At 39.1% G+C, this 57,671-nt stretch carries 44 protein-coding genes and 1 riboswitch (2 of these 45 running past the window's edge); of the genes, 30 read left to right on the forward strand and 14 right to left on the reverse strand.

Annotated features, from left to right (window positions below):
- The 10 genes from eno to OOZ15_RS06250 all read left to right on the forward strand — a co-directional run.
- Positions 1-132, forward strand: the end of a protein-coding gene (eno, locus tag OOZ15_RS06205) for a phosphopyruvate hydratase (protein WP_265955079.1). Its footprint begins 1,158 nt before the window's first position; only the last 132 of its 1,290 coding nucleotides appear in the window; its start codon lies beyond the left edge, outside the window; the stop codon is at positions 130-132.
- 458 nt (positions 133-590) lie between these two features.
- The gene (locus tag OOZ15_RS06210; RefSeq protein ID WP_265955080.1) at positions 591-2,207 is read left to right on the forward strand and encodes a glycogen synthase; all 1,617 of its coding nucleotides are present in this window, start codon (positions 591-593) and stop codon (positions 2,205-2,207) included.
- A gap of 143 nt (positions 2,208-2,350) precedes the next feature.
- Entirely contained in the window at positions 2,351-3,634 is a 1,284-nt protein-coding gene (locus tag OOZ15_RS06215) for a citrate synthase (protein WP_265955081.1), read from the forward strand.
- Positions 3,635-3,811: 177 nt separating this feature from the next.
- Complete coding sequence (locus OOZ15_RS06220) at positions 3,812-4,726, forward strand: dimethylarginine dimethylaminohydrolase family protein (protein ID WP_265955082.1); 915 nt, start codon at positions 3,812-3,814, stop codon at positions 4,724-4,726.
- A gap of 160 nt (positions 4,727-4,886) precedes the next feature.
- Positions 4,887-5,819, forward strand: coding sequence for a citrulline utilization hydrolase CtlX (ctlX, locus tag OOZ15_RS06225; RefSeq protein ID WP_265955083.1), 933 nt, complete (start codon positions 4,887-4,889; stop codon positions 5,817-5,819).
- Positions 5,820-5,863: 44 nt separating this feature from the next.
- Positions 5,864-6,289 (forward strand): RrF2 family transcriptional regulator, encoded by a 426-nt coding sequence (locus OOZ15_RS06230; protein WP_265955084.1) that lies wholly within the window; start codon positions 5,864-5,866, stop codon positions 6,287-6,289.
- A gap of 117 nt (positions 6,290-6,406) precedes the next feature.
- The gene (locus OOZ15_RS06235; RefSeq protein ID WP_265955085.1) at positions 6,407-7,024 is read left to right on the forward strand and encodes a phosphoadenosine phosphosulfate reductase domain-containing protein; all 618 of its coding nucleotides are present in this window, start codon (positions 6,407-6,409) and stop codon (positions 7,022-7,024) included.
- Positions 7,025-7,183: 159 nt separating this feature from the next.
- Positions 7,184-7,873: an N-acetylmuramoyl-L-alanine amidase gene (locus tag OOZ15_RS06240; RefSeq protein ID WP_323053797.1), complete on the forward strand. Its 690-nt coding sequence runs from the start codon at positions 7,184-7,186 to the stop codon at positions 7,871-7,873.
- Positions 7,874-7,946: 73 nt separating this feature from the next.
- Entirely contained in the window at positions 7,947-9,452 is a 1,506-nt protein-coding gene (locus OOZ15_RS06245) for a M14 family metallopeptidase (protein ID WP_323053798.1), read from the forward strand.
- Positions 9,453-10,370: 918 nt separating this feature from the next.
- Entirely contained in the window at positions 10,371-11,072 is a 702-nt protein-coding gene (locus OOZ15_RS06250; RefSeq protein ID WP_265955086.1) for a formylglycine-generating enzyme family protein, read from the forward strand.
- A gap of 69 nt (positions 11,073-11,141) precedes the next feature.
- Here the strand turns inward: OOZ15_RS06250 and OOZ15_RS06255 are convergent, their stop codons facing one another.
- Together OOZ15_RS06255 and OOZ15_RS06260 are read right to left on the reverse strand one after the other, a co-directional pair.
- Positions 11,142-11,357 carry a hypothetical protein gene (locus OOZ15_RS06255; protein ID WP_265955087.1) on the reverse strand — a complete coding sequence of 72 codons (216 nt, stop codon included), beginning with the start codon at positions 11,355-11,357 and terminating at the stop codon, positions 11,142-11,144.
- A 271-nt stretch (positions 11,358-11,628) separates the two neighbouring features.
- On the reverse strand, positions 11,629-11,976 hold the full coding sequence (locus tag OOZ15_RS06260) for a winged helix-turn-helix transcriptional regulator (protein WP_265955088.1): 348 nt from the start codon (positions 11,974-11,976) through the stop codon (positions 11,629-11,631).
- A 97-nt stretch (positions 11,977-12,073) separates the two neighbouring features.
- Between OOZ15_RS06260 and OOZ15_RS06265 the strand changes: the two genes are divergently transcribed.
- Positions 12,074-12,499 (forward strand): DUF6194 family protein, encoded by a 426-nt coding sequence (locus OOZ15_RS06265; protein WP_265955089.1) that lies wholly within the window; start codon positions 12,074-12,076, stop codon positions 12,497-12,499.
- 222 nt (positions 12,500-12,721) lie between these two features.
- On the opposite strand, the gene htpG is transcribed toward OOZ15_RS06265, so the two are convergent.
- The 6 genes from htpG to OOZ15_RS06295 form a co-directional block, all read right to left on the reverse strand.
- A complete protein-coding gene (htpG, locus tag OOZ15_RS06270) occupies positions 12,722-14,602 on the reverse strand; it encodes a molecular chaperone HtpG (protein WP_265955090.1) in 1,881 nt (626 codons plus the stop codon).
- A gap of 326 nt (positions 14,603-14,928) precedes the next feature.
- A complete protein-coding gene (locus tag OOZ15_RS06275) occupies positions 14,929-16,506 on the reverse strand; it encodes a PepSY-associated TM helix domain-containing protein (RefSeq protein ID WP_265955091.1) in 1,578 nt (525 codons plus the stop codon).
- On the reverse strand, positions 16,506-16,808 hold the full coding sequence (locus OOZ15_RS06280) for a hypothetical protein (RefSeq protein WP_265955092.1): 303 nt from the start codon (positions 16,806-16,808) through the stop codon (positions 16,506-16,508). The genes OOZ15_RS06275 and OOZ15_RS06280 overlap by 1 nt, the downstream gene beginning before the upstream one ends.
- Positions 16,808-17,137, reverse strand: a complete 330-nt coding sequence (locus tag OOZ15_RS06285) for a hypothetical protein (RefSeq protein ID WP_265955093.1) — start codon at positions 17,135-17,137, stop codon at positions 16,808-16,810. The genes OOZ15_RS06280 and OOZ15_RS06285 overlap by 1 nt, the downstream gene beginning before the upstream one ends.
- A gap of 87 nt (positions 17,138-17,224) precedes the next feature.
- Positions 17,225-17,941, reverse strand: a complete 717-nt coding sequence (locus OOZ15_RS06290) for a DUF4198 domain-containing protein (RefSeq protein ID WP_265955094.1) — start codon at positions 17,939-17,941, stop codon at positions 17,225-17,227.
- Between the two features lie 127 nt (positions 17,942-18,068).
- Positions 18,069-20,393, reverse strand: a complete 2,325-nt coding sequence (locus OOZ15_RS06295; RefSeq protein WP_265955095.1) for a TonB-dependent receptor — start codon at positions 20,391-20,393, stop codon at positions 18,069-18,071.
- Between the two features lie 80 nt (positions 20,394-20,473).
- Here OOZ15_RS06295 and OOZ15_RS06300 point away from each other — a divergent pair, with 80 nt between their 5' ends.
- Positions 20,474-21,460 (forward strand): helix-turn-helix domain-containing protein, encoded by a 987-nt coding sequence (locus OOZ15_RS06300; protein WP_265955096.1) that lies wholly within the window; start codon positions 20,474-20,476, stop codon positions 21,458-21,460.
- Here OOZ15_RS06300 and kdsA read toward each other — a convergent pair.
- On the reverse strand, positions 21,455-22,273 hold the full coding sequence (gene kdsA, locus OOZ15_RS06305) for a 3-deoxy-8-phosphooctulonate synthase (protein WP_265955097.1): 819 nt from the start codon (positions 22,271-22,273) through the stop codon (positions 21,455-21,457). The two genes, OOZ15_RS06300 and kdsA, sit on opposite strands and share 6 nt — an antisense overlap.
- Positions 22,274-22,500: 227 nt before the next feature.
- Between kdsA and typA the strand changes: the two genes are divergently transcribed.
- On the forward strand, positions 22,501-24,306 hold the full coding sequence (gene typA, locus OOZ15_RS06310) for a translational GTPase TypA (RefSeq protein ID WP_265955098.1): 1,806 nt from the start codon (positions 22,501-22,503) through the stop codon (positions 24,304-24,306).
- Between the two features lie 282 nt (positions 24,307-24,588).
- On the opposite strand, the gene ppgK is transcribed toward typA, so the two are convergent.
- On the reverse strand, positions 24,589-25,338 hold the full coding sequence (gene ppgK / locus OOZ15_RS06315) for a polyphosphate--glucose phosphotransferase (protein WP_265955099.1): 750 nt from the start codon (positions 25,336-25,338) through the stop codon (positions 24,589-24,591).
- A 331-nt stretch (positions 25,339-25,669) separates the two neighbouring features.
- Between ppgK and OOZ15_RS06320 the strand changes: the two genes are divergently transcribed.
- The gene (locus tag OOZ15_RS06320) at positions 25,670-25,897 is read left to right on the forward strand and encodes a YgjV family protein (protein WP_265955100.1); all 228 of its coding nucleotides are present in this window, start codon (positions 25,670-25,672) and stop codon (positions 25,895-25,897) included.
- A 186-nt stretch (positions 25,898-26,083) separates the two neighbouring features.
- Here the strand turns inward: OOZ15_RS06320 and OOZ15_RS06325 are convergent, their stop codons facing one another.
- The gene (locus OOZ15_RS06325) at positions 26,084-26,767 is read right to left on the reverse strand and encodes a cell division ATP-binding protein FtsE (protein ID WP_265955238.1); all 684 of its coding nucleotides are present in this window, start codon (positions 26,765-26,767) and stop codon (positions 26,084-26,086) included.
- A 462-nt stretch (positions 26,768-27,229) separates the two neighbouring features.
- Between OOZ15_RS06325 and OOZ15_RS06330 the strand changes: the two genes are divergently transcribed.
- The 5 genes from OOZ15_RS06330 to OOZ15_RS06350 all read left to right on the forward strand — a co-directional run bounded on the left by OOZ15_RS06330 (position 27,230) and on the right by OOZ15_RS06350 (position 36,446).
- On the forward strand, positions 27,230-30,256 hold the full coding sequence (locus OOZ15_RS06330) for a tetratricopeptide repeat protein (RefSeq protein WP_265955101.1): 3,027 nt from the start codon (positions 27,230-27,232) through the stop codon (positions 30,254-30,256).
- Positions 30,257-30,268: 12 nt separating this feature from the next.
- Positions 30,269-32,062 (forward strand): TonB-dependent receptor, encoded by a 1,794-nt coding sequence (locus tag OOZ15_RS06335; protein WP_265955102.1) that lies wholly within the window; start codon positions 30,269-30,271, stop codon positions 32,060-32,062.
- Between the two features lie 635 nt (positions 32,063-32,697).
- Positions 32,698-33,828 carry a hypothetical protein gene (locus OOZ15_RS06340; protein ID WP_265955103.1) on the forward strand — a complete coding sequence of 377 codons (1,131 nt, stop codon included), beginning with the start codon at positions 32,698-32,700 and terminating at the stop codon, positions 33,826-33,828.
- Positions 33,829-33,951: 123 nt separating this feature from the next.
- Positions 33,952-35,580: a BCCT family transporter gene (locus OOZ15_RS06345; protein WP_265955104.1), complete on the forward strand. Its 1,629-nt coding sequence runs from the start codon at positions 33,952-33,954 to the stop codon at positions 35,578-35,580.
- A 5-nt stretch (positions 35,581-35,585) separates the two neighbouring features.
- On the forward strand, positions 35,586-36,446 hold the full coding sequence (locus tag OOZ15_RS06350; RefSeq protein ID WP_265955105.1) for a universal stress protein: 861 nt from the start codon (positions 35,586-35,588) through the stop codon (positions 36,444-36,446).
- Between the two features lie 23 nt (positions 36,447-36,469).
- On the opposite strand, the gene OOZ15_RS06355 is transcribed toward OOZ15_RS06350, so the two are convergent.
- On the reverse strand, positions 36,470-38,683 hold the full coding sequence (locus OOZ15_RS06355) for an FUSC family protein (protein WP_265955106.1): 2,214 nt from the start codon (positions 38,681-38,683) through the stop codon (positions 36,470-36,472).
- A 270-nt stretch (positions 38,684-38,953) separates the two neighbouring features.
- Here OOZ15_RS06355 and OOZ15_RS06360 point away from each other — a divergent pair, with 270 nt between their 5' ends.
- Positions 38,954-40,573 (forward strand): amidohydrolase, encoded by a 1,620-nt coding sequence (locus tag OOZ15_RS06360; RefSeq protein WP_265955107.1) that lies wholly within the window; start codon positions 38,954-38,956, stop codon positions 40,571-40,573.
- Between the two features lie 182 nt (positions 40,574-40,755).
- Here the strand turns inward: OOZ15_RS06360 and OOZ15_RS06365 are convergent, their stop codons facing one another.
- Entirely contained in the window at positions 40,756-41,298 is a 543-nt protein-coding gene (locus OOZ15_RS06365; RefSeq protein WP_265955108.1) for a DUF2911 domain-containing protein, read from the reverse strand.
- Between the two features lie 404 nt (positions 41,299-41,702).
- Here OOZ15_RS06365 and asnB point away from each other — a divergent pair, with 404 nt between their 5' ends.
- From asnB to secDF, 5 genes are all read left to right on the forward strand, one after another.
- Positions 41,703-43,373 carry an asparagine synthase B gene (asnB, locus tag OOZ15_RS06370; RefSeq protein ID WP_265955109.1) on the forward strand — a complete coding sequence of 557 codons (1,671 nt, stop codon included), beginning with the start codon at positions 41,703-41,705 and terminating at the stop codon, positions 43,371-43,373.
- Between the two features lie 440 nt (positions 43,374-43,813).
- Entirely contained in the window at positions 43,814-45,754 is a 1,941-nt protein-coding gene (gene gyrB / locus OOZ15_RS06375; protein ID WP_265955110.1) for a DNA topoisomerase (ATP-hydrolyzing) subunit B, read from the forward strand.
- 341 nt (positions 45,755-46,095) lie between these two features.
- Positions 46,096-47,106 carry a DUF6588 family protein gene (locus OOZ15_RS06380; protein ID WP_265955111.1) on the forward strand — a complete coding sequence of 337 codons (1,011 nt, stop codon included), beginning with the start codon at positions 46,096-46,098 and terminating at the stop codon, positions 47,104-47,106.
- Positions 47,107-47,212: 106 nt separating this feature from the next.
- On the forward strand, positions 47,213-48,139 hold the full coding sequence (mdh, locus tag OOZ15_RS06385) for a malate dehydrogenase (RefSeq protein ID WP_265955112.1): 927 nt from the start codon (positions 47,213-47,215) through the stop codon (positions 48,137-48,139).
- Between the two features lie 152 nt (positions 48,140-48,291).
- Positions 48,292-51,279 (forward strand): protein translocase subunit SecDF, encoded by a 2,988-nt coding sequence (secDF, locus tag OOZ15_RS06390; protein ID WP_265955114.1) that lies wholly within the window; start codon positions 48,292-48,294, stop codon positions 51,277-51,279.
- 580 nt (positions 51,280-51,859) lie between these two features.
- Here the strand turns inward: secDF and OOZ15_RS06395 are convergent.
- Positions 51,860-52,552, reverse strand: a complete 693-nt coding sequence (locus OOZ15_RS06395; protein ID WP_265955116.1) for an ArsR/SmtB family transcription factor — start codon at positions 52,550-52,552, stop codon at positions 51,860-51,862.
- Between the two features lie 156 nt (positions 52,553-52,708).
- On the opposite strand from OOZ15_RS06395, the gene OOZ15_RS06400 reads away from it, so the two are divergent.
- The 5 genes from OOZ15_RS06400 to metE all read left to right on the forward strand — a co-directional run.
- Positions 52,709-53,179, forward strand: coding sequence for a DinB family protein (locus tag OOZ15_RS06400; RefSeq protein ID WP_265955117.1), 471 nt, complete (start codon positions 52,709-52,711; stop codon positions 53,177-53,179).
- Between the two features lie 151 nt (positions 53,180-53,330).
- A complete protein-coding gene (locus OOZ15_RS06405) occupies positions 53,331-53,726 on the forward strand; it encodes an amino acid-binding ACT domain-containing protein (protein WP_265955118.1) in 396 nt (131 codons plus the stop codon).
- A gap of 31 nt (positions 53,727-53,757) precedes the next feature.
- A complete protein-coding gene (locus tag OOZ15_RS06410) occupies positions 53,758-54,105 on the forward strand; it encodes an antibiotic biosynthesis monooxygenase family protein (protein WP_265955119.1) in 348 nt (115 codons plus the stop codon).
- A gap of 477 nt (positions 54,106-54,582) precedes the next feature.
- Entirely contained in the window at positions 54,583-54,717 is a 135-nt protein-coding gene (locus OOZ15_RS06415; protein WP_265955120.1) for a hypothetical protein, read from the forward strand.
- 595 nt (positions 54,718-55,312) lie between these two features.
- A riboswitch (cobalamin riboswitch) is annotated at positions 55,313-55,560 on the forward strand.
- A gap of 151 nt (positions 55,561-55,711) precedes the next feature.
- Positions 55,712-57,671, forward strand: the 5' portion of a protein-coding gene (gene metE / locus OOZ15_RS06420; RefSeq protein WP_265955121.1) for a 5-methyltetrahydropteroyltriglutamate--homocysteine S-methyltransferase. It continues 356 nt past the right edge of the window; only the first 1,960 of its 2,316 coding nucleotides appear in the window; its start codon is at positions 55,712-55,714; its stop codon lies beyond the right edge, outside the window.

Here is a 57,671-nt window from a genome sequence, read left to right on the forward strand (position 1 = left end):
ACCGGACAGATCAAAACAGGATCGGCTTCACGTTCTGACCGTATGGCTAAATACAATCAGCTTTTACGTATCGAAGAAGAATTAGGAACGGTAGCTTTTTATCCTAAGGAAAAAGCATTTAAGATAAAATAAATGATCCTTATTTTAAATTGTGTAAAGCCTCCCGATCTCGGGAGGCTTTTTTATTTTGGGAAGATTTTAGTTTGAAATACACATAAACTTTTTTAAGCATATCATAACGAAGATGATTAAAATAAGTTTATGTGTATTCCTGAATGTGAAGAAATTTTTAGTTTCTTCATTTTCAAAAACTAAAAATTTTAAACAGACGAAAATCAAGTGTCTATATTCCCGACTAACCTCTCCAAAGGGAAGGGGTAACTGGCTCCCCTCCCTTGGAGGGGCTGGGGGAGGATTCATAAGCAGGTTTCAGAAATAATATCACTCCCTCCGTGAAACTAACATTATAATAAAGATCCCTCATAAGGATTAACATTGATTTAATCGTCAATACTTTTCTAATCTCATTATAATTGACTAATTTAAAGCTTGTTATAGGTAAGTTGTAAATCTCTTTAATACATTAACTTGTGAAATCTAATTTTCTTTTTGTCTGTGCCGAAAATGATGCAATTCTAAACTGTAAAGCAGGAGGGATGGGCGATGTGGTTCGTGATGTTCCCCGACAAATAGCAACCAATGATGACCTTGTTCATGTGGTGACCCCGGCATACGGGAGGCTGCATAAAAACGGGGAAAAAATAGCAGTACTGAAATTCTTATACAGAGGCTTGCCGCAAGAAGCTTTTCTGTATGAAATCCCCGGAAAGAAATCAATAGACAATATCAAACATTATGTTATAGATCATCCTGAGATTGTTTCCGGTGATATAGCCGATATTTATTCCAATGATCCCGATCAGCCTTTCTATACAGATGCTTGTACATTCTCTCTTTTTTGTACGGCTGTTGCAACGGCTATTAGAGAAGGTCTTTTTGGCGAACTCCAAATTGCTCATCTACACGATTGGCATACGAGTCTGTTGTTGTTCTTGAGGGAATATCATCCGAAATTCCAAGAATTGAAAAAAATACGCTTTGTGTATTCCATTCACAATTTGGCCATTCAGGGCATTAGGCCTTTTGAAAATAATTATTCTTCGCTGAAAGCATTTTACCCCGATATTCTTATTGATAAAGAACGACTGGCAGATACCAGATATAAGGATTGTATCAATTTGATGGTACTCGGCATACGTTTGGCAGATGCAGTTCATACGGTATCACCATCATATAAAGAAGATATTAAGAAACCGAGTAATCCACCGGATTTCATTGGAGGGGAGAGTTTGGAGGAAGATTTGAAGAATGCCAATATCGAAAACCGACTTTTCGGAATATTGAATGGATGCAATTATAAAAATTATACCCTTGCAAAAAGGAATACCCTTTATAAAAACAGTTTGAAGGCAATTTTTAAATGGCTGCAAGAACCCGGGAAAAAGTATAAAGCGGATTTTATGGCGCACACCGGAAGTAAAATAATGCACCTGATGGAAGATAAGCCAAACTTTATCTGTACCAGTGTCGCAAGACTCACGGAACAAAAGTTTTTCTTCTACAAGAACGATCCAGGATTGCTTATGAAATTATTGGATAAACTGGAAGAGAAAAACGGGGTTTATATTATTTTAGGTACCGGTGCTCCTGAATATGAAGAATTGCTAAGAAGTGTTAGCTATGAAAGAGAGAACTTGATTTTTATCAATGGTCAGTCTGAAGAAGTGATCGATTCGCTCTATTTGGAATCGAATTTATATTTAATGCCAAGCTTGTTCGAGCCCTGCGGAATTAGTCAGATGTTGGCTATGCGAAACGGACAACCTTGTTTGGTGCACGCTACCGGAGGATTAAAAGATACGGTATCACATCTGAAGTCGGGATTCGCTTTTGATGGGGAAACCCTTCAGGAAAAGACAGACAATTTTATTGCTGTTTTTGGAAATGCTGTCGATCTTTATTTTGAAGAAAAAGAAATATGGGAGCACATCTGTAAAACGGCCAAAAGACAAAGATTCAGTTGGGAGGATCTGGTGAGGAAGTACTACGAACAATTATATTTACTCCCTTATTTTCAAAAAAATACTTTTAAACCCAAGAAAAAATGGCCGGGGATAAAGTCTGATAATGTTATTTTTGACAAATAAAATTACTCTTTTGTTGTAAGTCGGTTTTTTCTTATTTTTCTAGTTCTCATCAGCAGAAAAACAGCAAAGGTTAACTCTGAATTAACAGTTTATTTTGTATTTTCGCATGACTTGTAAAAATGTTAAAAAATTAATATATAATTATGTCAGATACGGCTACTTTTGAGTATAAAGGTAAAAAATTAGAATTTCCGGTAATTGAAGGCTCTGAAAATGAGCTGGCTATAGATATTAAAGCACTTAGAGGATCTACAGGTATGATTACTTTAGATCCGGGATACAAGAACACAGGTTCTTGTGAAAGTGCTATCACATATCTTGATGGAGAAAAAGGAATTCTAAGATACCGAGGATATTCCATAGAAGAACTAGCCGAGAAAGCAGATTTCCTTGAAGTTGCTTATTTGTTGATATTTGGAGAGTTGCCAAACAAGGAGCAGCTTGATAAATTCCATAACGATATTAAAGCAGAATCTGAAGTTGATGAAGATGTAAAGAAGATTGTTGACAGTTTTCCCAGGACAGCTCACCCGATGGGGGTGCTGTCATCTTTGACAAGTGCTTTGACAGCGTTCAACCCGTCATCAGTAGATATAGATTCTGAAGAAGATATGTATCAAGCGATTGTTAAGATCATGGGTAAATTCCCGGTCTTGGCAGCGTGGACATTACGAAGGATGAAGGCAAAGCCTTATGATTATGGTGATTCATCCAAAGGGTATGTAGAGAACATGCTTTATATGATGTTCAAAAAACCAAATGAAAGTTATGTTGCAAATCCGATTGTTGTAAACGCGCTCGATCAATTATTGATCCTTCACGCAGATCACGAGCAAAACTGTTCTACTTCAACCGTTAGGATTGTAGGTTCGTCACATGCCGGATTGTTCGCTTCACTTTCAGCGGGTGTTTCTGCTTTATGGGGGCCACTTCACGGAGGTGCTAACCAAGCCGTAATCGAAATGCTTGAAGGTATTAAGAACGATGATGGGGACACAGCAAAGTATATGGCGAAAGCTAAAGATAAAAGCGATCCTTTCCGTTTGATGGGATTCGGACACCGAGTGTATAAAAACTTTGATCCCCGTGCAAAAATTATCAAAAAAGCTGCTGACGAGGTGTTGGGAGACTTAGGTGTTGAAGATCTGGTATTGGAAATAGCCAAGGGACTTGAAAAACAAGCTTTGGAGGACGATTATTTCGTGAAGAGAAAACTATATCCGAATGTGGATTTCTATTCAGGGATTATATACAGAGCCTTAGGTATCCCTACGGAGATGTTTACCGTAATGTTTGCTTTGGGAAGACTACCCGGTTGGATCGCACAATGGAGAGAAATGCGCTTGCGTAAAGAACCTATCGGAAGACCAAGACAAGTATATACAGGCGAAAACTACAGACCGTTTGTTGATGTAGATAAGCGCTAAGAAAAAAACATATCAAAAACGAGGGGTATATTTATAAATATGCCCCTTTTTTTGTATTATAGCGGCAGCTAATTTATCAGAAATCATCAAATAGAGAGGCCTGTGGAGTTACAATGACATTGCTATTCCATTGGTGAAGTTCCATAAATTGAACTCATGTTATAAATAAAAGGTTTTATGTTGAAACTGAATATAAAAGACGAAACCTCAAAATTGAAGGCTGTAGTCTTGGGAACGGCCAAAAGCAGTGGCCCAACACCAAAACTCGAAGAAGCATACGATCCTAAATCGAGAGAGCATATCAAAGCGGGAACATACCCGCTGGAAAAAGATATGATCCCCGAAATGAAGGCTTTTAACGCGGTGTTTGAAAAATACAGAGTGAAAGTTTTCAGACCCGAGGTTATAAAGGATTGCAATCAGATATTTTCGAGGGATATCGCCTTTGTGGTAGACGACTATTTTATAAAATCAAATATCCTTCCAGATCGTGAAAAGGAACTCGATGCCATACAATATGTGATTGACCAAATGAAACCTTCAAAAGTAATCACACCCCCGGAAGAAGTTCATATTGAAGGAGGCGATGTGATGTTGTGGAACGATTGCGTTTTTGTGGGCACCTATAAGGGACCTGATTATCCTGACTACATTACCGCAAGAACCAATATGCATGGTGTAGGTTTTTTAAAGGAAATGTTCCCCAACAAAACGATAAAAGAATTTGATCTTGCAAAATCGAATACAGTGGCGAGAGATAACGCCTTACACTTAGACTGCTGTTTTCAACCGATAGGGACAGACAAGGCAATTATCCACAAAGAAGGTTTCAGAAATGAAGCCGATTATCATTATTTGGTAGATTTGTTTGGAGAGGACAATTTGTTCCATATTTCAAAAGATGAGATGTACGAGATGAACAGCAATATCTTTTCGATTGCTCCCAATGTAGTGGTTTCAGAAAAAAAATTTGGAAGATTAAATGCCTGGCTTCGCAAAAATGATTTTGTGGTCGAAGAAATCCCTTATGCAGAAATTGCCAAACAAGAAGGACTTTTGCGTTGTTCTACCATGCCGTTGATCAGGGAGTGATTTTCGATATCCCCACCTAGCCTCCCGCCCAAGGCGGGGAGAGATGAAAGGCTCCCCTCCTTTGGAGGGGTTGGGGGAGGATATCCGAGCTAATTGGAAAAGTGAAGATGAGTTCTGTCATATAAATTGTAATTTTGCAGCACGATAAACAGGGTTTTGTATGAGTCAGATTACCGATACCATTTTAATGATTCGTCCCGTAAACTTCAGGATGAACGAGCAAACGGCAGTTAATAATTACTTTCAGGAAAATACAAATGTTCTGAATGAGACCATTAATGCGAAAGCACAAAGGGAATTTGATGCTTTTGTTGAAAAGTTAAGAGCTGTTGGTGTGCATGTTATTGTTGTGGAAGACAGCTTAGAATCCGATACGCCCGATGCCATTTTTCCAAATAATTGGATGTCAACCCATGAAGACGGAACGCTGGTTTTATATCCCATGTTTGCTGAAAACAGACGAAACGAAAGACGGGAAGAGGTTCTTAAAACCATCGAAAAAGAAGGTTTCTTGATTGAAAATGTGATGGATTATACTTCAGCGGAAGAAGAGGAGGTCTTTTTGGAAGGAACAGGGAGCATTGTTTTGGATCGAGTCAACCGTAAGGCCTATTGTGCATTGTCGCCAAGGGCAGATGAAGAACTTTTTATAGAGTTTTGTGAGGATTTTGAATACCTTCCGGTCATTTTTACGGCATACCAGTCTGTCGATAACGAACGAAAACCTATTTATCACACCAATGTGATGATGTGTGTAGGCGATGATTTTACCGTAGTTTGCCTGGATTCTATAGATGATAAAAAAGAACGGAAGAACCTCGTTAATCACCTTAAAAAAGACGGAAAAGAGGTTGTAGCGATTTCAGAAGAGCAGATACATCATTTTGCGGGGAATATGCTGCAGGTTAAATCCCAAGAGGATAAAAAATATCTTGTGATGAGCGATGCCGCTGAAAAAAGCCTCACTGAAAAGCAACGAACAACTCTTGAAAAATATTCTACCATCCTTTCCGGTACTTTAGAAACCATAGAAATTTGTGGTGGTGGAAGTGCCCGTTGTATGATGGCTGAAATATTTCTGCCAAAAAAGTAGTATATTCGGGGAACAGCAGCACACAATTTCATTTTTAAAAATTTATGCTTTCAAAAAAAACAAAATACGGCTTAAAAGCACTTACTTATATGGCCAAAAAGGAAAGTAGGGACCCAGTGCTGATTTCCAAAATAGCAAAAGACGAAAATATTTCAAAAAAGTTCTTGGAAATCATTTTACTTCAACTGAAAAACAGCGGTTTTTTAGGTTCCAAAAAGGGAAAAGGAGGCGGTTATTATCTAATTAGAGAGCCTGAAGATATTACAATAGCTTCCCTGATCAGAATATTGGAAGGCCCTATAGCCATGCTGCCCTGTGTAAGCCTTAATTTCTACGAAAAATGTGACGATTGTAAGGATGAAGAAACTTGTTCGCTCAGTAAATTAATGATCGAAGTAAGAGACAGCACGTTGAAAATTTTGGAAAACAAGACCCTTGCAGATTTAACACAATCAACACTTTCCGCATAGACTGAGATGTTATATTTTGTAAAAAATCCACTTCAGTTGTAATTTTTTCATTAAAAACCTACTAATTTGGTAGAGTATTAATATATTTGTCCTTCGGATTTAGAAAGATTATGTGTTATGGATTTGAAAAAGATCAATAAAGAATTAAAAGATAAGTCGCCCAAAGAGATTGTTGAGTGGGCGTTGTCACAAGGAGATAAACCAGTAGTAACTACTAATTTCCGTCCTTATGAAGCGGCGATATTGCATGCTGCCGCATCAGAAAAAAAGGACATCCCGGTTGTTTGGTGTGATACGGGATACAATACCAACAAAACATATTTGCACGCAGATAGAGTGATAAAAAACTTGGATCTGAATGTTAAATTGTACGTCCCCAAACAAACTGTGGCCTACAGAAATATGGTCATGGGAATCCCAAATATTGAAGATCCACAGCACAAGGAGTTTACAGCGCAGGTAAAACTGGAACCTTTTAGAAGGGCAATGGCAGAAAACAAACCCGATGTATGGTTTACCAACCTGAGAAAAGGACAAACTGCTTTCAGGGATACCTTGGATATCGTGTCCCGTGGAGAAGATGGTGTGCTGAAGGTGAGTCCGTTTTTTTATTGGACTGATGCAGAATTGGACGTTTACTTGGAAGAACACGGACTTGAAAATGAATTTCAATATTTCGATCCGACCAAAGTACTTGACAACAGAGAGTGCGGCTTGCACTTGAGTGAGAAATAATTAATTGGAGTATCAGAGTATCGACTTTTGTGTAAAACACTACTTCTGATAAATAAAAGACACTTCCCTTTGCTTAATTGTAAGTAAAGGGATTTTTTATGATTTAAATTTGCTGAAAATAAGTAACATATCCCTATTTTTATTGGAAATTTCAGTGTTGTGGCAAATAAAATATATCTAGCTAGTCTCTTGTTATGCATACTTTTGACCGGATGTGCCCCGGCAATTGTTGATGAGCCTATTGTTTTTGATGACGAAAGAAAAGAATTGACCTTAACTTACCTAAACGAACGTTATGGTTTGAATGTGGAAGAACCAACCATAGAACCTAAAATGGTGGTAGTTCATTGGACAGCTATTCCGACTTTTCAAAAATCATTTGATGCCTTTTATGAACCAACCTTACCGGATTCCCGAGAGGCAATTTCGGGAGCGGGAGCCCTGAATGTATCTTCCCAATTCCTGATAGATCGCGACGGTATCATTTATCGCTTAATGCCAGAAACCACGATGGCGAGGCATGTTATCGGTTTGAATCACTGTGCCATTGGGATTGAAAATGTGGGCGGAACGGAAGAAACACCCTTGACCGATGCACAGTTGAAGGCGAATATTAAGCTGATAAAATATTTAGACAAAAAATACGCTATTGATTATGTAATAGGGCATTATGAGTATCGACTCTTTGAAGGACATCGTTTGTGGCTTGAAAAAGACAACGGATACCGCACCGATAAAGTAGATCCCGGAAGGTATTTTATATCGGAAATAAGAAAATCACTTAAACGATTAGACCTGAAGCCCATGCCAGTCAATTCCCTTGGGGCAAGCTCGCAAAGCATTGAATAGAAAAATAAAAACATTTCGCGACGCAAGCCTGCCTGACGGTAGGCAGGCGTTGGAGCATTTTAAATCTCACTTAGTGAGTAAAACCTTAATTATTTTGAAGATGCAATACATTCAGCAAAACATAAAACGAATGAGCCTGATGGCCATGCTGTTGATCAGTATAAGTACACTTTCGGCACAAGATTTTTACAATCGCTTGTACGATACTTATGATGATTACAAAGAAGAAAGTATCACCATAAGACGTTTTACACACAGCAAAATCATGCCACTTGTAGAAGGTTTAAAGTCCGATGATTTTTTTGAAGTAAATAAAGTAGGCGAATCCATAGAGGAGCGGAGCTTGAATTTGATAAGTTTTGGTTCCGGGGACACCGATGTGTTTTTGTGGTCGCAAATGCATGGGGATGAATCCACCGCAACGATGGCGATTTTTGATATCATCAATTTTTTTAAGACAGATGATTTTAAAAAGGAGAAACAGGAAATGTTATCAGAACTTCGGATTCACTTCCTGCCAATGCTGAATCCCGACGGTGCAGAGCGTTTTACACGTCGGAATGCTTTGGGAATCGATGTGAACCGGGATGCCCTGCGGTTACAGTCACCCGAAGGAAAAACCTTAAAGCGGGTAAGAGATAGTCTTGAAGCTGATTTTGGATTCAATCTACACGATCAGAGTACGTATTACAACGCCAATAGAACCCCAAAACCGGCTACTATTTCCTACTTGGCACCTGCCTATAATTATGAAAAGGAGATTAACGAGGTTAGGGAGAATTCCATAAAGCTTATTGCTTATATGAACGACATCCTTCAAAAATATGCTCCCGGACAGGTGGGGAGGTATGACGATACCTTTGAACCGAGGGCTTTTGGAGATAATATCCAAAAATGGGGAACGAGTACGGTGCTTATCGAGTCGGGTGGATATCCTGACGATCCCGAAAAACAGGAGATCAGGAAACTGAATTATGTAACGATTTTATCGGCCGTCCATGCTATTGCTACCGGAGCCTATAAAAATGCGGATAGGGAAGACTACTTTAAAATCCCCGAAAACGACAGGAAATTGTTCGACTTAAAATTAATAGGAGTACAGTATGAACTGCTGGGAAATATCTATACAGTCGACCTCGGGATCAATACCCATCAGGTGCCAGCACATAATGATAAAGGCTACCTTTACAAAGGATCTATAAGTGATATGGGTGATCTTTCCACCTATTACGGTTATAAAAAATTGGATGCATCTACATATACGGTGGTGCCGGCCAAAATTTATCCGAAAACTTTGGAATCTATAAGCAGTATCCAAGAAAAAGGGGTGACGGACTTTTTAAAAGAAGGCTATGCTTTTGTGAAAGTAAAGCAAATCCCGGAAGATAAAAACGATGTGGGAATCCCGATACATGTGATCAGCGGAGATAAAAACACTGAAGTAAAATTTTATGTAGGGGCCAATCCAACATTCTTCCTTAAAAAAGATGGCGAACTCCGCTATTTGGTCATTAACGGATTCTTGGTCTATCTTTCTGCTCCTGAAAATGATTTTGGAAATGCTTTGATTTATAGGTGAAGTCGGGAGACGGAAGTCCGAAGTCAGGAGATTGTCCCCTTGAGGGGACCTTAGGGGTGTAAAATCCCAAGTTTTTGGTTTAATGCCCACGCGACAAGCCGGCCCCTTCGTTAAAAATGTCCACTGGACATTTTCTTTATACTCGGTTCTGCTAAAACAGTCCACCGGACTGTTTCTTTACGCTCAGCCCTCCTTGAGGACAAACAGGGGAGCAAAGTATACTTTGCTGTGAAGTTTGCGAGCGTAGCTCATAGGGGTGTTTTTACGTTAGTTAACGTATATTTTTACGTCACCCAACGTAAAAATTTAGGTAAACAACCAATTCTGTCCCAAATAAATTTTTATCTGTTCATTTTTTTATTCACTTCTCTATTTATTGTTTTTATTAGGTGTTCATGATTGCTGTGCAATTCATTGATGAAAAAACGAACCAAAAAAATCTAGGCTGACGATAAAAACATAAGAAAATACTACGGAATCCCCAGCCACAGATAAAAATAACTCATTCCGCCTTGGGGCGGAACTCAAACAGATTTTTATCTTTAACCCACCGCTGCTTCCTTGATTTTCAATATTTTTATCGTAGGCCGGAACCAAACCACAAACGTTGAAATTTCATCAAAACCTCAGCAAATTCAGTATGTTTAAAAAATTCAATAAAAGCGTTTTGGATGCTATTAGTAAACAGCCTAAACGGACTACCCCAACAACGTATTAGGACCACCATAATAAGCCGTCGGTTCGTTTTTTCACCCAAACAGAACAGTTTTTTGGCTAAGAGCTTCTTGAATATGCCTAAAGAAAAAGATTATATTTGATAAGAGAAATAAATGTCATTACGTTTATCCAACCGATTTTAGAGGCGTAAATGCCATTAATGGAGGTTATATTTAAGTTAGCTGTTATTTAAAAACAACCGTGGAAACAACAAAGAAAAATATAGACAAAGAATTAATTGATGAGTTGTTTGTCCCAATCCCGACAGGAACTGTTGAAATGAGAGATGACCGAACAAAGGAAATCTGGTTGGCTGATATAGACTCATTCGAATTATCGAAATTTCCAATTACACAGGAAATATATAAAGCATTGACCAACAAAAACCCTTCGACATTCAAAGGTGATAGATTACCTGTTGAGACAGTTTCTTGGATTGATGCAGTGAGCTTTTGTAATAAGTTATCTGAGTCTTTAGGAAAAACCCAATGCTATTCCATTGACCTCGAAATAAAGGAAATAACATTTGATTCGAAAGCAAATGGGTTTCGACTACCAACTGAAGCAGAATGGCAATACGCTTGTCAAGCCGGTACAAAAAATATTAGATATGGAGAGTTAAATGATATTGCTTGGTACAAGGGCAACTCTAATAATCAACCGCAAGATGTTGGGCAAAAGAAACCTAACGAATGGGGACTTTATGATATGCTAGGAAATGTTTGGGAATGGTGTACGGACATTTATGACAAAACCATTTACGGGGAATATCGGGTTTTCCGTGGTGGTGGTTGGTGCGACCAGGAAAGGAGTGTAATGGCGACAACTCGAAGAAGAAGCCACCCTTTCTCATTTAAAATAGACGATTTGGGATTCAGAATTGCAACGAACTCGAAGAAATAAAAAACCAACAACTAACAAAACCTATAAGCAATAGCGCCCTACGGAACACTATTGCTCATAGCCAAACCGTTAGTAAACATTTTGATTCCGTATCCTATTAACAATTTCTTCATCAGTCTGATAATCAACTGACCTTACATCATCACCAATAATTGCATCCTGTCTACCTAAATTATACGCTCGCAATAGTAATGGATTTGGATTCCACATTCTTGTTCTACCATCTAATTCGTCATTAAACCCACACATATAAGTATCCAATAATATTTTGTCTTGTTCGTTCATAATTTAAAACTTTTGCTAACAAGGTATCCTATGAAAAGCACTAGCCTAGTTCTTCAAAGTTAATATTTTAATTTTTTATCCATATCATCATCTTGTTTTTAAACGTGTTGATTTATGGATAAAGCTCGGTTCGTCTATAAATCAATATTTATATAACTTGCTCGACATCCTATGTGTGATCCCTCTGCTAGCGCGAGCTAATTATAAGTTTATATAAAGTAAGGTACGAGCAAGATGCTAGAGCCACATCACAGCTCATGGCTGCCCCCCGTTAGCGGTTATTTGAAGAATTTAACAATGGCATATTATTAATGGCCCAAGTTTGGATTTCTTTGATTACAGGCTGCAATGACATACCTTTTTTTGTTAGTGAATATTCTACAGTCGGAGGAACAGTAGGATAAGCTTTCCTTAGTACGATTTCTCTCGATTCAAGTTCTTTAAGCGTTTTAACTAACATTCTTGTATTAATACCTTCAATTTTTCTTTCTAGTTCTTTAAATCTCAATTTACCAGCCATAAGGTTATTGATAATAATCATTGTCCACTTACCTGAAAGTAAATCCATCGCTTCTTGGAATGGACAATCTGAAGTTTTATTTTCTTGTTTAGAGCTCATAATATCTAATTACTTTACTTTTGGTAACTATATGCCATTTTGGTAACTACTTGTAAAAATACACCAAGTTTCTGAAATTTGTAAAAAATAATTATTTATGACAATTGATGAAATTAAATCCTACCTTCTCCAAAATTTTGATGATTTAAATATTGTGAAAGCTAAAGATGATTTGTTTTTTATGCATCAGGATAACGGCAAACTTCCATTTGTTACCTTGATAACCAAGGATAATGAATATGATTCGGTATCTAATCTTGACCGTGAAGGTTTCTACCGTCTAAATTTCTGTATGGACAAAGAAGCTTTTAAATCGAAGTTTGGAAATCTAACAAATAAAAAAGGAATTGAAGCATATATGAACGTGGGAATCGATTTTACAAAAGAGGACACATTATTGCCTCATCCTACATATGGCTCAATGAACTGGGTTTGTGTTGTCAATCCTTCTAAAAAGACCTTTGAGACTATAAAAAAAGACCTTGAATCTTCATTTAAGATTTTAAAAAGAAATAAAAGTTAAACGAATACGAAAACAACCACTAATCGAGTAGGCATCTCCCACTAGCGCGAGTAATTAATAGCTTATAAAGTAAGGTACGAGCAAGATGCCTGTCTGCCGATAGGCAGGCTCGCACCAGCATGCGAAAGTTTGAATAAAAAGAGGCTGTCTAAAAAACAATCTTTTTTAGACAACCTCCTTCCTTCTGATTTAGAATTTTTATTTTAACCGAATGCTTCCGGTTTATTTGATCATATCGTAGCTGCGCTTTACGAAATTCGTTAGTTCTTCACCTTTTAACAAGCCTTGTGACAAACGCGCCAGATCGAGTGACTGTTTGATAAGTCGCTCTTGTTTTGGCTTTGTTTTGGTATTCACTATCTGATTGACCAATTCATGGTTGGTGTTGATGACCAAATTGTACATCTCGGGCATATTGCCCATCCCCATCATACCGCCACCGGTAGCACTCATCTCTTTCATTCGTCGCATGAATTCCGGTTGTGTGATGGTAAAGGGTGACACGTTGCTGTCCAATGCCTCCAATTGCACGGTAAATTTCTCCTTCGGAACTACTTCATCCAAAACGGTTTGCAGCTTTTCTTTTTCTTCATCAGAAAGTTTAGAGATTTTTTCTTCATCTTTTTTGATGAGGTTGTCAATAGAATCAGCGTCCACACGGGCAAATGAAATGTTTTCTTTGCTGGTTTCCAATTTCTGGATCAAGTGGGAAACGATAGGAGAGTCCAGCAACAATACTTCATAACCGCGCTCTTTGGCTTCATTGATATAGGTGTGTTGTGCATCCTTATCACTGGCGTATAGCACAACGAGTTTGTCGTCTTTATCGGTTTGTGCGTCTTTGATCTTTTCCTGCAATTCTTCAAAAGTGTAATAGGTTCTGCCTACGCTAGGGTAGAGGGCAAAAGCATCAGCTTTTTCAAAGAATTTATCTTCAGACAACATTCCGTATTCGATCACGATCTTGATGTCGTTCCATTTCTTTTCAAAATCCTCACGGTTTTCGTTAAAGAGGGATTTGAGCTTATCGGCCACTTTTCGGGTGATGTAACTCGAAATTTTCTTCACATTACCATCAGCTTGCAAATACGATCTGGAAACGTTCAACGGAATATCCGGAGAATCGATAACTCCTCTTAACATAGTTAAGAATTCAGGAACGATACCTTCTACATTATCGGTGACGAACACCTGATTTTGATAAAGCTGAATTCGGTCTTTTTGAATATTCAGGTCGTTGGTTAATTTTGGGAAATACAAAATTCCGGTCAGGTTGAACGGGTAATCCACATTCAGGTGGATATGGAACAAAGGTTCTTCGAATTGCATGGGGTACAATTCGCGATAGAAATTTTTATAATCCTCTTCTTTAAGATCAGTCGGTTGTTTGGTCCACGCCGGATCCGGATTGTTTATAATATTGTCGACCGTGATCTTTTCTTCTTTCTCATCTTCACCTTCCCCGGTCTTTTTTGTTTCTTCCCTAGTTCCGAATTTGATCGGGATAGGCATGAACTTGTTGTACTTGGTCAACAGTTCAGTAATTTTTCCATCCTCAAGGAATTCCAAAGAGTCTTCGTTGATGTGGAGGATGATCTCCGTACCTCGATCTTTTTTATCGGCTTCTTCAAGCGAATATTTCGGCGATCCGTCACACTCCCAATGTGCAGCGGGTCCGTCTTTAAAAGATTTTGTGATGATCTCCACCTTGTCGGCTACCATAAATGCGGAGTAAAAACCGAGTCCGAAATGACCAATAATACCGCTGTCTTTGCCGGAATCCTTATATTTTTCAAGGAATTCCTCAGCACCGGAGAAGGCAACTTCGTTGATATATTTCTGAACCTCATCGGCTGTCATACCAATTCCCTGATCGATAATGTGAAGCTTTTTAGCCTCTTTATCGACCTTTACTTCAATAAAAGGGTTTCCATATTCAACACCCGGAGCCTCCCCGATATTGGTCAGGTGTTTTAGTTTTAGGGTGGCGTCTGTGGCATTAGATATAAGTTCTCTTAAAAATATTTCGTGATCGCTGTATAAAAACTTTTTGATCAGCGGAAAGATGTTCTCTACGGATACATTAATATTTCCGGTTGTCATATATATAATTTTTTTGTTATTATAATTCTTGGTATTGCAATGGCAAAAAAAATACCAATTCAGAGGTTGTGACAAGATGACAGCTATGTTTGTGTATCATTTTCTTTTGATAGAGATGTTGTTGAAGAGTAAATAAAAACTTATTTTATCCTTAAATTCTTACATTTTAACAAAATTTTTCGTTCAATTTACTTTTTTAATAATAAAATATTTCCTAACTTGGTGGAGAAGTTGATGGGAAAATGCTATGAAAAAGCAGCTTCCTTGAAAAAAGAAATTGATTTTGTTTATTTATTGGTTAGGTTGTTGTAGAAAGCGCACATTTTTTAATGTTGTGCTTTCTCAATTTTTAGGGGTTTCTGATTTGGTTTTTTCTTCAATTTAAAAGTAACCCATAAAGTGATCAAAGCGAGTACAATCCAGAACACATCGATAAAAAAGGATTGAAAATGTCCGTTTGCGTAGGCTTTCCAAAACCAATTTCCGGTTGTTATTCCGTTGCTTACAGGAATCAGTAAACCAAGGATACTTCCTGAAAGCAGGCAGTATTTATTGGTAAAGAAATGATTCTTTTTGATGATAAAAAACACGGAGAGGAGCAACCATCCAATGAAATAAAAATTGTAGAGGAACGATTGTCCTGCCGGATGAAAAACCTTGACAGCAATAAACGTAAGTGCTGTAATAGGGTACATGCTTAAACAAACCGAAAGGTAAATGTTGACCAAGGCGCTGTTGAAACGTCTCTTCTTTTCCGGAACATTTTTTTTGTCTCTTGCCACCAGCCAGATCAATACCCCAGAGATGATGACAAAACAGGAGACAATCCCCAAAACAAAACTGATGAGCCTCAATGCAAAACCCCCATAATCCCCATAATGTAGGCGGTACATCACATTTCTTACTCCATTGAGATAAGATGGATTGGTAGGGTCTTTTTGTGCTATGATCTCTCCTGTTGAAGCTTGATAAACGGTTTTACCAAGGTCATTATATACTTTTTTGTCATCGAGTTCGCCTTCAACAGAAACCCGCATATTGCTATCTCCGTAGTTGAAAATATGTACGTGGGAAATTTGAAAATCTTCCCATTGGTCTTTGGTTTTATCGATAAAGCCTTCAATAGACGGAATTTCATTCAGTTTTTCATAACCCAGGGCAACAGGTTTGTCGGCCAATTCAAGGTCTTCATACATTTTTTGCTGATCTCCGTCATATAAAAGCATGATGTTGGGAGCAGCTACGAGGGCAGTCAGCATAAAAAGCGAACCGGTAACAGCATAGACAAACTGAAACGGCAGACCAATTACTCCTAAAGCCGTGTGCGCATCAGTCCAGATGGTTTTGAGCTTGGCCTTTGGCCTGAAAGTATAAAAGTTGGATACGATTTTATTCCAATGCACTAATATCCCGGTAATAATGGCAAATAGAAAAAAGAGAGCGACAAAACCGGAGAGGTAATAGCCAATGGGGTATTTTATCTGTGCGAAAAAGTGCAGGCGATACAAAAATTCGCCCAAGGTATATGATTCCAGATAATTGTAGGTGTCATATGTTTTGGTGTCCATGTAGAAAAATGCGCCAACTTTGTCTTTATCAGCTGTCAGGGAGTCTTTGGAAGCTCCGAGATTGACACTCACCCTTCTTTCGTTGTAGTGGCTGGCGATTTCGATATCCCTTCCATAGAGTTGATAGGTGTTTTGAAGCGAATCTATAACCAAATCTATGTTGGCAGTAATACCTTGATAGTTGGGCGCAACAGCTTCGTTTTTTTGCCAATTGGCAATTTCATCCCTGAAAAAGGCAAAAGATCCTGTAAAAAAGATAATATAAAGAGCAGCACTGATGACAATCCCGCTTATGGTGTGTGTATTAAAAAGGATGTTGTATTGGCGCTTGTTCATTAGGATTCGATTATAGGATTGTACATTTTACCAAAATAGAAAGCAGCGTAAAAGAGTAGGGTAAGCAAAAGATAGATCCCCCAGACCTTCCATCCGTTTTTGCCCAAAAAAGCCAAGATCATAAAAACGACCCATAGGATAAACCCTGAATATGTTAAGGTCATCATCACATTGGCATGGTCAAGCCAAGTGGCCAATGCCAAATGTAAAGTGATGGTCACGAGATAACCGCCGAGGATTCCGGCAGATACTTTGGCAAACCGTTGCCATGGAGAGGATAAGTGTTTTTTGTTTGCAGGCATTATAGAATGAAAATTTCAGTAGTTAACAGACATAAAAAGACAATCAAAAGGGTTTTGTAGCTGAAAAGCTTTAATGGACTCAGTAATACAATCAAACTTCCTAAGGTCATGAGGATAATAAACCAGAAAAACAGTCCCGAGGCAAAGCCTTGATCCAAAATGATCAATACAGCAGCCAGACAAAGAAGGAAGATTCCGATAGGCTTTAAGAATTTACCTTTTTGCTGTAACCACAGGTCGAGTGGAGCCTTGTTTAGGACCGCACGTTTGGAGGTGCTGTACAAAGCGTAGAATCCGGTAAAAATCAATAAAGTAATAATCGAGATCATTTTAGTGGCTTTTTATAACAGGTACAACCCTGAAGGAAATTCAGAGTTGTACTGCCAATTCAAACTTCAATTTATACAATAGTTGGTTTAGGGCATGCAATATGTGGCGCAATGCCATATAAATTCATAATCATCTCCCTTATAAGTACCGGGAACTTCTTCTTTATAAGTTGTTTCTACAATATATTTGGTGTCCCAAGGTTGTTTGAATGAAAGATAGCCGTTTTCATCGGTTTCCAGTTTTTTAGACCATAGGTCGGCCACATAAATGGCAACTTCATTTTTTGACAATGGCTTGTTTTTATACAACACTTGTAGCTTTACTTCTTCATCTTCTGTTGAAATACGTTTAACGGTAAGTCCGTTTTCGTTTTGTGCAGCAGTATCGTTTTTTACATTGCCCACATGGACATTGGCCATGGCGTGGTAATGCGTTTTGAAAATACCAAAATCGTATTGGGTATAATCAATCACATCAATCTCGTTATTATTCAGAAGAACAGTATAAGTCCCTTCTTCTTCAGGAGTAAAAACAGCTTTGTAATAGGTCTTTTCTGCTGTGGTTTGCAGGACTGTTTTTTCCCCGGAAGGGCTTACAACCCACACGGTAAATTTACTGACCTTGGGAAAGGCTTCGCCTTCCACTTCCTCGATAACGCCATAGGTATATTCTCCATAATGGACTTTAATTTCTTGTCCGTTACCTACACTTCCCGTTGGGTTGGTTTCTATCCAAAGGTAATGCGCAAAAGAGGGTGCTATGGCAAAGCACATCATTACGATAGTTAAAATAGTTTTTTTCATTTTTGTCTTTTTTATGTTAGCAAAGCAACCATTTATTAAATATTGTCAGTCTGAGCCTGCCTACCGTCAGGCAGGCTTGTCGAAGACTTGTTTTACTTCCCTTCGACAGGCTCAGGGTGACAGTGAATTAAAATCTATAGGCTACTGTAATCCTTCCGTTGATTCCCGGTTCAGCCTGCCAGTATACATACGAACCGTATGAAGCACCTGAATACAAATATTCATCTAATATGTTGTTGATATTGAGGTTTACATTGAAATGATCGCTATGCCAGTTTAAACCTCCATCTAACCTAAAATAATTTGGTAGAAGGGCTTCATTTTCAGCTCCCCAACTCCATGATGCTCTGTCTACTTGGTACTGGTATCCTAATGATACTCCAAAACCGTGTAGGGCAGATTCGTTATTAAAATTATAGTTTAACCAACCGTTAGTCATATGTTTGGCGTGTCCGGCAATACGTGTTCCATCAAGATCCTCTACATTAGTGTTGGCATAATTTAAAATAACATTCAACTCCGGAGTAATTTCTCCCTGCACATCAAACTCAAATCCTTTTGATTGTACTTCACCGATCTGGATTGAAAAGTTTGGATTTTCGGGATCAGCTACCAATAGATTTTGTTTAGTAATTTGATATGCTGTTAAGCTTGTATTCAATCTTCCGTCGAACCATTGTTTCTTTATTCCTCCTTCTATATCTTTTGCTTCAACGGGATCAAATTTCTGCCCGGTAGCACTTGCTCCATAATTAGGGGTAAATGATTGATCATACAAACCATAAACCGTTAAACTTGGCAAAACATCAAAGCTCAACCCAAAACGAGGGGTGAATTTAGAATCATCACTAGTGTTTCCATATGCAAATATCTCTGCGTCTGTATATCGTGCAGCCAATGTTAATCTTAATCGATCATTAAACATCCAAAGCTCATCCTGAGCATAGAAAGCATTATATTTCATCCCTTGATGGTTGCCTTCGCCTCTTATTTTTACCGATTGTGACCTGTCGAATTCCGGGAATACTACATTACCATATTCCGGATTGAATATGTTAAAAGGCTCCTCAACATCAACAAGCCCTGTTTGGTTCCAATCTGCATAATAGCTCAAATCACGAAAATCAAAACCTCCCATTACACGGTGTTTTATTGGGCCGGTATTAAATTCACCATCCACATAAATTTGTCCTAACTGATTTGTGTTTAGTGCATCAAAAGCATATAACCTTCTGTATACATCTCCGTTGGGTTCTACGGCATCTGGCCACAAATCGCCACCTTCAACCTGATCATATCTCATATAGGTGTGCTGAGCTACTACAGACCATTTATCGTTGAATTTATGGGTGATGTTGGTAGTAAGGTTCAATTCTTCAATATTTGTTTTGGGCATATTGGGATCCAAACCACTAAAGTTCCTGTCTAAGCTGGCAAATCCGGCATCAGCGGGAGCAAAAACATAAGCCGCACCTAAAATTTGATCAGCTCTATGATAAGCAAACTCTGTAATTACCGATGTTTTGTCTGATATTTCATATTTTAACGATGGAACAATACTATATCTGCTGCTTTCATCATAATCCCTGTGGGATTCTGCCGTTTGGTACATGGCATTAAAGCGATATTGCAATTTTCCATTTGATGTTAAAGCGCCACCAGAATCAAAAGCAGCCCTATAACTGTTGAAACTCCCGGCTGTAAATGATATTTTGTTGATGCTCTCTTTGGTAGGCTTTTTGGTAACAACATTATAAAAACCACCCGGTTCTCCGGCAGAAAGCATAAATCCGGCAGGTCCTTTTACAAATTCGATCTGTTCTACCATGTTCATATCTTCTGATAATGGCCCCCATGGCATTTCGACATTCATACCATTTCTAAAGGCAGGTAGTTTAAATCCACGCATGTTGACACGGGCAAATGTTCCCCAGTGCTCAATCATCATGGCTCCACTCACATTTCGGGTTACACTCTCCATCATATTAATGATGTTCTGGTTCTCCAAAACTTCATTACTGATAATCTGAATGTTTTGAGGAAGTTTTACTACCTCAGTCTTCAAACGTAGTGAAGGTGAAGGTTTTTTTACCACAAAATCGTTGAGCCCGTTACCATTTACAACTACTTCATCCAGCTCTTCAGTATTTTCTTTTAGTGTGATGTTGTCAATTTGTGTGTTTTGGTCAGCTATAACTGTTACTTTGGATTCAGATTGAAGAAAACCAACACTGCTAACCACTATAGTGTATTTTCCTTCGGGGATATTATTCAGTTTGAAAAGCCCGTTTTCATCGGCTTGCGAACCTTTTTGGGTGTTTTTAAGCATTATTGTGGCCATTGACACAACCTCTCCATCTTCTGCAATTACTTTTCCTGTAATGCTACCTTCCTGGGCAAAAGTTGATGCACTTAGGAAAATAACAGATAGAATGAGTATTATCTTTTTCATTTCAAAATAGTTATTTATATTTGGTCTAAATAAATTGAGGGGCAAATTTAGTAAAGGAAGTGTACTATTAGTGACGCGATATGGATAAAAAAAGACGCGATTTTATTAATTGTGAATTAATCAATCTAGCGAAGTATAAACAGGATTTTAAAGATGCAATCGCATTTGAGGTCAAGTCAGTAGACGGTAGTGGAGTGCAATATTCAGAATATCAGTTAGATCCAAAATACGGTAAAGGGACTATCCACTATACAGAATTTGATGAGGTTGCTGTTTATACCTGCAATATAGAGTTGAAAAGGGATTTGGTTTTTTATGACGAAGTGTGTTGTGATTTGGTGCAGATGTCTTTTATGATCGACGGAGAAAAGATTATTTCATTAAACGGAATGAACGATGTATTGAATGAAAATCAGGAATGTTATGCAGTAAAAAGCTCAGTATTTAAAGGTTATACTAGGCTTACCGGAGAAAAGCCATTTCGGGAAATATTGGTTTTTTTACCTTTTTCTTATTTAAAACGGCGTGGGTTTGAAGATTTGAGTCCGTTTAAGTCTTTTACCGACAAACATTTGGTGCAATCCATGTCCAACGATATCCTTTCCATCTTGATGAGCATTCAGGAGACAAAACTGACAGGGATGTGTAAAAGGTTGTTTGTAGAGGCCAAAATTTTAGAATTACTGGCGCTTCAGATCACCAATTATAAAAACGGAAACCTACACAAAATCGGCTCTACACAGGACAAAATCCTGAAAAAACTCTACATGGCAAAACAACTGATGGCCGATAACCTGAATGGGAACTATTCCATAAAAGAATTGTCGAGGGAATTGGCATTGAATGAATATATATTAAAAAAGGAGTTCAAACGTGTTTTTGGTTGTTCTATCAACGAATTTTATTCCACCGAAAAAATGAACAAAGCAGGAGAGTTACTCAAAGGGACCCAGCTACCTATTTATGAGATTGCCGAAGAGATAGGATATAAAAATGCCACACATTTCAGTGCGGCATTTAAACGTTTTTATGGTAAAACTCCTAAAAAGTATCGTACTGCTTTATAGGCTGTTCACTGTTTTTTGAATGGCAACAAGATCGGTTAGTAGCTTTTCCAAATGATCGAGGTGAAGCATATTGGCGCCATCACTTTTTGCATTGGCCGGATCAAAATGTGTTTCCATGAAAAGTCCGTCTATCCCCGCAGCAACACCAGCTTTGGCAATCGTACCTATCATTCTCGGTCTTCCTCCTGTGACACCACTACTTTGGTTGGGTTGTTGAAGCGAGTGCGTGACATCCAACACAACCGGCGCATATTGTTTCATGGTCGGAATACCTCTAAAATCAACCACCATATCCTGATAACCGAACATGGTACCACGATCAGTAATTATCACTTCGTCATTACCGGAATCCAGTACTTTCTGTACGGCATGTTTCATGGCCTCTGGGCTCATAAACTGACCTTTCTTTAAATTCACGGTCTTTCCGGTTTTGGCAGCGGCTACCACCAAATCGGTTTGGCGTACCAAAAAGGCAGGTATTTGTAGTATATCAACATATTCAGCAGCCATAGTGGCATCTTCTTCCTTGTGGATATCGGTAATGGTAGGCACATGAAAAGTTTCAGAAACCTTGCGGAGTATCTTCAGGGCTTTTTCGTCGCCTATACCGGTAAAAGAATCGATACGACTGCGATTCGCTTTTTTAAAACTGCCTTTGAAAACGTAAGGAATTTTAAGCTTGTCGGTTATACTGACGACCTTTTCAGCTATGCGAAGCGCCATGTCTTCACCTTCAATGGCACACGGACCGGACAACAGGAAAAAATTATCGCTATCAGTGTGTTTTATTTGTGGGATGTTATTTAAATCCATCTTTTATTTTGATTTAGGATGCAAAGATACGGAAACGATGTTTTATTCCCGCGAAGGCGGAAATCCGTTTTTTTAAGACCTGACAGTTTTCCCGACGATAAATGTCGGGACAAGCTAAACCTGTCAGGCCTATCAAAAAAAATCGTCAAAACATTATCTTTCCCCTTTTATGTATAAATCAACAAATTAAACCGTACCTTTGCGCCCTTAAAAGCAAAAGGGGTATTATGACATCCATTAAAAACATAGCAATTATTGCCCACGTAGACCACGGTAAAACTACGCTAGTTGACAAGATTTTACATCATTGTGAACTTTTCAGGGACAATCAGGAAACCGGGGAGCTTATCCTCGACAACAATGACCTGGAAAGGGAGAGGGGAATTACCATTCTTTCTAAGAATGTGTCTGTAATGTACAAGGATACAAAGATCAATATTATCGACACTCCCGGTCACGCCGATTTTGGTGGTGAGGTAGAACGTGTTTTGAACATGGCCGATGGTGTACTTCTTTTGGTTGATGCCTTTGAAGGCCCTATGCCGCAAACCCGTTTTGTGTTGCAAAAAGCGATTTCCATGAAGTTGAAACCCATTGTGGTGGTTAACAAAGTGGATAAGGAAAACTGTACGCCTGATGAGGTGCATGAAGCTGTTTTCGACCTGATGTTTGAATTGGGCGCAGAAGAATGGCAGTTGGATTTCCCTGCTGTGTACGGATCTGCCAAGAATAACTGGATGTCTGATGATTGGCAGCAAGAAACCAAAAATATAGAACCACTATTGGATATGGTGGTCGAATATATTCCTTCTCCTAAAGTGGAAGAAGGTACTACACAAATGCTTATTACTTCTTTGGATTTCTCATCTTTTACGGGGCGTATTGCTATCGGACGTTTGCAGAGAGGGATGTTGAAAGCGGGAATGAACATTTCTTTGGTAAAAAGGGATGGAAGTATTGTGAAATCAAGAATAAAAGAACTTCACCTTTTTGATGGTCTGGGCCGTAAGAAAGTAGATGAAGTCCATGCCGGAGATATTTGTGCAATTGCCGGATTGGAGGGCTTTGAAATTGGTGATACTGTAGCCGATTTTGAAAATCCTGAAGGTTTGCCAACTATCGCCATTGACGAACCGACCATGAGTATGTTGTTTACCATCAACGACTCACCTTTCTTCGGAAAAGACGGTAAGTTCGTGACCTCAAGACATATCAAAGAGCGTCTTGAAAAAGAATTGGAAAAAAACTTAGCGCTTCGCGTGGAGCCAACAGACAGTGCCGATAAGTTTATGGTTTATGGACGTGGGGTATTGCACCTTTCAGTATTGATCGAAACCATGAGAAGAGAAGGCTACGAACTTCAAATTGGGCAACCTCAGGTAATTATAAAAGAGATTGACGGAGTGAAGTGTGAACCTGTTGAAGAACTGACCATTGACCTTCCAGAAAATATTTCAGGAAAAGCCGTGGAAATGGTAACGTTGAGAAAAGGGGAAATGCTGAGCATGGAACCAAAAGGCGACCGAATGAACATCGTGTTCAACATTCCTTCACGAGGAATTATCGGATTGCGTAACCAGTTGTTGACCGCTACTGCGGGAGAGGCTATCATGAATCACCGATTTTTGGAATATCAACCATACAAAGGTGAGATTCCGGGAAGAAACAATGGTTCGCTGATCTCTATGGAAAACGGAAGAGCTATTCCTTATTCAATTGATAAGTTGCAGGACCGTGGAAAATTCTTTGTAGATCCTAACGAAGAGATTTATGAAGGACAGGTTATCGGTGAAAATACACGAAGTGATGATATGACGGTGAATATCACGAAGACCAAAAAGCTTTCCAACGTACGTTCTTCCGGAGCTGATGATAAGGCGAAGATTGTTCCTGCCATAAAATTCTCTTTGGAAGAAGCCTTGGAATACATCCAAAAAGATGAATATGTAGAGGTGACTCCTAAGAGCATGCGTATTAGAAAGGTCTATTTAAAAGAAGTGGATCGTAAACGTTATGGAAAACAAATCGGTTAGTATAAACCGATAAATAAAATTAAAGAGGCTGCCTGAAAATTTAACTTTTTAAAGCAGCCTTTTCTTATTAACAAAATTTAGATAGAAGTTCTTTAATCTTAAAATTCTCCGTATGCCTGCCTATCGGTAGACAGGCTCCTATTTGCTTTTTCCGCCTTAGGCAGATCAGAACTGCCATTTTCAGGAGTTCAGGGGTGAGGTAAAATATAATCCCGAGTCTATTCGGGACGGTTTTTGACCCCGATGGCTCTGCCTTGAGGATAGTCAATTTCAAGAAATTTTTTATTTAACAACAACCAATTCTTTTGCTGCATAAGCGGCACCGATAATACCGGCTTCATTAAGCGATTCCGCTTGGATTACGGGTACTTTTACCTTTAAATATTTTTCATATTCATCCATGTGTTTACTTCCGCCACCGCCAATGATAAACAGGTCGGGGGAGAGGATGAGATCGACATATTTAAGGAATTTTTTAAAACGCTTCCCCCATTTTTTAAAACTCATGTCTTTATTTTTCCTAACGGAATTGGCCGCATATTTTTCAATGTTCTTATACTTTTTGTAGTACATCTGTCCGAGTTCGAAGTTGGGAATCAGCTTTCCGTCGTAGAAAGCACCACAACCCAAACCGGTTCCTACGGTTATGATAAGTACAAAGCCTTCTTTGCCTTTACCTGCTCCGAAAACCATTTCAGAGATACCGGCGGCATCGGCATCGTTTACCACTGTAAAAGGCAAGCCTGTCTGCTTTTCAAAAAAGTCTTCAGCATTAACACCAACCCATTTTTTATGAAGATTGCTTTCCGTGAGACAAACCCCGTTTTTTATCGAGGTTGGAAAACCACAGCCCACAGGACCATCCCATTTAAAGTGATCTACAATTTCTTTGATCACAGCACCCATCGCGTCGGGAGTGGCCGGTCTTGGGGTTTCGATCCTAAACCGTTCTGTTAATAAAATCCCTTTTTCTATGTCTACAATGGCTCCTTTCATACCCGAAGCACCAACATCTATACCTAAAATTTCCATGAATTGTTTTTCTAAAAAAGAAATCGTTTGCCGTAAAAATAATAGATTGTGATTATTATCCCATATTTTTTACACATTTTATAGGATAAGTTATGTTTTTAATGTCAAATGCTAATTTATTAATGTAACTGATATTAAAAAAAGGCGCTTGGGTCTGCTAATACTACCAGAAAAGATGGATTTTTGAAGATATTTTTTGCCTATTGAGGCATTTTTGACGAATTTGGCAGCGTCAAATAAAGAAAAAATAACGAAAAGAGACGGGAAATAGACCAAAAAGCCGCTTTGAGTGTGTAGTGTTAACAGCCCCTAAATATTGTAAAAAAACAACATGGATTATTTCGACACCTCTATAACCGAGTTGATTGGTTATGCGGCCTCACTGGGAGTGCTGCTTTCTTTTTTTATGAAAGATATCCGCAAACTGCGTATGATCAACTCCGTTGGCTGTATTTTGTTTGTGGTCTACGGATTTTTACTCCCGTCTATTCCTGTGATCATAACCAATTTAGTGATTGTAGGGGTGAATATTTATTATCTGTACCTTCGGAAGGGGTAGGGAGGTGTTTTCAAGATGTTTTTAGCCCAAAAGGTGTTCCGTTTAGGTTCAATCATGTTCCTTTTAGCGAAAAAGGAGAAACTTTTAGGTCTTATCGTAAAGACTTCATGTTTGGACCTAAACAGAAGGTTTTGAATCTATATGCATTTTCATTAGCGATTAAGTGGCTCCCGTCTTCTGTCTCCCTCACACATTCTTCTGTACAACTTCAAACACCTTACTACCATCACATTTCAAGGTTTTGGAAGGGAATTTCAGGAGTAATGCGTAGTCGTGCGTAGCCATAAGGATGGTACGCCCGCTTTCGTTGATGTCTTTAAGTACTTTCATGACATCTACACTGGTTTGCGGGTCGAGGTTTCCAGTGGGCTCATCGGCGAGGATAAGCTCGGGGTCGTTCAACAAGGCACGGGCAATAGCCACACGTTGTTGTTCCCCTCCGGAAAGTTGATGAGGATATTTAAAGCCCTTGGTCGCCATCCCGACCTTGGCCAAAACCTCGTCGATCTTGGCGGCTATCTTGTCTTTATCGCCCCAGCCCGTAGCTTTCAGGACAAAAAGAAGGTTGTCGTTAATGGTGCGGTCGGGCAGGAGTTTGAAATCCTGAAAAACAATGCCCAGTTTCCGTCTGAGAAACGGAATATCACTTTCTTTGAGTGTACGCAGGTCATAATCCACAATAGTGCCCGATCCTTGTGTAAGCGGCAGATCGCCATAAAGGGTTTTCATAAAACTACTCTTTCCGCTTCCGGTCTTCCCGATGAGATATACAAAATCCCCTTTAGAGATATGAAGGTTGATTTCGCTTAAAACCAGGTTTTCCTTTTGATAGATGGCCACATCCTTTAGGTCTAAAATTACGTCACTCATATGTGTTTCTTGTTCGTTGTCGGTTATTTGTTTTTGATCGTTCATGTTTCCATTGTTTTACACAAAACAATATGTGTTAAACATCTGTATTTGATTGCATTAAGTAATTAAGCAAATAATCACTACCTCTCTCTTAAAAACTATGGGTCTATTCACCTCCTTTTGTTGAGGCAAATACACTTCGGCTAGGCTCAGTGCAGCGCCTTGGCTATACTATATCCCTCTATGAGGGCTCGATAAAGGTAACAACTTAAAAAATGAAACAAAATTGTATTTGTGGCCTTCATCGAAACCTCAAAGGTAAAGAACTCGCTTAAATAATGGCTTGATTTCTTTCTTTAGTGCATTTTTTAGCCAATTGAAATCAGCTTAAACATCCTCTTAGGATAATTATAACAAAAAAACGGCGTTATAAAAAGGTGCATTCACGTATTTTTGAAACAAGAATAAAACTGATTTTTTATGAATCTGAATAAAAAAGGATTGGCAGCATTGTTAATGCTGAGTGGCATAGGAACTTATGCACAACAATCCAATGTTTACACATATGTCCAAAAGGACCTTCACAAAGCGGTTGCTTTATACAACGATAAACAATATCAAGCTTCACAGGCTATTTTTGAAAAGGTAAAAGCCAATACAACCAATGAGGAAACCGAGGCAGATGCAGCCTATTATATTGCCAATGCGGCGATACGGACCAATCAGTTGGGAGCTGATAAACTGATGGAGGATTTTGTGAACAATTACCCGACATCGACCAAACGTAGTTCGGCTTATATGAATGTAGCCGATTATTATTTTGATCAGGGAAAATATCCCAATGCTTTAAAATGGTATGATCTGGCGGAGGACGGTGTTGTAGGTAACGCTGAAAGGGAAGAGTTCAATTTTAAAAAGGGGTACTCGCTTTTTGCAGCCAAAAAACACGGGGAGGCTAAAAAGTATCTGGAACGGGTGTCTAACTCGGAAAAATACGGTTCGCAGGCCAAATATTATATAGGTTATATGGCCTATGAAGGTGACGATTATACCGAAGCCAATCAATATTTTGAACAGGTTTCAGGGAATGAAGAGCTGAACAAAAATCTGTCGTACTATCAGGCGGACATGAATTTTAAGCTGGGTAATTTCGATAAGGCGATTGCCCTGGCAAAAGAACAAATGCCCAATGCCGATGCACATGAGCTTTCAGAACTGAACAAAATCATTGGCGAGAGTTATTTCAATAAAAAAGAATACAAAGCGGCCATTCCGTATTTAAAGGAATACAAAGGGAAAAATGGCAAATGGAACAACACCGATTTTTATCAGTTAGGCTATGCGTATTATAAGCAAGGAAATTACAACGAAGCTATCGGGCAATTCAATAAAATTATTGAAGGATCCAATTCAGTAGCCCAAAACGCTTATTATCATTTGGGGGAATGCTATTTGGAATCGGGTAAAAAACAGCAGGCGTTGAACGCATTCAGAAATGCTTCGCAAATGCCTTTTGACGAGCAGATAAAAAAAGATGCTTATTTGAATTATGCCCGTTTGAGTTACGAGATCGGGAATCCGTACAAGAGTGCACCACAAGTGTTGATGGATTATCTGGAGGAATATCCTCAAAGTGAAAACAGGCAGGAGATACAAGAGTTGTTGGTCGATTCGTATATCACTTCCAAAAATTATGATGCAGCTTTAGAGCTGTTGGAGAAGAATAAGAATTTCAGTACGAAGACCACCTATCAAAAAGTGGCTTTTTACCGCGGATTGGAATTGTTCAACGAGGGGAATTATGAGGAAGCCGGAACATATTTCGGTAAATCGGCCAAAGAACAGCAGGATCAGTTTTATACGGCGCGATCTGTTTTTTGGAAAGCAGAAACCGATTATCTGTTGGAAAACTATAGTGAAGCAGTCATCGGATTTAAGCAATTTGACCAGAATGCGATGGCTTCGCAGACACCAGAGTTTAAAAACCTCGATTACAATATGGCTTATGCCTATTTCAAACAAAAAGAATACGGTCAGGCAGCCAATCATTTTAAAGAATATATAGACAGCAAAGGAGCCAAAGATCAGGCACATGAAAAAGATGCCTATTTGCGCTTGGCAGACAGCCGATTTGTAAACCGCGAATATTGGCCTGCGATGGAAGCTTATAACAAGGCGATCGAACTTGGCGGGGAGAATGCCGATTATGCCAATTTTCAGAAAGCGATCAGTTATGGGTTTGTAGACCGTACAGAAAATAAAATAACCGAGTTGGAGTCTTTTATCAACCGATTTTCAAACTCGCCCCTACGGGATGATGCACTTTATGAATTGGGAAACACTTATATCAATAATAACAATACACAAAAGGGAATTGAAGCCTACACCCGATTGGTGTCGGAATACAGGATGAGTTCGTTTGTGCCCAAAGCCATTTTAAAAGAAGGTTTGGTGTATTTCAACAGCAATCAGAACGAAAAAGCACTGTCCAAGTTCAGGACGGTGGTGAGCAAATATCCAAACACACCTGAATCGATACAGGCGGTGGCTACGGCCAAACAGATCTATGTGGATGAAGGCAGGGTAAGCGAATACGCTTCATGGGTAAAAGGTTTAGATTTTGTTGAAGTGAGCGATGCCGAATTGGAAAACGCAACTTTTGAATCTGCTGAATCTCAATATGCACAAAAAAATACCAGTGCGGCCATCAAAGGTTTGGAAAGTTATTTATCCCAATTTCCAAACGGATTGCACAGCATGAAAGCTCATTTTTATCTGGCGCAATCCTATTTCAACGATGGGAACCAACAACAGGCCTTACCGCATTATGAATATATCGTGAATAAACCGCGAAATGAGTTTTCAGAAGAATCCTATGTAAGAGCTAGTGAGATCTATTTGGATGCCAATAATTACGACAAAGCGATTTCCGTATTGAAAACGTTGGAACAAAGCGCTGATTTCAGTCAGAATATCATTTTTGCACAGTCCAACATCATGAAAGCGAGCTATGAGCAGAAAAATTATCCGCAGACCATTAGTTATGCTGAAAAGGTACTCGGTAATTCCAAAGTAGACAACCGGATCAAAAGTGATGCCCATGTGATGATTGCCAGATCGGCTATTGCTACCGATAATGAAGCCAAAGCAAAATCGGCTTATGCCGAAGTACAGAAGATCGCGACCGGAGCCCTGGCTGCCGAAGCGTTGTATTATGATGCCTATTTTAAAAACAAAGAAGGTAATTATGAAGCTTCTAATCAATCAGCTCAAAAATTGGCGAAGGATTATTCCGCATACAAGGAAATGGGCGCTAAAGGGCTTATCGTGATGGCGAAGAATTTCTTTGCTATGGATGATGCTTTTCAGGCGACTTATATTTTACAAAATGTGATCGATAACTTCACACAGTACCCTGAAATTGTAGCGGAAGCAAAAACGGAGCTTTCTATTATAAAATCCAAAGAGGCACAACGCAATTCTTCCGTAAATCCGAATCAAAATTAAGACTTGTTCTTTATGAAACCGATTTTAATGAAAACAGACGATAAAACATCAAGATATACAATGCGCAATCCTATAATTTTAAGTGTACTACTCGTTCTAACAGCAAGTTTTTCGGCAATCGCACAGGAAAAAGAGACTGACGAGAAAGAAGAAGAAGAAGGAATAGGAACCGAAGTGGTCGATGTAGTGAAATCCTATACACCAACCATTTCTGATGCTAATAAAATACAAGAGAAACCTTCGTTGAACGATTCGATCACAACAACCAAGAAAAACATCGACTATACGATTTTTTCCGTGCCGGTGGCATCGACTTTTACCCCTTCAAAGGGGAAAGCGACAACACTGAAAAAAGCGGCAAGAGAACAATTGTACAATTCGTACCTTTCGTTGGGCTTGGGTAATTACAATACAGCTTTAGTGGATTTTTATACCAGCAGGGATTTTAACAGGGATGAAACCTTTGATGTGTTGTTCAACCATCATTCGTCACAGGGCGATATCGATGGTGTGGTATTGGACAACAATTTTTTTGATACCGCTTTGGAATTACATTACCGCCAGCGTAACCGATATATGAATTGGGGTGTTTTTGGTGGAATTCAGCATCAGATCTATAATTGGTACGGTCTGCCGCCGGATAGGGTGGATGAAGCTGATAATATTGATGAAAGACAGAATTATTTCACAGGTGTTGTTGGAGGGGATCTGGAATTTGAAGATTCCTATTTTAAAGGAGGTAGAATTTATTACAGATTCTTTAATGATAGGTTTAAAACCGGGGAAAACAGAGCGGTGATGACGCCAAAGTTTCAATTTCCGGCAGGGGAGGAAATGATCAATATCGATTTGATTTTGGATTATGTTGGCGGAAATTTTGACCGGTTTTATACCAATGAAGACCAGCTCGATTATAGCAATGCATTAGTGGGTGTTACCCCCGGAATTCAAATTTTAGGTGATGATGTGACCGTAAATTTAGGGGCTTCGGTATTCTACAACCATGACTTAGAAAGCAGTAACAACGACGTTTTTTTCTATCCTGATGTCAGCGTTTCATACGATATCGTGAACGAATATGTAACGGCCTACGGAGGTGTAGACGGACAACTGAAACAGAATTCGTTTTACGACTTTGCACAGGAAAATCCATACATATCGCCAACGGTAGAGATAATGCCTACCGATCAGCAATACAATGCTTATGTGGGGGTGAAAGGGCGTTTTTTGCCTAAAGTGGGATATAATTTAAAAGGATCTTATATCAATGAAAACCACAAGCCGCTTTACCGTTCCAATTCGTTTTACACAGGTCCTGATAGTGGAGTGAACAATGCTGAAGGTTATGCCTATGGAAATTCTTTCGGGGTGATTTATGACGATGTAACCACCATTTCGGTTTTTGGAGAAGTGACGGTGGATTTGGAAGATGATTTTAGCTTGGGGGTTAATGCAGAATTCTTTGATTACAATACAGAAGACCAAGCCGAAGCTTGGAATCTACCGATAGTTAAAAGCTCTTTGTTTTTCGATTATCAGATTGCCAAATGGTCAGTCGGAGCTAATGTTTTTTATGTTGGTCAGCGTGAAGATCATATCGATTCCCCTTCGTTTTTAGAATCCCGAATAGTAAATCTTGAAGGCTATTTTGATATCAATGCCAATCTGGGGTATGAGATCAATAAACAATGGTCGGCTTTTATTCGGGCAAATAATATTGGAAACAGTCAGTATGAACGAATGGTGTATTATCCTGTACAAGGAGTACAGATCATGGCTGGAGCAGCCTTTAAATTTGATTTGTAATGAAAACACGAATTTTCGCGGATTAATACGAATTTCACGAAGCGAGACGAGGTTGTCTAAAAAGCTGTAGATTCAGATGTCATGCTGAGCAATGTCACCCTGAGCCTGTCGAAGGGCTGTCGAAGCATAATTTACTGAAGATCAACATGTCTTCGACAAGCTCAGACTGACAAATAAAGTTCACTCAGGGCTTTTTAGACAGCCTCGTCTTTTACATCCAATTTCACGTGAGTTCGATTTAAAACATTAAGTCTTAATGAAACATCTTAATTCCCTTAACTCCTTAATTGTACTTCCCACTTCTAACTCCATACTTCTAACTTCGTATTTCTAACTTCGTACTTCTAATTCTTCATCGGGGTTTGTCAAAAAGTTGATTTAGGATTCACAGAGTGCTGCCGCAAGAGGGGCAGCAAAGAGAAAAATAAACTCCATGAAGAAAAAATAAAGCTCTTTTAGGTTTTTATTTTTTTTTAAAATATATATCTTAAGCACCTAATAAAAAATAAAATTTCATGAAACGAACATGAATTTTATTAATCATGTCTGCCGAAAAGACAGGGCAGGGAGATTTAAGGAGTCCGTCAAAATTTCAAAAAACAACAATATTTCCCCAACATATTTTTTATATCTAAATGAAAAAAAAATGTAAAAGCAGTTTTGGGATTTTCCTATTTTGTTTGTTTAGCAGTAATACCTTTGCCCAAGACAAACCTAAGTTACAGATAGGGGGTGCCCTACGTTTTAATTATGTGTATTCGTCCTGGAAAGAAGAGCAAAAAGAGCAAGGGGGCACTTTTGGTTACGATATGTTCCGTATCAACGCAAAGGCATCGTATAAAAATGTTTATATGGATGCAGAATACCGCTTGTATTCCAATGCCTTCGGTGGTGGTTTTTTAAAACAGGCTTGGGTGGGTTATCGTTTTAATGAACAAGAAGAGATTCAGCTGGGCTTGGCCTCCGTTCCTTTTGGGATACAGCAGTACAACAGTCACAATTGGTTTTTTAACCTGACATATTATGTGGGTTTGGAAGACGATCACGATATGGGGCTTAAATATGTCCATCTTGGAAAGCGTTGGGAGTATTATCTGGCTTTCTTTAAAAATGCAGAAGACTTAAACTTTGCCGAAAACACCGAACATGATTTAAGTCGTTATTCTTATGATATAGTAGGTAGGAATAAGGAAATCAACCAATTTAATACAAAGATTATATATAATTATGGGAAAGCGTGGAAACAACGGTTAGGTTTTTCCGGTCAATATGGGTATTTGTATAATATCGATACTGACTCCAAAGGAAACCACAACGCGCTAGCCTTGCATTATGAAGTTGATTACAAAGATTGGAACCTTAAAACGGAGGCCATTCATGTAGCTCACAATCCTGAAAATGAAGACGGAAACAATGAAATAGTGCAAATGGGGGCTTATGGGGCGCCTTATGAAGTAGCCTCTGATTTCAATATGTTTACCATGGCGGTGTCCAAAACCGTCCAGATTGAGTGGGGTCCCCTGTCCGATATACAATTTTATAACGATTTCGGTTATATGCAAAAAACAGAAGCCGGTTTTTCCGATTCATTTATGAATGTAACGGGAGCTTTATTCCATATCGGACAGATCTATATGTATGTGGATTATGCCGCCGGACGCAATCATTCGTGGCTGGGAGGAAATTTTGTAAACGATTTCAGTAATGGTGATCCTGAATCCAAGTGGGAAGCCCGTCTTAACATAAATATTGGATATTACTTTTAAATGAAACACGCATGATAAAACGTTCTTTAATACAAACCTATCTGCCGATTAGATAATTGCGACTTTTGAAGGACAAATAAAAATATACATATAAAACTATAAACGAGTCAAAAAAAAGTATTTATGGCGAAGAAGATTACACGTAGCGACGAGAAGAAATCAATTTTCGGAATGGATGTTAACGGCCCCGTTTTTTTTACATCGACTATCATCATTATTGTGAGTATTGCGCTTACCTTGCTTTTCAAAAAGAGGGCAGAAAAAGTTTTTGAGAAAATACAGACGGCAGTTGCCGACAATGCCGATTGGTTTTTCATTCTCTGCATCAACTTGTTTTTGTTTTTTTTGATCTATCTCGCCTTTGGAAAATACGGAAAGTTGCGTATTGGTGGTCAAAATGCAAAACCTGAATTTAAAACCCTTTCGTGGTTTGCCATGTTGTTTAGTGCCGGGATGGGAATTGGGATGCTCTATTTCGGGGTAGCCGAACCGGTACTTCATTTTACATCACCACCCATAGGAGATGGGGGGACTGCTGAGGCTGCTTCACAAGCGATGAACCTCACTTTTTTACATTGGGGACTTCATGCATGGGCGGTCTATGCACTAGTCGGTTTGGCATTGTCGTATTTCACTTATTCAAGGGGATTGCCATTGACCATACGCTCTATTTTCTATCCTTTTTTAGGAGACCGTATTCACGGCCGGATTGGTGACATCATTGATATTTTTGCTGTATTGGCTACATTGTTCGGATTGGCCACCTCCCTGGGTTTTGGGGTTCAGCAAATTGCAAGTGGACTCAATCACGTGCTTGATGTTTCCAACGGAATCCGTACCCAAGTGCTGCTTATCGGAGGGATTACCTTGGTAGCAACGATATCGGTTGTGCTGGGAGTCGATAAGGGAGTGAAGTTTTTAAGCGAGTGGAATATGCGTATTGCCGTTGTCCTATTATTGCTCGCCCTTATCTTGGGACCTACCATTTTTATTTTCCGGTCGTTTGTGGAAAATACAGGAAGTTATCTTGCTAATTTTATCAATGTATCTACTTGGAGCGAGACTTTTACCCAAACTTCATGGCAGAATGATTGGACGGTATTTTATTGGGGTTGGTGGATAGGTTGGTCGCCTTTTGTAGGAATGTTTATCGCCCGTATTTCCAAGGGACGAACGGTTCGTGAGTTTGTACTTGGAGTTTTGCTGATTCCTTCCCTGGTCACTTTTTTCTGGATGTCGACATTTGGAAGTGTATCCATTCAGGAGGCCTTGTTGGGAAACGATACCATAGTGAGGGCTGTAGATGATGATATTTCCACAGCATTATTCGTTTTCTTTCAGGATTACCCATTGTCGATTGCTATTAATATAATTGCTGTTATCCTGATTGCCGGTTTTTTTATTACTTCTTCTGATTCTGGTTCGTTAGTTATCGATAGTCTGACCTCGGGCGGAAAGATAGAAGCACCGGTAGGACAACGTATCTTTTGGGCAGTCACCGAAGGTGCCGTAGCAGCTGTCCTTTTGCTGGGAGGTGGGCTCAAAGCCTTGCAAACCGCTACAATCGTAACTGGCTTGCCTTTCGCCATTATCCTGATAGTTATGAGTTATTCCCTCTATAAAGGTCTAAAAGAAGATTTGGAGAAACTGAAGAAGAAGAAAAGTCAAAAAGAAAAAGAAAATTATGAACATATCGTTGCCGAGATTGTTCAAAAACGAAATAGGAAAGAATCCAAAAAACTTAAAGAGTAGCAATTATGAATTCCATAAAAAACATCCTTGTAGCATTAGACCTGTCTTCCATGGATAAATATCTAATCCGGTATGCTTCCTTTATTGCAGAACATCTGGAGGTTGAAAATGTGTATTTTGTCCACAACATCAAAAAGTATGAAATTTCAACCTTGTTTGAAGAACAGCTCAAAGACATCAACCTCGATGATGTGATCGGCGATGAGCTGAAAGAGGTCATAGAGGAACATTTCACTGCTCCTGTAGATTGGGAAGTGTTGATTTCGGAGGATCCCAATACCGAATCCCTAATACAGTATATCTCCCAAAAATACATGATACAGTTGACACTTCTGGGGAATAAAAGGAAATCTAAAGGCTCTGGGATCTTAAGCAGCAAATTACTCAGGATATTAAAATGCCACGTATTGACCATTCCGGAAGGGACAGAACCTAAAATAGAAAGAATATGGGTAGGGACTGATTTCTCAAAGGCTTTTAAAAAAACTTTGCCGTTATTGAAACAAATTTCCAAAAAATTGAAAACAGTGATCGAAGTAGCACATGTGTATACCATTCCTATGCAGTTTTCGCCCTATGTTTCCAAGGAGAATATGATGAAAAAAATTGAAACACATACAGAGAAACGCAGTAAAAAGTTTTTTGAGAAAACTGAACTCAAGGATGGGATGGAAGAACTTCACATCCTTGAGACAAAGGATGCCAGCATAGCGGAACGACTTTTACAAAATGCTTCAGAAGCAGGAGCTGATATATTGGTTGTGGCTGATAAGGGACGAAACAATTTCTCATCTCTTTTGGTCGGAAGTGTTGCAGAAGAACTCTTCAACGAGAAGCCAAGGCTACCGATATTGATTGTTAAATAACGTTCATTCTTTAATATTACTTCCTACTGATACATTTTTACAGCCGTATGCAGATTTTTTGAAAGGCTGTAAAGCCATTCCAACTGTTCGGAAATAATACGGACTTCTTTCATGTGCTCACGGAGTTCGGTGTTTATTTCCTGTCCGGTGTCAATTTCTAGATTTCTTTGGGTGGATAACTGATCAAAAACATGATGTAGGTAGGCTTTGGCTTCTTTTAGATCGGGAGTTTCTTTGAGCTTTGGTTTTGTTCGACTAAGGATTGCCTCACAATGGGCAAGTTCATTGTCAATTGAAGTCATAAAAGTATCAAAATAAGCAGATGCATCTGTGGTAGGGTGAATCTGAATGTAAGTCCCCAGCGAAGCAGTGGCCGAAAGCAATGTGTTTTGGGTAACTACAATTTCATACAAGCTGTTTAGGTTCTGTTGCTTGGATTTGGGTTCCTGTGTCATTCGTTGAAAACCGGCGTGCAGATTTCCGATAGCGATAAAAGCGTTTTTTCGAGATATTTTATAAGGAAGTTTGTCGGTCGATTTGTTGTGGTACATCACATTTACTTGATGCAAATATCTTCTGTTGGTTTGAGCAGCTTCGAGGATTAACTCTGAAATCTGCTGACTCTCCCATGCCGGCCATAACAGCAGGTTGGTGATGCTTGCAAGTCCGGCACCGATAAGGGTGTCGACCATTCGGTATTGAATAATCTCAAAAGCATTAGGAGAAAGCATGGCATAGACAAAAATGATGGTCAGTGTGATAAACACTGCCGAAGCCTTGTAGTTTTGCTGGATGAAGGTGAAAGCAAGCGTCATGGCGATAAAGGTGATGATGATATAGACCAACAGCTGGTTGGTGATCAACACCACGCCAAGGGCAATGGCTCCACCAATCAAAGTACCGATCATACGTTGCCGGGAACGCTCTTTGGTCAACACATAGCCGGGGCGCATAATAACCATAACGGTCAATAAGATCCAATAGGTGTTTTGAAGGGAAAAAACAGTACCAATTCCATAACCGATAAGCACGGTAACCACCAGACGTAGGGAATGTTTAAAAATAGGGGATTTTAAGGTCAGGTTTTCTCTAAACACCTTAAAACTATAGTCTTGAGAAGTGATAAATTTATTTCTATCGGCTCTTTTCAGGATTGTGATTTCGTTGATGAGGTTGTTGTTGATGATCCGCTCCAGTGTAATCACTTTTTGCAATTGCCTTTCCGTATAATCATACAAATTTCTAAGGAGCAGCACTTCCTCTCGTTTTTCTTTGATATCAATTTGGGATTTAAATTGCTCTATGGCGTTCAAAGATGATCGTAACTGGGTGTTCAGTTCGTTATCTTCAGGAATCCTTTTGTGTGTCATGATGTATTCAGAAAAGTCCGAAAGTCTGTTGGTGACAGCTTGCATGCTTGAAGCAATTTGAAGTGTTGTTTCCTGAAAGAGCGCGCTGCTTTTGTCAAACTTTTTGTAGTTTACGGCATTGGCGACTGCAAATTCCAAAATGTCGACCAGTTCAATAAAAATAAGCAGCTGTTGCCTCTGATATTTCATAGAGCCTGATCGTTGCCTTTTGTGAAGCAGCATCGAACGTAAGGTTTCGTGTTTTTCATTGATCTCGTTTTGCAAACTCAATTGTCTGTTCAAAGCCGATTCCCTGTCTTTGGAAGATAAAGAAGCTACCCGGGTGTTCAGGTATTCAGCGGTAAGTTGAATACATTCGGTAAGCAGCTCGTCACTGTATTGTTTGGTTCGCATACTTTCAAAAAGTGATGAAAACAACAAATACCACAATCCGCCGCCGATGATATAGAGTACATTGTATAAAATGTCTATTCCGCTTTGAGGTTTGGCAAAACTCAGCGATATGGCCAACAATCCGGAGAAAGCAATAAGGGAAGCCCTGAATCCGTAAACAGAAATATAAGAATTGAAAAACACAAGGATGATTAGTGTTGGAAAAAGAAGGTAGAGGTTTGTTAGTGTAAATTGAATACACACAAAACTCACAACAGCCAAGAGGATGGCAATCAAAACCCCGTAGATATGATGTTTTTTTCTTCCCGGAATATCACTGGTTGAGGCCAGTAAAACCCCAAATGCCATTCCGGCACCAATTACCATATTCAAGAAAAAATAACAAAACGTGATGGCACTGAATGCAGCTGTGCTGATGAGTAGCCCTTTGGTGAAACGATAGCTTTTAAAAAATTGAAGGATATTGTTCTTCATGAAAATTAGCTTGTGGATAGCCATTTCAATTTACAAATTTGTTTAGGAATAAAAAGACTTTCATCAAATAGATAATACGTATTATTAATCAGGTCTTTAAATTCCCTGTATGCTTGCATTGGGGTGTGCTTAGCCCCGTAGGGGTGAAATATTCAACAAGGAAGGTCTTGTTAATAAAATGTGGAGTGTTATTTGGAACATTGAAGAATTGAACTCATTTAGTCGGATTAAAAATATAAAGTTATTTTTGTTAGAACTAATTCAACTCAAATGCGAAAAATTTTAACAATACTCACACTGGCATTGCTGTTTTCATGCCAAGAGAAAGAGAATATGGATACGATTGTTGTCAATGCCAATGTCTATACGGTAGATTCTACTATGTCCATGGCAACTGCCTTTGCGGTCAAAGACGGGAAATTTGTTGCCGTAGGTGATTCTGAAACGATTACAGATGAATATCATTCCGAAACAGTTATAGATGCCGAAAACAAACCGGTCTATCCGGGTTTTATCGATGCACATTGTCATTTTTATGCTTTAGGACTGAAAGAACAGCATGTGGATCTGGTGGGAACAAAAAGTTTTGATGAGGTGATAAGCCGCGTCATCAATTTTCAAAAAGAAAAGAATTCAGATTTTATTATTGGAAGAGGATGGGATCAAAACGATTGGGAGAACAAGGAATTTCCCAACAAAGAAAAATTGGATTCCCTTTTTCCCAATATTCCCGTGGTGCTTGACCGTATAGACGGGCACGCCTATTTGGTGAATCAAAAAGCGTTGACTTTGGCTGGGATTACAAAGGAAACAAAAGTTGATGGAGGTGAAATTGAAATAGTAGACGGGGAACTCACCGGGATTTTGGTTGATAACCCGATGGGGCTGGTCGATAAAATTTTTCCTGAAACAACGGAGGAAGTAGCTGCAAAAGCATTGAAAGATGCTGAAAAATTGTGTTTCGACTACGGATTGACAACCGTAAATGATGCCGGATTGGACAAAGAGATCATTTTGCTGATAGACAGCCTTCAAAAAGCAGGCGCTTTGGATATGAGGGTGTATGCCATGATGAGCAACACTCAGAAAAACCTGGATTATTTTTTAAATAGAGGCATCCTCAAAACCGATAAACTGAATGTACGCTCGGTAAAAGCCTATGCCGATGGCGCTTTGGGATCAAGGGGAGCAGCACTAAAGAAACCATATTCAGATAAGCACAACCATTTTGGTGCGATGGTCACTCCTGTGGATCAGATTTACGGTTTGGCAGAACGACTTTCCAAAACCGATTTTCAGTTGAATACACATGCTATTGGAGATTCAGCAAATGTGGTGGTGCTTCGCGCTTATGAAAAAGCCTTGAAGGGGGAAAAAGACAAACGCTGGAAAATAGAGCATGCTCAAGTAGTAGACGAAGCTGATTTTGATTATTTTTCAGATAATATTATTCCGTCGGTACAACCCACACATGCTACGAGTGATATGTATTGGGCAGAAGATCGGTTAGGGGCAGAGCGCATAAAAAGTGCTTATGCCTACAAAACGCTTTTGGAGCAATCAGGAATCATTGCTTTAGGAACCGATTTTCCGGTAGAATATGTGAGTCCGTTTTTAACATTCCATGCCGCCGTGGCCAGACAAGATGTAGAAGGTTATCCCGAAGGCGGATTTCAAATGAAAGATGCTTTGAACAGGGAAGAAGCCTTAAAGGGAATGACCATCTGGGCGGCCTATTCCAATTTTGAAGGAGACGAAAAAGGAAGTATTGAAGTGGGAAAATGGGCCGATTTCATCATCTTGGATAAAGATATCATGACCGTCCCTGCTGAGGATATCCCGAATCTACAAGTGGAAAAAACTTTTGTTGGCGGGAAACAGGTAAAGTGATAAAACTTGATATTGTCAGGTTGAGCGCAGTCGAAACCTATTGATTCCATAGGGTTTTAGTTCTCGACTGCGCTCGAACTGACACAAAACAATCTTTTTAAACACCCTTTATAAATTTAAAAAACCTGTGAATCTTATTCAGACTCACAGGTTTTTTTGTGTTATACGTTTTGTTATAGCTGCTATTCAGTAGCAATAGGCACCTCGACCCTTACTTTATCCCAGCCCATAATCATTTTTCCACCATTGTCGTCAGGAGCAAAAGTGATGGAGAAAGCTTCCAGGGATTTGCCGCCTGTTGAAGCAGGAACTGTTATACGAGCTACATCATTAGCTTCGTTATACGAATAGGCGCCCCAAGTATCAAGGTCTTTATTAAGGATGATAGTCCATTCACTTTTTCCCGGGATGGTAAATAAGCTGTATGTTCCGGCTGTAATGGTTTCACCTCCAAAAGTCATATCCTGATAGAATTTGATTTCGGTAGTTTCATTGGCTCCGGTTCTCCAAACATCCCCGTGGGGAGCAAGGTCGACACCTACAAGACGTCCTTTTAACTGTGGACGACTATAAATGATTTTAACCAAAGGTGGGGCACTTCTTTCTGTTCTGAGATAGGCGATATCTGCCGGACTTTTATCGAGTCCGCTAAATTTCTGTGCAGAAGATTCGGTAGTGAATGTTAGTGCTGCAACGAACAGCATGCATGTGATTATTTTTTTCATTATTAACTATATTATTGGATTTTTTAAAATTTACCTAAAACTATAAAATCTTCTTCATATAAAAATGTTAAACTGTCTTCTTTTTTAACTGGAAAAATAGGGAGAACTTACATTTTTCTTTCGATCGTATATTTTTCCAATACTTTTAATTTCAAATTTGTTAAAAAATGTAAATTTATGTTTTAAATTAAAACTAAATAGTGAGTTTTTGTTTTTAATATGAAACTATAATATCATATTTGCCTTGTTAATTATTAGATAGGGCTGAGCGTAAAGAAAATGTCTGGTAGACATTTTTAGCGATAGAGCCAGCCGGCGTATGGGCATAAGGGCAATTTTATAGCCTCCTGATAATTATCGGGATAAAAAAGTTTAAATGAGTTTAACAAAAAAAACAACTAGATATGTGTGGAATTGTATGTGCTTTCGATTTGAAAGAGGAAAGTGAGGCTTTAAGGCCTCAATTGTTGGAGATGTCCAAAAAAGTGCGTCACAGAGGACCGGATTGGAGTGGGATATACAGTAATGAAAAAGCCATTTTGGCGCATGAGCGTCTGGCAATCGTCGATCCGGCTTCAGGGAAACAACCTTTATTAAGTGAAGACGGGAAATTGATATTGGCAGCCAACGGTGAGATATACAACCATAGGGAATTGCGCAAACAATTTGAAGGGAAGTACAACTTTAAAACCGAATCCGATTGTGAGGTGATCTTAGCACTTTACAAAGAAAAAGGTCCTGCTTTTGTAGATGAGATGAACGGAATCTTCGGTTTTGCGATCTATGATGCAGAGAAGGATGAATATTTTGTGGCGCGTGATCACATGGGTATCATTCCACTTTACATTGGTTGGGACCAGAATGGAACGTTTTATGTAGCTTCAGAATTAAAAGCGCTTGAAGGGGTGTGTACCAAAATTCAACTTTTTCCTCCGGGGCATTATTTACACAGCTCAGACGGGGAATTTAAAAAATGGTATGTTCGCGACTGGACTGAATATGATGCGGTAAAGGACAATGAAACCAGTATTCAGAAAATAAAAGATGCTTTGGAAGCAGCTGTACACAGACAGTTGATGTCTGATGTACCTTATGGAGTACTGCTTTCAGGAGGTTTAGATTCTTCGGTGACTTCGGCAGTTGCAAAAAAATATGCTGAAAAGCGTATTGAATCCGATGACACTTCTGAGGCATGGTGGCCACGTTTACATTCATTTTCAGTTGGATTGGAAGGCTCACCGGATTTGGCTGCAGCACAAAAAGTAGCCGACCATATCGGAACCGTTCACCACGAAATAAAATTTACCATTCAGGAAGGTTTGGATGCCATCAAAGATGTGATCTATAACCTGGAAACCTATGATGTGACTACAGTAAGGGCTTCTACGCCTATGTACCTCATGGCACGTGTGATCAAATCGATGGGGATCAAAATGGTGCTTTCCGGAGAGGGAGCCGATGAGTTGTTTGGAGGATATTTGTACTTCCACAAAGCGCCAAGTGCCAAAGATTTTCACGAGGAAACCGTACGTAAACTAGAGAAATTGCATATGTATGATTGTTTGCGTGCCAACAAATCGCTGGCCGCTTGGGGGATTGAAGGACGTGTACCTTTTTTGGACAAGGAATTTATGGATGTAGCCATGAGTATTAACCCGCAAGATAAAATGATCGATGGGGAGCGCATGGAAAAATGGGTGGTGCGTAAAGCATTTGAATCCTATTTGCCCGAAAGTGTGGCTTGGAGACAAAAAGAGCAATTCTCAGACGGGGTGGGTTACAGTTGGATCGATACCTTAAAAGAAATAGTAGAACAGGAAGTGAGTGACGAACAGTTGGCAAACGCCAAGTTCAGGTTCCCGATTCAGACTCCAACGTCGAAGGAGGAGTTCTATTACCGCTCTATTTTTGCAGAGCATTTCCCTTCTGATGCAGCGGCACTATGTGTACCGCAAGAAGCTTCGGTGGCATGTAGTACCCAAACCGCTTTAGAATGGGATGAAGCCTTCAAGAACATGAACGACCCATCGGGTAGGGCTGTGGCCAAAGTTCATGCGGATGCTTATGAAAAATAGATGTATATGGAGAGGAGACCGATGACCGAAGTCAGGAGTCAGAAGTTTTGTCCCCTCTCCTTTGGAAAGGGTTAGGTCAGACGCTTTAGGTCTGACTCAGACTGAAACGTCTGAGGAGAGGACTTTGAAAAACAATTAAAATAGACATAAAAGAGATCACTCTTTCACAAAAACAGACACAAAAATCTTGCTTTTGCGAGGTTTTTGTGTTTTTAGTCATCTTCGGGAATGTTAAAAAACGACAAAATGGCGTTTAAGGCTATTTTAAGCCGTTTTAAGGGGCTTTTGAGTAATTAACAATTGTTGATAATTTTTAGTTTCGCTTGGCTAAAACCTTTTAAACCGGGCTTAAAATTCGTATATTTGTAGGTATTCAAAAAGATGCACAAAGTGCATTTTTTTATGCGTTATAATCTAAAGATAAAAGAAAAGAGAATATAATGAGCGAAGAAACACAAAAGCATCAATATTCGGCCGATAGTATTCAGGCATTGGAAGGGATGGAGCACGTTCGTATGCGTCCGTCGATGTATATTGGAGATATTGGAACAAGAGGCTTGCACCACTTGGTTTATGAGGTGGTAGACAACTCCATAGATGAAGCTTTGGCCGGTCATTGTGATACCATTCGCGTGGTGATCAATGAAGATAATTCCATAACCGTTGAAGATAACGGGAGGGGTATTCCGGTAGATATTCACAAAAAAGAGGGAATTTCCGCTTTGGAAGTGGTCATGACCAAGATTGGAGCCGGTGGTAAATTCGATAAGGACTCCTATAAAGTATCCGGTGGACTTCACGGGGTTGGTGTTTCTGTGGTAAACGCTTTGTCCGGTCATATGAAAGCGACCGTGTACAGGGACGGTAAGATTTGGGAGCAAGAATATGAAAGAGGGAAAACACTTTATCCTGTAAAAGCGGTTGGAGAAACGGACTTACGCGGAACGCTGATTACGTTTAGACCGGATGAAACCATTTTTCAGCAAACTATAGAGTACAGTTATGATACTTTGGCCAGTCGTATGCGCGAATTGTCTTATTTGAATAAAGGGATTTCAATTACCCTTACAGACATGCGTCATAAAGATGAAAAAGGTGAGTTTGTTCACGAAAAATTTTATTCTGATGAAGGATTGAAGGAATTTATCCGTTTTTTGGATGGAAATCGCGAACCCTTGATTTCTGACGTAATCTCTATGGAGGGAGAGAAAAATGATATTCCTGTTGAAGTAGCGATGGTTTACAATACTTCGTTCAACGAGAACCTACATTCTTATGTGAATAACATCAACACACACGAAGGAGGAACACATCTTTCCGGTTTTAGACGTGGATTGACCACAACACTTAAGAAATTTGCTGATGCTTCGGGAATGTTGGATAAGTTGAAATTCGAAATTTCAGGAGATGATTTCCGTGAAGGACTTACGGCGATTGTTTCTGTAAAAGTTGCAGAACCACAGTTTGAAGGACAGACCAAAACAAAATTAGGGAACAGGGAGGTGACTTCAGCAGTTTCTCAGTCTGTTTCTGAAATGTTGGAAAACTACCTTGAAGAACACCCCAGTGATGCAAAAATCATCATAGAAAAGGTGATTATGGCTGCCCAAGCCAGGCATGCGGCGAAAAAAGCGCGTGAAATGGTGCAGCGTAAAACCGTAATGAGTGGTGGTGGACTGCCCGGAAAATTGTCCGATTGCTCTGAGCAAGATCCTGAAAAATGTGAAATATTCCTTGTCGAAGGAGATTCCGCAGGGGGAACGGCAAAACAAGGAAGGGATAGAAATTTCCAGGCGATTCTGCCATTACGAGGTAAGATCCTCAATGTTGAAAAAGCCATGCAACATAAGGTTTTTGAAAATGAAGAGATCAGAAATATCTTTACCGCTTTTGGTGTAACTGTTGGAACCGAAGAAGATAGCAAGGCATTGAACCTCGAAAAATTACGCTACCATAAAATTGTGATCATGTGTGATGCCGATGTGGATGGTTCTCACATTGCAACCTTGATCCTTACATTCTTCTTCAGATATATGAAGGAATTGATCGAAAACGGACATGTGTATATTGCTACACCTCCATTGTATCTGGTCAAAAAAGGAAATAAGAAGGAGTATGCCTGGAACGATAAAGAACGCGATGAATTGGCAGAACAATTTGGAGGAAGTGTTAACGTACAGCGTTACAAAGGTCTTGGGGAAATGAATGCAGAACAGTTGTGGGACACCACAATGAATCCTGAATTCAGGACGTTGCGTCAAGTCACCATCGACAACGGTAGTGAAGCCGATAGAATCTTCTCTATGTTGATGGGAGATGAGGTGCCGCCGAGGCGGGAATTTATCGAGAAAAATGCTGTCTATGCGAATATCGATGCATAAGTAAATAAGAAAATACAACAAAAAACTCACGGGATTCCTCGTGAGTTTTTTTATTTTAGTCTTGTCGGAAGCCGTCAATTCGAGTAATTTTTTTCATAGCTCTGCGAAGAAAAAAATTGTATCGAGAATAGGCTTTCGAACGAAAATCACTTGTTTTCGATACACTCCGCGGAATAAAATTGCTTCGCAATATTCCACAGGGTACTCAAACTGACGTAATTTTCTTATATTAAACAAACGGCAATGAACTTTTTTAGACACTATCTCGTATATGATTAAAACAAGTCTATAAACAATATGGGTGTCCATATGACCTCTGAAAACAAATTAAAATAGAGCACATGAAAAAGATTTTATTTATTACCCTGTTACTATCAGGATTGTTATCAACAGCACAACAGAATGTCAACGATTTGCTCGCAGCTGGGGTGGATGATGCACAACGATTTACAAACGATTATCTGGCTCCGGCAAGCGAAGGACTTATGTATGGGATGAGTAATGGATGGTTTAATTCAGCCAAAGCAAAACCATTTTTAGGTTTTGAAATATCCATTATCGGGAATATAAGTCCTGTAAAAGATGGGAAAAAATCTTTTGTTTTAAATACAGCAGATTATGAAAATCTGCAATTTACAGATGGAAGTGTAAGTAAAGAAGTGGCTACAGCCTTAGGGGATATTGAAGGAATTGAGGTGTATGTAGAAGGTGAGGTTGCTCCGGGAGTAACCGAACGTGCCGAGTTTACACTTCCAACCGGATTGGCTTCAGAAAATGTAAATTTTGTACCAACAGCATTCTTACAGGCTAGTGTTGGCCTTTTCAAAGGAACCGAAGTGAAGATGCGCTTTTTCCCAAAAGTCGATTCAGACGATGTAAAAGTTGGATTTTACGGCTTTGGGGTTCAGCATGAATTTACTGAATGGTTGCCGGTAGATAACCTGTTCCCGGTAGCTATTTCTGGTCTTATAGGATATACACATTTAGACGGAAGTTACGACTTTACCGATACAGGGGTAGTAGATGGGGAAAACCAGCGTTTTGAAACCGGTGCAAATACTTGGGTTTTTCAGGCTATTGCCTCCACCAAATTACCGGTGATTAATTTTTATGGGAGTTTAGGATATCTTACCGGAAAATCACAAACAGACTTGTTGGGAACATATGTTGTTCAAAGTGGTCCCTTTCAGGAGGAAACCATAACAGATCCATTTTCTGTTTCAAAAAAAGCATCAGGAGTAAAAGCAACATTGGGTACAAAACTTAAATTAAGCTTTTTTAGGTTGAATGTGGATTATACTTTAGCAGAGTTCAACAGTCTTAATGTGGGTGTAAACTTTGGGTTTAGGTAGAATTTTATAACATAATTTAATAATTTTCAAAGCTACTGATTGTGTTAAAATTAGTAGCTTTGTCTTTTCAAAAAACTAACGTTTAAACATAAAATCAATAAAAAATATGAAAGTTACAGTTGTAGGAGCAGGAGCTGTTGGTGCAAGTTGCGCAGAATATATCGCGATCAAGGACTTTGCATCAGAAGTGGTTTTGTTGGATATCAAAGAAGGTTATGCTGAAGGAAAAGCGATGGACCTTATGCAAACAGCATCCCTCAATAGTTTTGATACCAAAATAACAGGAACTACAAGTGATTATTCTAAAACGGCAGGTAGTGACATTGCTGTTATCACCAGTGGAATTCCACGTAAACCGGGAATGACCCGTGAAGAGCTTATAGGGATTAATGCGGGGATTGTAAAAGATGTTTCTTCAAACCTGATCAAGCACTCTCCTGATGTAACAATCATAGTGGTAAGTAACCCGATGGACACCATGACTTATCTTGTTCATAAAACAACGGGACTGCCAAAAAATAAAATTATAGGAATGGGTGGTGCTTTAGACAGCGCACGTTTCAAATACCGTTTGGCAGAAGCTTTAGGAGCTCCAATTTCTGATGTTGATGGAATGGTGATTGGTGGACACAGTGATACGGGAATGTTGCCACTTACTCGTTTAGCGACCAGAAATAGTGTTCCGGTGAGCAAATTTTTATCAGAAGAGCGTTTGGATCAAGTAAAAGAAGATACGAAAGTAGGTGGAGCTACGCTAACCAAACTTTTAGGAACCAGTGCTTGGTATGCTCCGGGAGCTGCAGTGTCCGGATTGGTACAAGCTATTGCCTGCGATCAGAAAAAAATGTTCCCGTGTTCTGCTTTGTTAGAGGGAGAATACGGATTGGAGGATATCTCAATAGGAGTGCCGGTAATTTTGGGTAAAAATGGTATCGAAAAGATTGTGGAAATTGAATTATCCGATGCTGAAAAAGCCAAAATGCAAGAAAGCGCTGCCGGTGTGAGAAAAACAAACGGACTATTGACATTGTAATTGTCCGCATAGGATATTATTCATCGAAATCCTGCAAATCTTATTGTTTTGCAGGATTTTTATGTTATAAAACTTCAAAAAAATAATTGTCAGTTCCTATCGTAAACCCTATATTTGTCCGTTTTTAAAAATGACCATTAAATAAAATCAGAATGCAGAACAAAGGACTTATCAGGCTGTTTGCCATTTTGTTTGGTATTGTAAGTATTTACCAGCTTTCTTTCACTTTTGTTGCAAATAAGGTAGAAGGAGAAGCTGAAACCTATGCCTTAAACAAAATTTCAGATGCTGAAGATGATTACGTAGCAAAGCGGGAAGCCGTAGAATCCAGATACTTGGATTCAGTTGCAAACGAAGAGGTTTATAACCTTGGGTTTAGCAGTTTTACGTTTGATGAGGTAAGAGAAAAAGAATTAAACAAAGGACTTGACCTTAAGGGAGGGATCAATGTGATCCTTCAAATATCTGTAAGGGATATCTTAAAAGGTTTGGCAAACAATTCCAAAGATCCGGTTTTTAACAAGGCATTGGCTCAGGCTGATGAAGCATCAAAAAACAGTCAGGACGATTATATCGACTTGTTTTATCAGGAATTTGAAAAAATAAGCGCCGGAACTACAAAATTGGCGTCTCCGGATATTTTTGCCAATAAGTTATTAAGCGAGGAGATCAATTTCCAAATGACCGATGATGAGGTAAAACCTGTCATCAGCAGAAAAATTGATGAGTCTATCGTTTCAGCATTCGAGGTATTGCGTAAGCGTATCGATAAATTCGGGGTAACACAACCCAATATCCAGCGTCTCGGAACTTCCGGGCGTATCTTGGTAGAACTTCCGGGAGCGAAAGATGTGAACAGGGTAAAAAACCTGCTTCAAAGTACTGCTCAATTGGAGTTCTGGGAAACTTATAAAGCAGATCAGGTAGCACCCTATTTGGTCTCTGCAAATAATACTTTACAAGATATTGTAGGGACTGATGCAAAAGAAGAAAAAGATACCATTGAGGAAACAGCATCAGAGATCGATTCTCTCTTATCTGATGCAACTCAGGATTCCATCGATATTGCCAGTCAGGTAAATCCGTTATTCGACCTGATCGTTAGTGGTGGTGCACAAGGGTCTCCGGTTATAGCTACAGTGGCTACCAAAGACACGGCACAATTCAGTTCTTATTTGAGGTTATCTCAGGTGAAGCAATTGCTTCCTGCAAATCTTCAGCATGTGAAATTTGCTTGGGGAATTCCTCCAAAAGACAGCCAGCTTATTGATTTGTATGCCTTGAAAGGAAACCGTGAGAATGTTCCTAACATGAGTGGAGATGTGATCACAGATGCTGCTCAGTCTTATGATATTGCCGGAAGACCGGCAGTTTCCATGCAAATGAACTCCAGAGGAGCCAAAATTTGGGAAGAACTTACAGGAAAGGCTTTTAGGGAGCAAGGAAATATCGCTATTGTTTTGGATAACATCGTATATTCTGCTCCGGGAGTTTCTAAAGGAGCTATTAGCGGAGGAAATTCTGAAATTTCAGGTGACTTTACCTTGGAAGAAGCAGACGATTTAGCAAACGTATTAAGAGCAGGTAAATTACCGGCTTCAGCAGATATTATCCAGTCGGAAGTAGTAGGGCCTTCTTTAGGGCAGGAGGCGATCGACAGCGGAATGATGTCTTTTATCATCGCCATGATATTGGTGCTGATCTGGATGATATTCTATTATGGAAAAGCTGGGGTATTTGCAGATATCGCCTTGGTGTTCAATATAGTTTTGATCTTCGGTGTACTTGCCGGATTGGGAGCTGTACTTACCTTGCCCGGTATTGCAGGTATTGTGTTGACCATCGGTATGTCGGTCGATGCGAACGTATTGATATTCGAACGTATTAAAGAAGAAGTACTGAAAGGCAAAGGGAAGAAACAAGCCATTGCTGATGGATTTAAGCATGCACTATCATCTATTCTTGATGCCAATATCACTACGGGTCTTACTGCATTGATCCTGTTTGTATTCGGTACAGGACCTATTCAAGGTTTTGCCACTACTTTATTAATAGGTATTGTGACCTCGTTGTTCACTGCCATCTTCATAACACGTTTATTGGTAGAATGGTATGTAGAGAAAAGAGGAAGAAATTTGAATTTCTTTACTGCTTTAACCAAGAATTTCCTTGCCAATATCAATATCGATTTCTTATCGAAGCGTAAAATAGCTTTTATTGTCTCGGGAGCTGCCTTGATAATTAGTTTAGGATCGTTATTTACATTAAGTCTTAATCAAGGGGTCGATTTTGTAGGAGGACGTTCTTACCAAATACGTTTTGAAGATCCTGTAAATCCAACAGAAATAGACACTGAACTAGATGCTGTGTTTGGAAGTACAGAAGTAAAAACATTTGGTGCAGCAAATCAGATTAAAGTAACTACAAAATATAAAGTAGATGAAGAATCTACAGAAGTAGACGAAGAGATCCAGCAAATGCTGTATGAGTCATTACAGAAATATTTACCGGCCGGAACTACTCTCGAGCAGTTCATGCCAGGTAGTGAAGATGCTGAAGAGATAGGCATACAAAAAACTTTCAAAGTGTCGCCAACTATTGCTGATGATATCAAGAAGAATTCTATTTGGGCAATTTTAGGTTCGTTGGCGGTTGTGTTCTTGTATATCCTTCTGCGTTTCCGTAAATGGCAATTCTCATTGGGAGCTGTTAGTGCAGTATTCCATGATGTACTTATCGTATTGGGGATCTTCTCCCTTACATCGAGCATCATGCCTTTCAATATGGAAATAGACCAAGCGTTTATTGCAGCGATTCTGACGGTGATCGGTTACTCGTTGAACGATACCGTAATCGTGTTCGACCGTATCCGTGAGGTGATAAAGGAAAAAGGATGGAGAGGCGGAGACAATGTGAACGAAGCATTGAACAGCACATTGAGTAGAACATTGAATACTTCCTTGACCACTATAGTGGTGTTATTGACCATCTTTATTTTCGGAGGTGAATCTTTACGAGGATTTATGTTTGCGATGATTGTAGGTGTCGTTGTAGGTACGTATTCATCATTGTTCATTGCGACTCCTATAATGTTCGATACACTTAAGAATAGAGGGGAAAAGAAGAAAGAAGAGGAATAAACTAAGACTTCTATAAAAATTATAAAACATCCGCTTTTGGCGGATGTTTTTTTGTTTACACAATTGGGGCTGTCTAAAAAGTTGCAAATCAGGATGTCATGCTGAGCTTGTCGAAGCATAATCAAAGTGCAATAGGTCTTCGACAAGCTCAGACTGACAAATCAAACTCATAAGGGCTTTTTAGACAACCTCTTTTTGTTTACACAATTCATAAAAAACCATTCAGTTTAAAATTAGCAGTAATTGAAACTCGCCCTAATTGTTTTTTCGTAGCAAATCAGGGACTATTTTGGCTGTGGCTGAAGCAGCAATGGTAATAGCATCCGACGTAGGAGGAGCGGCTACCATGCGGTGGATCAAAATAGTCACGTAGATTTCAAGAAAAAAGAATTCAGGCTAGATTTTTTTGGTTCGTTTTTTCATCGATGGAAAAAATGAACAAAGATTAATCAAAGGAAGATGTTCAAGGTTTAAAGACAGTATATTCAAGGGCTGCATCAATTTGATTATTGGAAGACATATTGAAATTCAATAAAATATACTTCGAAAGGCTCATCAAATCTATAGAGATATAGTTAATTCATAAAAAACCATTCATTTTAAACTTTTCATTTATCTTTTTCATCCCTAAAGGCGTAATTAAAACCTCCCTTGTGTTTTGTTTTTTTCTAATCCAGTCTTTTTCGAGCATAGTTTCCAGCAAAGCAGCTCCAAGTGCACCTGCCAAATGATGTTTCCTTTCCGTCCAATCCAAACATTTTCGGGCAAACGAACGCTTTTTCAATTTTAATTTTTCAGTGTTTATCCCAAGTTCTTTAAACCATTCATTTCCAAAATCAGTAATATTATATTCTTTACCAATCGGCTGAATAATTTTTTGTTCGACCAAAGACGTAGTAATTTTTACGGCGATTTCCCCGGCCAAGTGATCATAACAGGTTCTCGCATAAGCAATTTTTTGCGATTTAGGTTCGGTATGTATTGTTTTTACTTGTTTGTCGGGAATCAAACTGGCCATCGATTCTATCACTTGTGCTATTCGCTCGTTAGCAAGTCGGTAATATCGGTGTCTTCCTTGTTTTTCAACAACTAGAAATTCTGCGTCAATCAATTTTGAAAGATGATTGCTCGCCGATTGCCTTGAAATATCTGCACAAACCGCCAGTTCTGTCGCGGTATAAGCTTTTCCGTCTAATAATGACCACAACATTGCCGCACGAGCTTTGTCTCCCAGTAAAGAAGCAACATAACTAAATTGATCTTCAATTCCCATAAGGTAAAGGTACTTAAAATGAAATGGCCATAGTTCATTTTAAAATGAAGTATAAGAATGAATCTTCAATTTACTTTGCAAAGAATTAATTAAGCGTTAAAAAATAAAGGATGAAGAAAATTCATTTTAGAGCTAAAACCAATAACAGGCAAAATTATGAAAGCAACCGAAATCATTTTACTCAACTTTTCCGAAATAAGAAGGCGTAGTATAAAATTATGGAGCGGGATTCCCAATGAATATTTGCACTGGAAACCCGATGAAGAAGCCATGTCCATCATAGAAATGATCAGGCACGTGTTAGAAGGGGAGCATCTGTTCCACAAAATTATACAAAACAGGGGCGATTTGGGAGCTTATAAGTCTCCTTGGGATGGTTTGGAGTACAAAGACCTTCAACATGAGATGGATTTTGCCGAAAGTTACCACAATGATTTTCTGGAGATGATTGCCAAACTGAATGAAGAAGATTTAAAGCATGTGATTATTGACCGAAAAGAAGTGGGTCAACGGAAAAAGTTAGGCGATTATTTAAACAGAATGGCTTATCACGAAGCTGTACATACGGGACAAATGCTGGATTATTTGCGAAGTGCAGGTGTAAACTGCCCAAAAATATGGGATTGATGAAAAATTAAAAGCAAACTTTTGATATGAACAGAAACAAACACAAAACAAACTTAAAAAAATGAAACCGAGCATGTCGTAATCGACACACAAAAGAATGATTATGAATGCGAGGTTCCGTGTCCTTTAAAAAAACAATAAAAATAAACACATGAAAGACATAGAAATTTTAATGGAAAACAAACCCGGGCAATTGGCGCTGATGGGTGAAATATTGGGGAAAAACAAAATCAGTCTTGAAGGCGGAGGTGTTTTTCATAATGGCGACGCTTCGATAGCACATTTTTTAGTTGAAGAAGCGAATAGAGCAAAAGCAGAACTGGAAAAAGTAGGGATAAAAGTCACAAAAATCAATGATGTCATCATTCAGAAACTCAGGCAAGATGTACCCGGTCAATTGGGAATGTTTTGCAGGGAATTAGCCAATGCAGATGTCAATATTTTGACACAGTATAGTGATCATTCCAATCAATTGGTTGTCGTTGTTGACAATTACGAAAGAGCAAAAACTATATCCGATAAATGGATGAAAGAGTGGTGGAGTTAGGTGAAAAATTATTTTTAAAATGAAGTAAATAATGATTGTAGTTATTTTTGAAGCTTGGATTAAGCAGGGGCAAAAAGAAGAATATTTTGATATAGCATCTAAATTAAAAAATGAATTGTCTAAAGTTGATGGATTTATCTCTATTGAACGCTTCCAAAGTGTATCAGTTCCCGACAAATTACTTTCTTTGTCTGTATGGAGAGATGAAGAGGCTGTAAAAAAATGGCGAAATATAGAAATGCACAGACAAGCGCAATCAAAAGGGAGACAATCAATTTTTAAAGACTATAGAATTAGAATCGGCTCGGTTGTCCGCGATTACGGTTTATTAAATCGAAAAGAAAGCCCAAAGGACAGTAAAGTCACTCATGGGCTTTGATTTATGACCATAATATTTTTTTGGACTAATCGATCCCTTAATGCCTGTACTTATCAGGGTAAAGGGGGGCTAAAAAGATTTGAAAACTTATGCCACACTGAGCTTGTCGAAGTGTAACCTAATGAAAATGAAACCGTCTTCGACAGGCCTGCCTGACGGTAGGCAGGCTCAGACTGACAATTTGTGTATAAATAGTCCTTTTAGAAGACAGCCTCTTTTGTTTGTACAATTCATAAAAAACCATTCAATCTAAAATTTCCAATTCCGCTATTGCAGGGAATTTGCCCAAATTGTACTTTTTTGCCACGAAGTACAAATAAGTATTTTTAAGACCTTAAAAAATCAAAGCCTTATTTTTTACAGAATTTTCTTATAAAAAATCCAAACTATTCTTGTGGTTAAGTGTGAGTTGCCCCCTATCTACCCCTGGGTTAAGCCCTAGATAAGCCTATACCCGTACCAAAACAGTGTTTTTTTATGCAAAAAATATCCGGTGAATTAGAACTGGCCTTATTAAAGTATATAATGCAGCATGAAAAACGAGCCCTTGAAGTTCAAAACCCTCAAGGGCTGCATCAATTTGATTGTTGGAGACATGTTGAAATTCAATAAAATATACTTCGACAGCCCTAAGTCTTAATCAACCATTTTGCCGTGTTGGTGAGAGGATCACGGGCAAATGAAACCAGCCAGCAGATGGGGAAATTAAAATGGATTAGCATGTATGAAAAGAGAACGTTCATTTTAAAACCAGCAGTAATCAAAACCCGCCCTAATTGTTTTTTTGTAGCAAATCAGGGACTATTTTGGCGGTGGCTGAAGCAGCAATGGTAATAGCATCCGACGTAGGAGGAGCGACTACCATGCGGTGGATCAAAATAGTCACGTAGATTTCAAGAAAAAAGAATTCAGGCTAGATTTTTTTGGTTCGTTTTTTCATCGATGGAAAAAATGAACAAAGATTAATCAAAGGTAGAATTTCAAGATTTTAAACACAGTATATTGAAGGGCTGTATCAATTTTATGCTTTAACAGGCTCAGGATGACATTGCTTAGAATTTATTTCCTTTTGTTGAGGTAATTACTTTGGCCATAATAAATTCCTCTATGAGGGTTTCATAACATAAAACCCTCCAGTTGTTTTTAGCGTATATTAATTACCATAAAAATATTGCGTAGTTTTACACCAATATATGTTCTTTACATAAAGGTCAGTCTAATAAGAGGTTCAGCTTAACGCTGATTAATAGGGAATTGTGTGGAAATCACAAGCTGTCGCGCAACTGTAAGCTTTGTATTGTCCCGATGGATATCGGGATCGTTCAATATCTGTTGAAGATGCTTTTGCATTTTTAAGTGTGTTATTTATTTAAAACCACTGTCCGCCAAAGGCGGATGGGAAGGTGAAATAACATAAGAGCAAGCCAGGAGACCTGCCTGTATTAAAATGATGCTGCTTTCGCGGTTTGAAGCAAAATTCAAGAATTGATAGTTTTTTACACCTTGTTTTATGATAAGGTGTATATCGCTATGGATTCATTGTTTTTAATCGGAAAGCTCTTTGTGTAAACATATCAAATATGTTTAACAGGTTAAAAACAAGCAAATGATTACACAAAATTTGGGCTACCCGCGTATTGGTGCCAAAAGAGAGCTTAAAAAAGCTTGTGAGCAATATTGGTCCGGAAAGATCGATATCGACTCATTAGAACAAGAAGGGAAACGCCTTCGGGAAGCAAATTGGAAACTTCAGCAAGAAGCCGGTATTGACCTCATTCCGGTCAACGATTTCTCATTTTACGATCAAGTATTGGATATGTCCCTTATCTTGGGGGCTATTCCAAAACGTTTTTCTAATGTTTTTCTGGAAGAAGACCATACATTGGATCTTTACTTTGCCATGGCCAGGGGGTATCAAAAAAATGGGTTTGATATCACTGCGATGGAAATGACAAAGTGGTTCGATACCAACTATCATTATATCGTTCCGGAATTTTATAAAGAACAACAATTCAAACTTTCTTCTTCTAAATTTTTGGATGAGTTTAAAGAAGCAAAATCCATGGGAATTAAGGCCAAACCCGTACTTATTGGTCCCGTTTCCTATTTGCTTTTGGGAAAAGAAAAAGAAGAAGGCTTCAACCGATTGGATCATATCGAAAAACTTCTTCCGGTGTATTTGGAGATCTTACAGCAACTTCAAGACGAAGGAGCAGAATGGATTCAGTTTGACGAACCGTTTTTGGTTACCGATCTTAACAAAGAGGAAGCAGCAGTTTATAAAAAGACCTATGAAATTATAGCGAACCGTTTTCCGGAATTGAAAGTGGTGTTGGCAACTTATTTTGAAGGCTTGAAGGATAATGCTTCTTGGGTAGTGGATCTACCTGTAGAGGTATTGCATTTGGACTTGGTAAGGGCAGAAGATCAACTGGAAAATGTATTGAAAATAGCTCCTGACAGTTTAAAACTCTCTTTAGGAGTTGTAGATGGAAGAAATATCTGGAAGAACGATTATGACAAATCTTTAGCGCTTATAGATACAGCCGTAAAAACCATTGGAGCAGAGCGTATGCTTATCGCACCTTCGTGTTCACTATTGCACAGTCCGTTTGATCTTGACAATGAAACCGATGAAAAAACACTGCCGGCAGAAGTAAAGAATTGGATGGCTTTTGCAAAACAAAAACTGAATGAGGTGGTGGATTTGGCTTCACTTGCCGGTGAAAAACGGACTTCAGAGTTGGAAGCCTTGCAGGAAGCCAATAGATTGGCTATGCAAAGCAAAAAGGAGTCAAAACGCATCCACAATCCAAAGGTGGAAGAGCGTGTTAACAAAATTGATAATAGCTATAGCAGGAGAAAAAGTACGTTCAGTAAGCGTCAACAGCTACAAGAGAAAAGTTTGAAACTTCCGTTATTTCCAACGACAACCATTGGTTCGTTTCCACAGACCCGGGAAGTACGTTTATTGCGCTCCCAACTGAAAAAAGGGACTTTATCCCAAGAAGACTACCAAAAAGCCATTGAAGAAGAAATTGACAAAGCGATTGCCTGGCAGGAATCGATAGGATTGGATGTATTGGTTCACGGGGAATTTGAACGCAACGATATGGTGGAGTATTTTGGAGAACAATTGGACGGTTTTGCCTTTACCAAATTCGGTTGGGTACAAAGCTATGGCTCCAGAGGGGTAAAACCACCGATCATTTACGGAGATGTAGATAGAGTAGAACCCATGACGGTATCATGGACGACCTATGCCCAAAAACAAACCGGACTTCCGGTGAAAGGAATGCTTACAGGGCCAATCACGATATTGCAGTGGTCATTTGTCCGAAACGATCAGCCACGGGAAACCACGGCCAATCAGATCGCACTGGCCATTTGCAAAGAGGTACAAGATCTGGAAGCAGCCGGAATCAAGATCATTCAAATTGATGAACCTGCTATCCGTGAAGGATTACCACTGCGAAAAGCCGATTGGAAAAACTATTTGGAATGGGCTATCAAAGCCTTTAGGATCAGTGCTTCGGGAGTCGAGGATGCCACACAAATCCATACGC

It is taken from the genome of Galbibacter kalidii (assembly GCF_026241135.1).
GTDB lineage: Bacteria > Bacteroidota > Bacteroidia > Flavobacteriales > Flavobacteriaceae > Galbibacter.

What these genes read in the sequence shown, in the direction of transcription:
- OOZ15_RS06365 (WP_265955108.1), bottom strand. Translation starts at nt 41,298, where the DNA reads ATGAAAAAAATAATCACATGCATGCTGTTCGTTGCAGCACTAACATTC.
- OOZ15_RS06360 (WP_265955107.1), top strand. Translation starts at nt 38,954, where the DNA reads ATGCGAAAAATTTTAACAATACTCACACTGGCATTGCTGTTTTCATGC.
- OOZ15_RS06355 (WP_265955106.1), bottom strand. Translation starts at nt 38,683, where the DNA reads ATGAAGAACAATATCCTTCAATTTTTTAAAAGCTATCGTTTCACCAAA.
- OOZ15_RS06380 (WP_265955111.1), top strand. Translation starts at nt 46,096, where the DNA reads ATGAAAAAGATTTTATTTATTACCCTGTTACTATCAGGATTGTTATCA.
- OOZ15_RS06345 (WP_265955104.1), top strand. Translation starts at nt 33,952, where the DNA reads ATGGCGAAGAAGATTACACGTAGCGACGAGAAGAAATCAATTTTCGGA.
- gyrB (WP_265955110.1), top strand. Translation starts at nt 43,814, where the DNA reads ATGAGCGAAGAAACACAAAAGCATCAATATTCGGCCGATAGTATTCAG.
- OOZ15_RS06320 (WP_265955100.1), top strand. Translation starts at nt 25,670, where the DNA reads ATGGATTATTTCGACACCTCTATAACCGAGTTGATTGGTTATGCGGCC.
- OOZ15_RS06300 (WP_265955096.1), top strand. Translation starts at nt 20,474, where the DNA reads ATGGATAAAAAAAGACGCGATTTTATTAATTGTGAATTAATCAATCTA.
- OOZ15_RS06325 (WP_265955238.1), bottom strand. Translation starts at nt 26,767, where the DNA reads ATGAGTGACGTAATTTTAGACCTAAAGGATGTGGCCATCTATCAAAAG.
- OOZ15_RS06255 (WP_265955087.1), bottom strand. Translation starts at nt 11,357, where the DNA reads ATGAACGAACAAGACAAAATATTATTGGATACTTATATGTGTGGGTTT.
- OOZ15_RS06335 (WP_265955102.1), top strand. Translation starts at nt 30,269, where the DNA reads ATGAAACCGATTTTAATGAAAACAGACGATAAAACATCAAGATATACA.
- OOZ15_RS06295 (WP_265955095.1), bottom strand. Translation starts at nt 20,393, where the DNA reads ATGAAAAAGATAATACTCATTCTATCTGTTATTTTCCTAAGTGCATCA.
- asnB (WP_265955109.1), top strand. Translation starts at nt 41,703, where the DNA reads ATGTGTGGAATTGTATGTGCTTTCGATTTGAAAGAGGAAAGTGAGGCT.
- OOZ15_RS06265 (WP_265955089.1), top strand. Translation starts at nt 12,074, where the DNA reads ATGACAATTGATGAAATTAAATCCTACCTTCTCCAAAATTTTGATGAT.
- OOZ15_RS06275 (WP_265955091.1), bottom strand. Translation starts at nt 16,506, where the DNA reads ATGAACAAGCGCCAATACAACATCCTTTTTAATACACACACCATAAGC.
- typA (WP_265955098.1), top strand. Translation starts at nt 22,501, where the DNA reads ATGACATCCATTAAAAACATAGCAATTATTGCCCACGTAGACCACGGT.
- kdsA (WP_265955097.1), bottom strand. Translation starts at nt 22,273, where the DNA reads ATGGATTTAAATAACATCCCACAAATAAAACACACTGATAGCGATAAT.
- secDF (WP_265955114.1), top strand. Translation starts at nt 48,292, where the DNA reads ATGCAGAACAAAGGACTTATCAGGCTGTTTGCCATTTTGTTTGGTATT.
- OOZ15_RS06235 (WP_265955085.1), top strand. Translation starts at nt 6,407, where the DNA reads ATGGATTTGAAAAAGATCAATAAAGAATTAAAAGATAAGTCGCCCAAA.
- OOZ15_RS06415 (WP_265955120.1), top strand. Translation starts at nt 54,583, where the DNA reads ATGCAAAAAATATCCGGTGAATTAGAACTGGCCTTATTAAAGTATATA.
- OOZ15_RS06400 (WP_265955117.1), top strand. Translation starts at nt 52,709, where the DNA reads ATGAAAGCAACCGAAATCATTTTACTCAACTTTTCCGAAATAAGAAGG.
- OOZ15_RS06395 (WP_265955116.1), bottom strand. Translation starts at nt 52,552, where the DNA reads ATGGGAATTGAAGATCAATTTAGTTATGTTGCTTCTTTACTGGGAGAC.
- OOZ15_RS06350 (WP_265955105.1), top strand. Translation starts at nt 35,586, where the DNA reads ATGAATTCCATAAAAAACATCCTTGTAGCATTAGACCTGTCTTCCATG.
- OOZ15_RS06405 (WP_265955118.1), top strand. Translation starts at nt 53,331, where the DNA reads ATGAAAGACATAGAAATTTTAATGGAAAACAAACCCGGGCAATTGGCG.
- OOZ15_RS06215 (WP_265955081.1), top strand. Translation starts at nt 2,351, where the DNA reads ATGTCAGATACGGCTACTTTTGAGTATAAAGGTAAAAAATTAGAATTT.
- OOZ15_RS06260 (WP_265955088.1), bottom strand. Translation starts at nt 11,976, where the DNA reads ATGAGCTCTAAACAAGAAAATAAAACTTCAGATTGTCCATTCCAAGAA.
- OOZ15_RS06230 (WP_265955084.1), top strand. Translation starts at nt 5,864, where the DNA reads ATGCTTTCAAAAAAAACAAAATACGGCTTAAAAGCACTTACTTATATG.
- ppgK (WP_265955099.1), bottom strand. Translation starts at nt 25,338, where the DNA reads ATGGAAATTTTAGGTATAGATGTTGGTGCTTCGGGTATGAAAGGAGCC.
- OOZ15_RS06285 (WP_265955093.1), bottom strand. Translation starts at nt 17,137, where the DNA reads ATGATCTCGATTATTACTTTATTGATTTTTACCGGATTCTACGCTTTG.
- OOZ15_RS06290 (WP_265955094.1), bottom strand. Translation starts at nt 17,941, where the DNA reads ATGAAAAAAACTATTTTAACTATCGTAATGATGTGCTTTGCCATAGCA.
- OOZ15_RS06340 (WP_265955103.1), top strand. Translation starts at nt 32,698, where the DNA reads ATGAAAAAAAAATGTAAAAGCAGTTTTGGGATTTTCCTATTTTGTTTG.
- mdh (WP_265955112.1), top strand. Translation starts at nt 47,213, where the DNA reads ATGAAAGTTACAGTTGTAGGAGCAGGAGCTGTTGGTGCAAGTTGCGCA.
- OOZ15_RS06220 (WP_265955082.1), top strand. Translation starts at nt 3,812, where the DNA reads ATGTTGAAACTGAATATAAAAGACGAAACCTCAAAATTGAAGGCTGTA.
- OOZ15_RS06330 (WP_265955101.1), top strand. Translation starts at nt 27,230, where the DNA reads ATGAATCTGAATAAAAAAGGATTGGCAGCATTGTTAATGCTGAGTGGC.
- ctlX (WP_265955083.1), top strand. Translation starts at nt 4,887, where the DNA reads ATGAGTCAGATTACCGATACCATTTTAATGATTCGTCCCGTAAACTTC.
- OOZ15_RS06410 (WP_265955119.1), top strand. Translation starts at nt 53,758, where the DNA reads ATGATTGTAGTTATTTTTGAAGCTTGGATTAAGCAGGGGCAAAAAGAA.
- OOZ15_RS06280 (WP_265955092.1), bottom strand. Translation starts at nt 16,808, where the DNA reads ATGCCTGCAAACAAAAAACACTTATCCTCTCCATGGCAACGGTTTGCC.
- htpG (WP_265955090.1), bottom strand. Translation starts at nt 14,602, where the DNA reads ATGACAACCGGAAATATTAATGTATCCGTAGAGAACATCTTTCCGCTG.